Source organism: Pseudarthrobacter sp. B907 (genome assembly GCF_040137805.1).
In the GTDB taxonomy this organism is placed as follows: domain Bacteria; phylum Actinomycetota; class Actinomycetes; order Actinomycetales; family Micrococcaceae; genus Arthrobacter.
The window spans coordinates 1-57,075 of the sequence record NZ_JBEEQE010000005.1 but is presented as its reverse complement, the minus strand read 5'-3'; the positions used below and the strand labels follow the sequence as shown (position 1 = coordinate 57,075).

Below are 57,075 nucleotides of genomic sequence, written 5' to 3'. Positions count from 1 at the left end.
GGGCCTGATCGCCGGCGGACTGGCGCCGGGCGAGACCGTCGCCGTGATGTCCGCCACCCGCCACGAGTGGACCGTGGTGGACTTTGCCATCTGGTTCGCCGGCGGCGTCACGGTCCCGGTCTACGAAACCTCCTCCGCCAGCCAGGTCGAGTGGATCCTGCACGACTCCGGCGCCAGGCGCGTCTTCGTCGAAAACCAGGAGAAGGCCACGCTGGTCCAGGGCGTCCTGGACGGCTCCGGCTTGCTCGGCGACCGGCTGCTCGGCGTCGTCCGGATGGACTACGACGGCGCCGCCCCGAACCTCGCCAGCCTCGCCGCCGCCGGCTCCGGGGTCAGCGACGCCGAGCTGGAGCGGCACCGCTCCGCGGCGGGCCTCGCCGACGTCGCGTCCCTGGTCTACACCTCCGGCACCACCGGCCGGCCCAAGGGCTGCGAAATCACCCACGGCAACTTCGCCCTCGTGGCCAAGAACATCGTCCTGTTCCTGCCCGAGATCCTCCTCCAGCCCAACACCCGGACGCTGATGTTCCTGCCGCTGGCCCACGTCCTGGCCCGCGCCGTACAGGTGATCTGCCTGACCGCCGGCACCACCCTGGGCCACACCTCCAACGCCAAGGAGCTGCTGGAGGACCTCGGTACGTTCAAGCCGACCTTCCTGCTCGTGGTGCCCCGGATCTTCGAGAAGGTCTACGCCGGTGCCGCGCACAAGGCCGCACTGGCCGGCAAGGACCGGCTCTTCGAAGCCGCCGCCGCCGTCGCCGTCGAGTATTCCAAAGCCCTCGACGCCGCCGCCCGCGGCGCCGGCACCGGCCCCGGCTGGGTGCTGCGCGCCAAGCACGGCATCTTCGACCGGCTGCTGTACCCGAAGCTGCGGCAGGCGTTCGGCGGCCGGGTGGGCTACACGGTCTCCGGGGCGAGCCCGCTGAGCGGCCACGACGCGCACTTCTTCCGCGGCGCCGGCATCCCCGTGCTCGAAGGCTACGGGCTGACCGAAACGACGGCGCCGTGCACCGCCAACACCCCCACCCGCACTCGGGTGGGCACCGTGGGGATCCCGGTGCCGGGCACCACCATCAGGATCGCCGACGACGGCGAGATCCTGGTCAAGGGCATCGGTGTCTTCAAGGGCTACCACGCCGACGAGACCGCCAACGCCGAGGCGTTCGTGGACGGCTTCTTCCGCACCGGGGATCTCGGTTCCCTGGACGAGGACGGCTTCCTGACCATCACAGGCCGCAAAAAGGACCTGCTGGTCACCGCCGGCGGCAAGAATGTCGCCCCCGGCCCGCTGGAGGAGAAGATCCGCGAACACCAGCTCGTGGCGCAGGCCGTGGTGGTCGGCGACGGGCGGCCGTTTGTCTCGGCACTGGTCAACCTGGACCCGGAGGGCCTGGAGAACTGGTGTGCGTCCCAGCGGGTTCCCGCGATGGGCACCACCGAGGCGGCCGCCAGCGAGCAGGTCCGGGCCGCCATCCAGGCCGCCATCGACGAGGCCAACACCCTGGTCTCCAAGGCGGAGTCGATCCGCACCTTCGTGGTCCTGGACGCCGACTTCACGGTCGAGTCCGGGCACCTCACGCCGTCCCTGAAGCTCAAGCGCGCCGCCGTGGTGCGGGACTTCGAGGCGCAGATCAACCGCATCTACGGCTAGCGCCCGCGGGGTTTCCCGCGGACGCAAAAGCGGCCGGCACCCTGGGGTGCCGGCCGCTTTCTGCGTTGCTGGTGCTAGGCGCTGCTGGTGCTAGGCGGAACCGTCGCGGCTGGCGGGAGCGCCGGCGCGGTCTGCCGCGGGCGCGTCGACCGGGTCGCGGCCCGTACCGGCGTCGTGGCCGGCGTCCGTGTCCGGGCCGGCCGGGTTTTCCGCCTTGGCGTTCCGGCGCTTGAAGCGGCGGCCCCTGAGCGCAGCGGGGTCCACGGCTCCGGCTTCGGCTTCGCCAGCCTCGGCGCCTGCGGTGGCGGCGGTACGGGGAGGCAGCCCGCGGCGCTTGCGGGTCGGCCAGGTGAGGATCAGGGTGAGGAGCGCCGCGAGCAGGACCAGCGCGCCGATCACAATGCCGGCATCAACCCAGAACTGGCCCGGGAACAGCCGGATGAGGGTGTCCTGCAGCGAGAACGTCCAGGTTCCGTTGGCGAAGAAGACGCGGTGGAACTCGGTGAAGAACTGCTCCCAGCCCAGCACCGCGAGCACGCCCAGGCCGATGATGACCACCAGGGTGGCGATCGATCCGGCAAACAGGCCGCGGCGGACACCGCCGGTGCTGCGGCGGCGCAGGTAGAGGATGGCGACCAGGCTGAACAGCACCAGCAGGGCGCCCGCCCCGAACGCGGAGAGGATAACGAGCTTGACGTCCGCCATGTGGCTGACTTCGCCGTCCTTGAACAGCTTGTCGCCGGCGCGGTTGACGAGCTCGCCCAGGTAGCGCGGGCCGGACCAGTTGCTCAGGTAATCCACCGCGTAGGAGCCGTAGGTCATCCGGTCATCGGTGCTGAAGCCGTAGCCGTCGCCGGGGAAGCCCGGTCGGTTGTACTCCACCCAGAGGAACAGCGGGCTGGTCACGGCGCGCACCGCAAGGACCAGCAGGATGACCGGGAAGAAGACCGCGAGCAGGACCTGCATCACCCGGGGGGCCACCGGCTTGGCGTTGGCGGCCTGTTCGCGTTCGGCGTTGCGGCGCTCCACCTCTTCCCGCGGCGGACGAACCTGCAGCGCCGAGGTGGGCAGCGACTCGTTGAAGCTCTCGCCAGCGGCCGGGCGGCCGGCGGGTTCCGTGCCGGCGGCGGTCCCTGTCGCGGTGGCGGTGCTCTCGGCAGCGGCCCTCCGCTCGGCGCGGCGGCCCTGGCGTTCGCCGGCAACGGGAGCCGCGGACGGGTCCCCGTCCGCCGGCGTCGTGCCGGCGCTCCCGGCGACCGGCGTCGTACCGGCGGCGCGCTGGCCCCCGGCCGGCTTCATCCATTCGAAGGCGGGCTCGTCGGCGTCCTCGGCCGGATCCCGGGGAGGATCCTGCCGGTTCGGAGGGGTGGGACTTTGTTCGGTCACTGCTGCTTCGCTTCCGTAGGCTCTCACGCCGCTGGCCCAAGGGTCCGGCGGCGCCACATCTCTGACTCCGAGCCTACCGTCAGGGCCTGAGCAGCGGCGAGGTGCCACCCCGGGGCCGGGCCGATTCAGGCGGCAATTTCGGTGTATCCGGCGTCCGCGCTGCCGAGGTCCCCACTGGCACCGGCCCGGTGCGCCCGTCCGCCGTACCCGAGCACGTAGGCCCAGTACGCCGCGAGCACTGCGGCGCCGATCGCGATTTTGGCCCACACCGGAAGGTCGCTGGGCGTCACAAAGCCCTCGACCACACCCGAGACCAGCAGCACCAGCACCAGGCCAAGTGCCACGGTGATGAGCGAGCGGCCCTCGAGCGCGAGTGCCTGCGAGCGGCGGCGCGGTCCGGGCGCCACGACGGACCAGAAGATCCGCAGCCCGGCCGCGCAGGCCACGAACACAGCCGTCAGCTCCATCAGGCCGTGCGGAAGGATGTAGCTGAAGAACACGTCGGTTTTGCCGGTCGCGGCGAAGACGCCGGCCGCGACGCCGACGCCCTGGGCATTGCCAATAAGGATCATCGGGACCCAGAACCCCGTGATTCCCAGGGCCACGGCCTGCGCGGCGATCCACGCATTGTTGGTCCAGACCAGTCCGGCGAAGGATGCCGCGGGATTCTCGGAGTAGTAGTTAACAAAGTCGTGGTCCACGTAACGGCGGACCGCAGCGTCCGAGCCCAGGGCGCGGAGAGCCTCCGGCGAGTTGCCGATCCAGAGCGCGTACGCCGCGGCGATCAGGCAGAAGACGAAGCCGCAGCAGAGCGTCAGCCAGCGGATCCGGTACAAGGCGGCGGGCAGCGCGATGACAAAGAACCCGGCGAGGCCGGCCATGAAGTTCGAGCGGGCTCCGGTGAACCGCGTGCGGGCCTGGGCGAGGGTCGCCGACAGCGCCGCCGACAGGGCGCTCTCGGGCGCCACGGAGCGAAGCAGCGAGAGGTCGGCGGAGGCGCCCTGGTAGAGCCGCAGCAGCTCGTCGGCCTCGGCGCCGCTGAGCCTGCGCTGGTGCGCCAGCGCATGCAGCCGTGCCCACTTGTCCCCGTTCACCAGGGAGAACGCCTCGATGTCCACGGCACCACCCTAAGCCCCGGGACGCCGATTAGGCCCGCCCGTTGACCCGGATGATTAGACTGTGCCTGATTGGGCAGACGAGCGGGGGCGGGTTTGAGTTCCATCATCACAGGCGAGGCCGTAGTGCTCGAGCTGCGCCCGGCGTCGTTCGCCGCCCGGGCGCTGGGGCTGCTGCTCGATGTCCTGGTGCACGCCGCCGCGCTCTGGGGCCTCCTCGCGCTGGTGGGCGCCGCCGCACCGGATCTGGACCGCGCCGCCCTGGGCGCCGTGATCACCGTGGCCGTGGTGTTCTGCTTTGTGGTGCTGCCGGTCGCGGTGGAGACCCTCAGCCGCGGGCTGTCGCTCGGCAAGCTCGCCGCCGGGCTGCGGATCGTGCGCGACGACGGCGGTTCCATCCGCTTCCGGCACGCCCTGATCCGGGGGCTGATCGGGTTCCTCGAAATCTACGCAACCGTCGGGGGCCTGGCGGTCGCCGTCGCCCTGTTCAACGGCAAGTCCAAGCGGCTCGGCGACCTGGTGGCCGGCACCTACGCACTGCGGCGCAGGGTCCGGGCCGAGGCGCCCGTCCTGCACCACGTGCCGTTCCAGCTGCAGCCCTGGGCGTCGCTCGCGGACATCGGCCGGATCCCCGACGCCGCGGCGCGCCGCGCCTCGCTGTTCCTGCGCCAGTGCGGGCGGATGGCCCCCGGCTCCAGGGTGGCGATGGCGCAATCACTGGCCTCGGAGCTGGCGGCGCATGTCGCTCCCCCGCCGCCGCCCGGAACGTCTCCGGAGGACTACCTCGCCGCGGTGCTGGGCGAACGGAGCCGGCGGGAGCTCGACCGGCTGCGGCTGACCCGGGAGCGCAGCGCGCGCCTGGGCGCACGGCTGGGCCGGTTGCCCCACGAACGCGGCCGCTGACCGGACGCGGCCGGCGACCTCAGCGTTTGGCGTACTGGGCCCAGGGGATGTTCAAGTCGCCGAAGCCTTCCAGCGGTTCGACGGCGGGCGCGCCGGTATTGAGGGTCTGCACCACGTCACCGGTCTTCATGTTGTTGAAGAACCATTCGGCGTCCGCCGGCAGCAGCCCCACGCAGCCGTGCGAGACATTGACCTTGCCCACCGCGCCCCATGCCGATTCAAGGGCCTGGTGGACGTACACGCCGGAACTGGTGAGGCGGTTGGCGTACTCCACGGTCAGCGGCGGGTAGTAGCCCTTGTCCCCCGGCTTGAGGCCGATGCTGCCGGCGTTGAACTTGGAACTGCGTTCCTGCTCCATAATCACCGCGTACCCGGTGGGTGAGAGCCAGTCGGCGTCCCCCAGCGTGACCGGCGCGGTCTTCACCAGCTGGCCGTCGAAGTAGACGTTCATGGTCTTGGTGCGGTCATCGACCACGGCGAGGCGCTGCTGGCCGACCTTGAAGACGACCTTGGTGTCGGAATTGCCGATCATCTTGTTGCCAAAGTCGACGCCGAAGAGCTTCAGGTCCACGGTGACCTGCGTGTTGGCTGCCCAGAATGCCTCGGGCCGGATCCGGACGCGGCGGTCCGAATACCAGCGCCACGCCACGGCCTGGCCGGACGAGGCCGTGACGGTCACGGCTTTCTCCATCGCGGCCTTGTCCAGCACCGGCTCGCTGAAGACAATCTCGATGGGCTGGCCGGCGCCGACTGTGCTGCCGGCCAGCGGATAGACCGCGGCGTCCGCCTCATTGGCTTTCGCGACGGTGGCGAAGGACTGGTCCTTCTTTGTTTCGCGCCCGGCCTGATCCACGATGGTGAAGCTGTACCGGTACCTGGTGTCGAAATCCAGGGGCTGCTCCGCGGTCCAGGTCGATCCGTCCGGGCTCGTGGTTCCGGGCACCGGCCCGCCGCCGGAATCGGGTTCCAGCACCACGTCCTTGACCACCCCGTTGACGGCCTTGACCGAGGGGAGGGCGGCGGGGTTGACGCCCCGGGCGCCGTCGGTGGGCGACACCCCGAGTTCGACCGGCTTCACCACCGGCGCCGCCAGGCCGGCGACGCTGCGCATCGGCGCGGCCGCCTCCGAGGGCAGGGCGCTGTCGGCCCAGACCGGGGACGTGGCGGCGCCGATCCCGCCCGCGCCGACGGCCAGGCAGAGCCCGACGACGGCCAGCATCTTGCCGGGGCTTCGACCGGCGCTCTGTCCGGCCCTCCGTCCGGCGGCCCTGCCGCCGCGGGTGGTCCGGTCCCCTATTCCGTGCTCCATCGTGTCTTCCCCCAAATTGCCGGCAGGCCAACGGCCCGGACGGCTCAGTTCGCGTACTGGGCCCAGGGGATGTTCCAGTCCCCGTAGCCGTCGTCGTTCGCCGCGTAGTCGCCGTCGGTGTTGACCACCTGGACGACGTCGCCGGCAGTCATGTTGTCGAAAACCCACTGGGCGCCGTCCGGGCCGAGTCCGATGCATCCGTGCGAGAGGTTGGCCTTGCCGATGAACGGCAGGGCGGAGTCCGTGGCCTGGTGGATGAACTCCCCGCTGGGAGTCAGGCGGGTGGCGAAGTTGACGTCCAGTTCGCCGTAGTAGGCGGGGTCGCCGGGCTTGAGTCCAATCGAGGCGGCACTCATGTGCTCCACCCGGTATTTTTCCATCAGCACCAGGTAGCCGCGCGCGGACGGGAACCGGGTGTCGCCCATGGTGGCGGGCCACTCGCCCACCTGCTTGTCATTGATGAAGGCTTTGAACGTGTGGGCGGTGGCGTCGGCGACGGCGACTTTCTTGTCCCCGATGTGCACGGTCACCTTTTTGTTGAAGTTGCCGATCTGCCCCTTGCCGAGATCGACGCCGAACAGCTTCATATCCATCGTGATGGTGCTGTTGGCTGCCCAGAAGCTCTCCGGGCGGTACCGGACCATGGTGTTGCTGAACCAGTGGAAGTCGCCCGTCTGGCCCGCGCTGGAGCTGATCTTGATTGCCTTTTCAACGGCATCACGGTTCAGCACGGGCTCGCTGAAGGTGATCTGCAGCGGCTGCGCGACGCCGACCTTCATGCCGTCCAGCGGGTAGATCGCGGCGTCGGCCTCGTTGGCGGTCGAGACCGTGGTGAAGCTGCGGGTGGTGCTTGTGCTGCGCCCGGCGCCGTCCACGATCGAGTACGTCCAGGTGTAGCGGGTGTTGAATTTGAGCGGCCCGGCGGCGGACCAGGCGGAGCCGTCGGCGCTGAGCGTTCCGTCCACGGCGTCGCCGGCCGCGCTCGTGAGTGCCGCCCGTTCGATCCGGCCGTTGCCCACCTTCAGGGTCGCGGGGGCGGCGGGGTTGACCTGCGTGGCCGCGTCCGCGGGCGCGGCGGTCAGCTGGACCGGGGGCACCACCGGGAAGGCCAGTCCCTGCGTGGACCGCTCCGGGGAGGCTGCCTCGGAGGCGAAGGACGGGTGGGCCAGCGGACCGGCCGCGGCGAAGACTCCGCCGGCGGCTGCCAGGGCACACACCGCGGCCAGCACGGCGGCTTTCCGGCCGGCGCTCCAGCTTTTGGGGGCGATCACGATACTCGGGTCCTTCCAGACGTTACCTTGAAAGCATAAGTGACTTTCCGCCGCGGACCGCCGTCGCGCACGGCACGATCCGGTCACAAAAAGAGGCCCCGGACCGTGACGTCCGGGGCCTCTGGCCGCACACTGGCGGGTGCGGCTAGTAGCGGTAGTGCTCCGGCTTGTAGGGGCCGGCGGCGTCGAGGTCCAGGTACTCGGCCTGTTCCTTGGTCAGCTCGGTGAGCTCCGCGCCGAGGGCGTCCAGGTGCAGCCGGGCCACCTTCTCGTCGAGGATCTTCGGCAGCACGTAGACCTGCTTCTCGTACTCGCGCTCACCCTCGGGCTGGCCCGCCTTGGTGAAGAGTTCGATCTGGGCGATGGTCTGGTTGGCGAAGGAGTTGCTCATCACGAAGGAGGGGTGGCCGGTGGCATTGCCGAGGTTCAGCAGCCGGCCCTCGGAGAGCACAATGATGGACTTCTCCGCGTCCGCGCCCTGGTCGAAGACCCACTCGTGCACCTGGGGCTTGATCTCGACCTTCTTGATGCCGGGGATCCGGGCCAGCCCGGCCATGTCGATCTCATTGTCGAAGTGGCCGATGTTGCCCACGATCGCCTTGTCACGCATCCCGGCCATGTGCTCGGCCATGATGACGTCCTTGTTGCCCGTGGTGGTGATGAAGATGTGGCCCTCGGCCAGGACATTCTCCAGTTTGGCCACCTGGTAGCCGTCCATGGCGGCCTGCAGCGCGCAGATCGGGTCGATTTCGGTGACGATCACCCGCGAGCCCTGGCCGCGGAAGGCCTCCGCGGCGCCCTTGCCGACGTCGCCGTAGCCGCAGACGACGGCGACCTTGCCGCCCATCAGCACGTCGGTGGCGCGGTTGATGCCGTCCGGCAGCGAGTGGCGGATGCCGTACTTGTTGTCGAACTTGCTCTTGGTGACGGAGTCATTGACGTTGATCGCCGGGAACAGCAGCTTGCCCTGCTCGGCGAGCTGGTAGAGGCGGTGCACGCCGGTGGTGGTCTCCTCGGTCACACCGAGCAGGCGCGAGCCGATCCGGGTCCACTTCTGCGGGTCCTGCTGCAGCGAGGCGCGGAGCACGTCGAGGAAGACGCGGCCTTCCTCGGATTCGTCGTCGGCCGCGGCGGGGACGGCGCCCAGGGCTTCGAACTCGGCGCCCTTGTGCACCAGCATGGTGGCGTCTCCGCCGTCGTCGAGGATCATGTTCGGGCCGAGGTCCGGGTTGCTGTCCGCGCCGGGCCAGGTCAGGATCTGCTCGGCGGTCCACCAGTATTCCTCGAGCGTCTCGCCCTTCCAGGCGAACACCGGGACACCCTGGGGGTCCTCGACGGTCCCCTGGCCGACCACGACGGCGGCGGCGGCTTCGTCCTGGGTGGAGAAGATGTTGCAGGAGGCCCAGCGGACCTCGGCGCCGAGGGCGGTGAGGGTCTCGATCAGCACGGCCGTCTGGACGGTCATGTGCAGGGACCCGGCGATCCGGGCGCCCTTGAGCGGCTGGCTGGCGCCGAATTCATCGCGCAGGGACATCAGGCCCGGCATCTCATGCTCGGCGAGGCGGATCTGGTGCCGGCCGGCTTCGGCCAGGGAGATGTCGGCAATTTTGTAATCGAAGGTCATGGGGATCCTTTGTGGTAGCCGGAGTGGAGCTGAAGGGACTGCAGGTGGTTCGGCGCCGGGGCGCCCGCCGATGGGCGCTGGCGCGAATTTCCGCGGCCGCTTCGGTCGCAGCGGCGCCGCTGTTGCGCGGCGGGGCTGTTGCGCGGGCGGGCTATTTCGCGGCGTGGCGCCCGCCGTTGTGCTGGCCGCCGTCGTGCTGGTCGGAGCGGGCCGAGGTGGCGGCGGCGAGCAGTTCCGGCGGCAGCAGCAGCGGGATTCCGTCCTCGATCGTGTACCGGAGCGTCTGCCCGTCCACGTTCGGGCTCGTGGCGACGAGCTCCTCGCCTTCCTGCACCAGGGCCGAGCCCGTAACGGGACAGCGCAGGACAGACAGCAGCTCGGGACTGATCAGTGGCGTGGTAAAACCTGGCATGGTGAAGGCTCCCTGGGTGCGACGCAGCAGGCGCCGGTGGCGTACGGAAATTTCAGTTCCCAGCCTACCGCCAGTTCGCGGCTCAGGAGGGTTCACGCAGGACGCGCAGGTGCCCGCGGCGGGTACCCTCGGCGGCGGCCGGGGCTTCGAGTGCCGGATGCGGACTCCGCTGCCCGGGGGCGGGCTCCGCCGCTGTGGGCCGGGCCGCGGCGGCCTCGCGGACGGCGTGCGCCAGGGCCAGCAGGTCATCGGGCCCGGGGCCGGCCGGGGTGGCGGGCATCGCGAGCCGCAGGACTTCCCAGCCGCGCGGCACGGTCAGCGACGAGGCGTGCTGCTCGCAGAGGTCATAGCAGTGCGGTTCGGCGTAGGTGGCCAGCGGGCCGAGGACGGCCGTGGAATCGGCGTAAACGTACGTCAAAGTCGCCACCGCCGAATTACGGCAGGCGGACCTTGAACACTGACGAATTGCACCCACGACATCACAGACTACTCCCCCTGGCCCCGGCACCGCGCATTGAAACGCCCCTTCCGGCCCGGGCGCCGCCCGGGGTGCGGTGGCGGGCGCCGCCCGGGAGGGCCGCGGACGGCCGCGGTGGGCGGCCGCGGTGGGGCGCCCCGGCCCGCCGTCTCGCAGAAATCAGGCGCCGGGTTTAGAGTCAAGATATGCAGTCATCGCACCATGTTCCCGGCTTTACGGTCCGGTTGGCTGACCCCGCCGCCGGCGGCACCGCCACGGCCAGGGGCTTCCGGCAACGCCGCCGGAACCGGCATGGCCGCGGCCTCCGCGGCGAGCTGATGCTCCCCACATTGCCCGGGTACCGGACCCGTTCGGACCGTTTTGATGACTTTGTCCTGGATTCAGCCCAGCGCCTGCATGACATCTGGGGCAAACCGCTGGACGGCGTCCGCTTCGCTGTGGAGGAAATTCCGCCGGGACTCGAGCAGCTCGTGGCCGACGGCACGCCCGCGCCAATGGGCAGCTACTCCCCGGCGACGGCGGAGGACGGCCCGGTGATCACGCTCTACCGGAGGGTCGTGGAGCAGGCCTGCGGCAGCCGCGAGGAGCTCCAGGACCTTGTGCACGATGTCGTGGTGGAGCGTACCGCGGAGATGCTGGGCGTCCCGCCGGAGTCCCTGGACCCGGTCTACCGCCGCCGTTACTAGCGCCGCCCGCCGGGGGCCGGGACCCGGCCGGCCTCTGGCCGGACGGGCTAATAGCCCAGGATAACGGGAACCTGTTCCTGCCCGGCCGCACCGGGCGCCACCGGGATGCTCGAAACGTCGGCCTTGTTGTCCTCTTCGAGCAGGACGGCCCCGTAGGCCGCGCCGCCCGCCGCCGACACAAGGTAGCCCACCAGCGGGGAGCCCTCCACGTCGGCAGGGACCTTGACAGTGGTGGTGGTTCCGCCTGCAATGTCGGCGGTGGCCGCGGCGCGGACCTTGCCGTCCGCGGTGACCGGGGCGTAGGAGATCGTGGCGCGACCCTCCGGCGCGCCGAACACCAGGGACCGGGCGCCGGTGGCGGGCACCGGGACCACGTGCTGGCTTCCGAGCCGGGCCGACGAGGGCGCCCACGCGAAGTCCGCGGCATCCTCGGCCTTGAGCCCGCGGGTGACGCGGACGGCGGCGGCAAAGGACACATCGGAACTGGCCGCGAGCGTGTAGTGGCCGGCCGGAACCCCCGCGAGCGAGACTTCCGTGACGGCGCCCGCCTTGGCGGTGACGACGCCGCCGCCGGGAAGGGGCTTCTGGCCGTCGCGGCCGAACAGTTTCACTTCCACCACGGCGTCAGCGGCGCCCGGGACGGTGATCTGCAGGGCCGGCTTGGCGTCGGCGAAGCCCGGTTTGGCGGCCAGCGCGGCCAGCGCGGCCGGGTCCTGCAGGTCAAGGCCCGCGACGGCCTGCCTGGTGGCGGGGGCCGTTCCGGGCGAAATGAAGTCCACGCCCCCGGCGGTCAGTCCGCGGAGCACACTTTGCGCGATGACGGCGGCGACCGGTCCGCCGGTGCTGCGCACCCGCACGCTGAGCTGCTCCTGCCCAGGAGCCAGGCCGGCGAGGATCACGGAGCGCGTGCTGCCCGGTGCCACCAGCAGACCGCGGCTGCCCGGCGCCTGGATCGGCCCCTTGGCGCCGTACAGATCGAGGCTGACGGTGGCAGGGGTACCGGAGGCGTTGCTGAGGTTGAGCACCGCGGTCCGGCCGACGGCGGTGTTCGCCCCGACCAGCCAGAGGTCGTTGGCCGGACGCTGGCAGGCGGCGGCGGCGGTGCCGCGCAGGTCGCCGTCGGCGGCGGTGTAGCTCATCACGGCCCCGGCGGACGGCTGCTGGTTTCCCTGCGCATCGGCGCTGAGCACGGTGACGGCGTCGACGGCGCGCTGCGGCACCACCCCGGCACGCAGCGCGGGGGCGGCCGGCGTGGGGCTGGGCGCCGCGGACGCGGCAGCGGGCTTGGCCAGTTCCACCAGCGGGCTGCCGGTGAGCGCTGCCAGGCGGCTTCCGGGAAGGACGCCGGCGCCGGAGCTGAGCACAACGGCGTTGACTGCGCTCTTGGCGGTGGCCGATTCCGGGCTGAACTGCGGATCGGTGCCCACGGGCGCGCCCTCAAGCAGCCGGGCGGGTCCCGGGCAGATGCCCACGCTGTTCCCGGCGGGCACTGCGGCCAGGGGCGCCTCGAGCGCCCTGCTTCCGGGGCTCTGCGGGGACAGAGCCGACGCCGCGACGAGGCCGCCGCCGGCCGCGGCCAGCAGCGCGGCGGCGAGGACCCCGCCGACGGCCCCCGAGAGGCCCTTCAGCCGGGCCAGGGCCGGAACGGGGGTGGCGGCCCGGCGCATGTCGCCGCCGCGTCCGTGCCTGTCCCGTTTGCCCTGCTCCGCCGCGGCCGGCTCGGCCGGGGCGGGTGCCTCCGCGGGCGTTGCGCGCTGGTTCCCGTTCGCGCTCGCGTTCGGGTTCGCGTTCGGGTTCTCGTTCGCGTTCTCGTTCGCGTTCTCGTCATGCATGCTGGTGTTCCTTACGCAGCGAGCCTTCGTCCCTGGAGAGCCCGGTGTTCGGGCGGCGGGCGGGCATCGGGATGGCGAGCAGGACGGTCAGTCCGATCACGACGGCCTGGCCGATTCCGGTCCACAGCGCCCACGGGTTTTCGTAGCGGATGCTGAGCTTGCCGCCCTGGGCCGGCAGGGTGAACGCCTGGGCCCAGTCCGAGGAGGTGGCGGTCAGGCGCCGGCCGTCCACCCAGGCGCTCCAGCCCGGGTCGGAACGTTCGGCGAGGACCACCAGGCGGCCTTCCGGCCCGGCGGGCACGGCGGCCTCGGCCGAGACGGCCTCCGACGGCAGCAGCCCGACGGTCGCTCCCGCGCCGTCGACAATCCGGACGCGGTGCGCGACGTCGGCGGCGTTGATCACCGGCTGGTTCAGCGGGCTGATCCGCCACAGCCAGCCGGCATCGGTCTGACCCACGGCCACGAGGCCCGGGACCGCGTCCATCCGGCTGGCGGTCAGCTGCGCCGCACTGTCGGCGGCCTCCAGCACCACGAACCCGACGCCGAGCTGCTCCAGCTGCCCGCGGGGGTCGACCCCCTGGCCGGCGACGATGGTGGCAACCACCCGGCGCAACATCGCGGCCACGGCGTCGTCGTCGCGCACTGATTCCTCGCCGGGCGCTCCGATGACGGTGCGGGCGGAGGCAACGGCGGAGAGGCTGTCCAGCCGCGTGCCGGCGCCGCGCATCAGCGAAGCCGCGAAGGCGCCGTTTTCCCGGGCGGTGATGACCAGCGTCCGGGCCTGTTCCGGGCCCTCGGCCCGGTCGATGGCCGTCGCCGGCAGCGTGCGGGCCTTGCCGGCCTGGACCAGCCGGCGGGTGCCCAGCTCCCCGGCGGCGGCCGTGCCGGCCGTGCCGGTTCCCGTGCCGGGGTCCGGGACGCTGGCGCCTGCCGCGGCCGTGGGCGCGGGTGCGGCGGACGGGACGGTCTGGAGCACGTTGTGCGCGGCCCAGGCGGTGAGCCCGGCCAGCGGGCCGGCGAGCAGCAACACCATGGCGGTGACGGCGGTGCCGCGGACCAGGATCTTGCGGTACAGCACGTTGCGGCCCGGCGCGGCCGCCGACATGGCGTCGGCTGCGTCGAGCAGGGCCTCGGCGCCGAGCAGGGCGGCTCCAAGCAAGGTGAACGCCGCGGCGGAGACGGCCGGGCCGGTGAACGGGGTGACCAAGACCTCGGCGCTGGCGCCGGTCGCGACGTGACCGGCCAGCCAGCCCCCGGCCAGCATCAGCGTGCCGGCGGCCCAGAGGCAGCGGGCCAGCCGGGGCCGCCGGCCGGCCGCGTTCCGGCCGGGGAGGAAGAGGGCCACCAGGGCCAGCAGCAGCACGGGCAGGCCGAGCAGCAGGGCCAGCAACAGGGCCCACGGCACGGCCCCCGGTCCGAAGGCGGCCAGCCCGGCGAGGCCGGCGCCGGCGTCGAAGCGCAGCGGCTGGCCGAGCGCCTGCTGCCAGAGCGGAGCGGCGTCGAAACCCAGCGGCAGGCCGGGATCGGCCAGCAGGGCGCGGGGCCGGTCCAGGACGGAGAGGGCGAAGGGAACGAACAGGGCCAGGCTGGGCAGCAGCGACCACCAGACGGTGCGGCCGCGGCGGCCCAGCAGCACGCCGCAGAGTGCAACGACGGCGACGGCGGGCAGCAGCAGCGACGGCGCCCCCGCGGTAACGACGGCCAGCGCCAGTCCGGCGGCGGCCGCAGCGGTCCAGGACGGGGTTCCGTTGATGCCGGGTTTGGCCGGAGGTTTCTCGGTGAAGCGCCGCTCCCCCGGGCCCGGGACGGCAAAACGTCCGCGGCCGGGCACCGAGCCGGTGGCGCGCAGCAGGGCCAGGACCAGCAGCGGCATCATCACATGTGCAACAAGCGGGCCGAGGCGGCCCTGGTTGAGGGCCACCTGCAGGGCCGGCGCGCCCGCCCAAAGCAGCGCGGCCGCAAGCCGGAGCCGGCGCCGCTGGGTCAGTGCCCCGGCGGCGAACCAGGCACCCAGCGCGGACAGCGGCATCGCCAGGACCAGCAGCCACACCACGGCGCCGTTGACGTTCCCTGCCCCCAGGACGCCGAGCAGCCACAGCACGTAGCCGAAGGGGTCGCCGTGGCCCGGGAGCCCGGCACCGAGCGCGATCCACCAGCCCGAGGCATGGTCCCAGATCTCGCCCAGGCGGGCCGAGACCGGCATCAGCGCGCCGCCGGTGACGGCGTCGGCCCGGAACAGGTTCAGCAGGCCGACGAGGGAGGCCGCGGCGGTGACCAGCAGCGCCAGCAGCGCCCCGTTGCCCACCCAGGCGCGCCCGGTGGTGCTGAGCGCGGCGAAATCGTCGGTGGCGTCCCCACTGGGCTGGTCAGCCAGCGGATCGTGCCCGGAAGGCTCGGAATCGTCGGACCCGATGGCCTCCATCAGGGAGCGGCGGTGGGCCCAGACCTCGCGGCGGGGCGTCTGCAGGCCCTTGATCACGGAGCGCCGGATGCGCCGGGTGCGGGCCGCGTTGCGGCGGCCGCGGAGCACGGCGGCGGGCCGGCCCAGCGCCGCGAGCGTGGCCAGCAGCTGGGAGAACCCGTGGCCGGGGTCCTTGACGGCGATGCTGAGGACAAGTTTGAAGAGGCTGCCCAGGAGGGCGCCCACGGCGTGCAGCGGCACCTTCCACGCCGGGGCGTGCTTGAGCCGCAGGTGGACCTGGGCCTTGCGCGCCGCCGTCGCGGTCCCCAGGGCGTGCGGCCGGTGCGAAACGTGGAACATCCGGGCGCTCGGGACCACCACCACGCGGTGGCCGGCGAGCCGGTTGCGCCAGCAGAAGTCGACGTCGTCCCCGCTGCCGGGCAGGGCCGGGTCGAAGCCCCGGAGCTCCTCCCAGACGTCGCGGCGGACCAGCATGCCGGCGGAGTTGACGGCGAAGGTGTCGCTGCGGCCGTCGTACTGGCCCTGGTCGAGTTCGTCCGCCTCGATCAGGGTCAGGCGCTCGGCCCACCGGCTGGTGGAAAGCCCGACGTCGATCAGCCGGCGCCCGGCGTGCCAGTCGAGCTGCTTGCAGCCCGCCACGGTCACCGAGGGCGCGCGCTCAACGGCATGCAGTAGTTCGGCGAGGGCCTCGGGGGCCGGAGCGGCGTCGTCGTGCAGCAGCCAGATCCATTCGGCGGCCGGGTCACCGGAACCGCCCCGGGGCGCGAGCTCCTTGAGGGCGGCCTGGACGGCTCCGCCCATGCCGGTCCTGGCCTGCTCGAAAACGGTGACGCTGGACGTGCCGAGCGCCTGGCCCAGCAGCGCCGCCGAATGGTCGCGGGATCCGGTGTCGACCCCGATGACCGCGTCCGCCGGCCGCGTTTGCGCCGCCAAAGCCGCCAGGGTCCTGGGGAGATAGTCACCGCCGTTGTGGGCGACCACAACGGCGGTGACTTGTACTTCCTGAAGAATTAGACTGCCCGCTTCCTAAGCCGGCGGCGTTCCCGCTCGGAGAGGCCGCCCCAGATGCCGAAGCGCTCGTCATTGGACAAGGCATACTCCAGGCACTGCGAGCGGACGTTGCAGGCGCCGCAGACCTTCTTGGCGTCGCGGGTGGAGCCGCCCTTTTCCGGGAAAAAGGCCTCCGGGTCGGTCTGCGCGCAGAGCGCGTCCGTCTGCCATCCCAGTTCGCCTTCATCGTCGAAGTCCTGCCGGGGCGGCAACCCGATCCACACCGGCTGGGCGGCGCTTCCGGAGTGCAGGGTCTGCAACTCCATCGGAGGGTCAAGCGGATCGTCCTGCTCCGGGCTGCCCGCCAGAAGCGCTTCGTGGGCTGCGAGGAAGGCCGTGGCCTGGTCCTGCAGGGAATCCTGGGTGTGTTCGTTGTACCGCTCCGCGGCGTCCGGATCGGCCGGGTCGACGTACCAGTCGCTCGGCACTCCGCGTGAACGGTATTTCGCCGTCGCCTGGCCGGCGACGACTTCATCTTCATGGATACGCTCTGCAAGCCCCATTGGCGTTCCCTCTCTGATTTTGCAGCCCCTGCCTGACCCTCGGACACTCGGTTGTGTGCCGGCTGTTGCGCAGTGGCTTTCGATACCTAATTACACGCGTGTAAGTATCCGGGAGTCAAGCCGCAGCGGAGATAATAATCAACTTTCGTCGGATTGCAGGGGCACGCCACGCCCGGGATTTTTCGGGCCCCTTGTCGGCCAGGGGCCGGAATTGACAGCATACTGAGCACTTTCTTGCGCTTTTCCTGCGATCGCACTGGGATTCTCTTGCGTTTTCGGCGATTTTGCGCTCCCGCCCTCCACCGCGGCGCGTCGGTCCCCCGCCTCTCGGCCGGCCGGCCGTGACAGAGATCACGCCAGGACCGCCGTGGCAAGATGAACGCATGAGCATCCCGGCAATCGACCTGATGACAGCCCTGCGTTCGGGCCAGTCCACCTCCCCCCGGCTGACCTGGTACGGCCCCGACGCCGAGCGGGTGGAACTCTCCGGCCGGGTGCTGGACAACTGGGTCGCCAAGACCAGCAACCTTCTCCAGGACGAACTGGATGCCGAACCCGGGACGCGGCTCCGGCTGGACCTGCCGGCGCACTGGAAATCCGTGGTGCTCGCCCTGGCCGCCTGGCAGCTGGGCATGGAGGTGGTGCTCGACGCCGCCGCCGCCGAGCTGATCGCGACCGCGGACCCCGGTCCGGCGGCCGCCGGAGGGGGCTTCGAAACGGTGATGGCGGTGGCGCTGCCTGCCCTGGCGATGCGGTGGCCGGGCAGCCTGCCCTCCGGCGTGGTCGACTATGCCGCCGAGATCCGCTCGCATGGCGACGTCTTTATGCCCCATGTGGATCCGGAACCGGGGCGCCCGGCCGTGCGGGACGCCGCCGGCTCCGTGCACACCCATGCCGGCCTGCTGGCCGGCTTCGCCGCGGCAGACGGCACCCCGAAGGAGGGTCCGCGCCTGCTCGTCCGGGCGGCGGACGGCCTCGAACCGGTCCTGGCCCAGGCCCTCGGCGCGTGGGCGGCCGACGGCTCGGTGGTGCTGGTGCACCCGGAGGTCGCGGTCACGGAGCGGCTGCTGGGCGACGAACGCGTCAGCCGGAGCTGACCCGGACGTCCTGACCCGGACCGGCCGGATTAGCGGCGTTCGGAGTCGGTGCCGGGAACGTCGGGGTCCTGGGCCGTCCCGGGAACCTTGACCGGCGCGGGGCCGTGCGCGTGCCGTTCAATGATCTCGTGGTCGTGGGAGAAGTCCGGCTCGTCGTCGAGTTCCTTGTTGAAGACGAGGAAGCGGTAGGCGAAGAACCGCACGACGGTGGCGACGAGGATACCGACGACGCCGGCGAAGAACAGCATGTTCTTGTCCGTGATCCCCATGCCGTACTTGGCGAGGGCGGTGAGGCCGGTGGAGATGCCGATGCCGATGCCGTTGATGAGGACGAACATCGCGAACTCGCGCAGCACGTTTTCCTGCCTCCGGTGGCGGAACGTCCAGAAGCGGTTCGCGATCCAGGAGAAGATCGTGGCGACGGTCGCGCCGACGAAGCGGGCCTTGGCCTCGCTGTCGGACATGGCGCCGTGCATCAGGTAGTACGTCAGGCCGTTGTCGATGACGAAGGCGACACCGCCGACGGCGCCGAACTTCGCCACTTCGCGCCAGAAGAGCGATGCGAGCCCGCGCGCACGATCTGCAAGTGTGTTAATCATGACCCTCCGTGGCCCTCGTGAATCTGTCAGCCATCCGGCCAACGGCCCATTTTAGCGCCGTTTCCCGGGTATGCGCCCCGGCCGGCGCCAATAAGGGCAGCGCACCCCCCGCAAACCGCGCCGAAAAAGGCGCCGTTTCGTCGGCCCGGGCGCGCGGGGGCCGGTTCTGCGCAGGTTTTCGGTAGGCTGGGAGATGTGACTTTTCCTGTAATCGGTGTGGTTGGCGGCGGCCAGCTAGCCCGCATGATGGCCCCAGCCGCCACCGCACTCGGCTTCGAACTCCGTGTCCTGGCCGAGGGCGAGGACGTCTCCGCTGTCGCGGCCGTGGCCAAGGCCCCGGTCGGCGACTACACCGACCTGGACCACCTGCTGGAGTTCTCCCGCGGGCTGGACGTGCTGACCTTCGACCACGAGCATGTCCCCACCGGGCACCTGCGCGCGCTGATCGAGGCCGGCGTCAACGTCCACCCTGGCCCGGACGCGCTGGTCAACGCGCAGGACAAACTGGTGATGCGTGCCGCGATCGACCGGCTGGAGCTGCCCAACCCGCGCTGGGCCGCCGTCGACGACGTCGAGGCCCTGGTTGCCTTCGGCGACGAGGCAGGCTGGCCCGTGGTGCTCAAGACGCCCCGCGGCGGCTACGACGGCAAGGGGGTGCGGATCGTCGCCTCCGCCGCGGACGCCGCGGCGTCCGCGGACTGGTTCGCGGCCATGTCCCCGCTCCTGGCCGAGGCCAAGGTGGAGTTCAGCCGTGAACTCTCGGCCATGGTGGCCCGCACGCCCGGCGGAGAATCCCGGGCCTGGCCCGTGGTGCACACGATCCAGGTCGACGGCGTCTGCGACGAGGTGATCGCCCCGGCCCTGGACATTCCGCTGGAGGTCGCCGCCGCCGCCGAGGACGCTGCGCTGCGGATCGCCAACGAACTTGGGGTCACCGGCGTGATGGCCGTGGAAATGTTCGAGACCCCCGGCGTCGGTGCCGGCTTCCTGATCAACGAACTCGCCATGCGCCCGCACAACACCGGCCACTGGACCCAGGACGGCTCGGTCACAAGCCAGTTCGAACAGCACCTGCGCGCCATCCTGAACCTGCCCCTGGGCGCCACCGACCTGCTCGGGCCCGTGGTGGTCATGAAGAACTTCCTCGGCGGAGCGAACCAGAACCTGTTCTCCGCGTACCCCGCGGCCCTCGCCAGCGAACCGGCCGCCAAGGTCCACTGCTACGGCAAGGCCGTACGCCCGGGCCGCAAGATCGGCCACGTCAACCTCGTCGGCGGCTCGGCGGCCGACGTCGATTCCGTCCGGCACCGGGCCGGCACCGTTGCCAACATCATCCGGGACGGGCGGGCCCAGGCCGGCGCTGCCCCGGGAACCACCGAGGAGACCGCGTGAGCGCCAGCACCGAAGCCCAGGACTCCGGCGCCCGCGCCGCCGCCAACGGGTCCGCCCCGATCGTGGGGCTCGTGATGGGCTCGGACTCCGACTGGCCCGTGATGGAGGCGGCCGCGGAGGCGCTGGCCGAGTTCGGCATCCCGTTCGAGGCCGACGTCGTCTCGGCACACCGGATGCCCACCGAAATGATCCGCTACGGGCAGACCGCCCACGAACGCGGGCTGCGCGTGATCATCGCCGGCGCGGGCGGCGCCGCGCACCTGCCGGGCATGCTCGCCTCCGTGACGCCGCTGCCGGTGATCGGTGTGCCCGTGCCGCTGAAAACCCTCGACGGGATGGACTCGCTCCTGTCCATAGTGCAAATGCCCGCCGGCGTGCCGGTCGCTACGGTCTCCATCGCGGGGGCCCGCAACGCCGGGCTGCTCGCGGTACGGATGCTGGCCTCGGGCACGGACGCCCTCGCCGAGCAGCTGCGCTCCGAGCTCCTCGACTTCGCCCGGGAACTCAACGACGCCGCCACCTTGAAGGGCGCGAACCTGCGCAGCAAGGTGGCCGAGGTGTTCTCCGACGAAAACTGCGTTCCGCGGGGCGGCCGGTAGGGATCGAGGACATGAGCAAGAGTTTCGCCGCTGCGCAGCAGACGAAGCAGCCGACAAAGGGCGCCCTCACCGACCCGGTCCGCTACCCGTCAGGGTCCGGCCAGCGCGTCCTCATCAAGCGCGCCTTCCTGCTGATCCTGCTGACCCTGCTGGTGCCCGGCAGCGCGCAGACCGTCGCGGGCAACCGCAGGCTGGGGCGGAGGGCGCTCCGCGTGACGCTGACAGTCTGGGCGCTGGTCATCGTCGCGCTGATCCTGCTGCTGGTATCCCGCCCCACCCTGATCAACCTCGTCGCGGACCCCGTGACCTCGCTCGTGCTGGTCATCGTGCTCACCGCCCTGTCCCTAGGCTGGGCGGTCCTGTTCGTCAACACGCTGCGCCTGATCCGCCCCGCGCTGCTCGAAACCAGGGCGCGCGCCGCCGTCGTCGTCACCCTGGTCCTGGCCATGCTGCTCAGCAGCGGCAGCCTGGGCTACGCGGCGTACCTGCTGAACGTCGGCCGGGACGCGATCGGCACGATCTTCGCCAGCGGACCGGCGATGGAGCCCTCCGAGGGCCGCTACAACTTCCTGATGATGGGCGGCGACGCCGGGGCGGACCGCACCGGACGCCGGCCGGACAGCCTCTCCGTGATCAGCGTGGACGCCAAGACCGGCAAGTCCGCCATCATCTCGATCCCGCGCAACCTGCAGAACGCCCAGTTCAGCGAGGACTCGCCGATGCGGAAGATCTATCCGGACGGCTACGACTGCGGCGACGAGTGCCTGATCAACGCCATCAACACCGAGGTCACCAACAAGTACAAAAACCTCTACCCCGGGGTGGAGGACCCGGGCGCGCAGGCCACCCTCGAGGCGGTCTCCGGCACGCTCGGCATCAAGGTCCAGGCCTACGTCCTGGTGGACATGGACGGCTTCGCCAAGCTCATCGACGCCATGGGCGGCATCCGGATCAAGGCCGGTGGCTGGGTCCCCATCAGCGGCGAAACCATCGACGAGGCCAACGGCATCCACGGCATGCCGCTGGGCTGGATCCCGGCAGGGGACAACACCCTGGACGGCTACCACGCCCTCTGGTACGGCCGGTCCCGGGAATTCGTCGACGACTACGCCCGCATCGCGCGCCAGCAATGCGTCCAGCAGGCGATGCTCAAGCAGCTCGATCCGGCCACCCTGCTGACGAAGTTCGAGGACATCGTCAAGGCCGGCACCAAGGTGGTCGATTCCAACATCTCCTCCAGCCAGCTCGGCAGCTTCGTGGACCTCGCGATGAAGTCCAAGGGCCAGCCGGTGAGCCGGCTGACCATCGGCCCGCCCGACTTCGATGCCTCCTTCTCCACGGTTCCGGACTTCGAGAAGATCCACCAGGCCGTGGACAAGCTGCTGGCCCCGGCACCCGCCGCCGGGGCTGCCGACGATTCGCTCCGGCAGCCGGCCGTGGCGCCCGGTCCGCTCTCCGCCGCCGGCGGGGCACAGCCGGGCACCCAGCCCGCGCCGTCGCCGACCTCGTCGGACTTCACCCCCGTGACCACCACGCCCGAGGGCGAGCCGATCACGGAGGAAATGCTCAACGAGTTCAAGCGCAACGGCGATGAGCAGTCCATCCGCAACCTGGTAGCCACCAACGGCCAGTGCGCCCCGCTCTAGGCCCGGGCGCCCGGCCGCCCGTTACTCCAGCAGGCTCCAGCAGCCAGTCGCTCTCCGTGAGCAGATAGGGACCACGTGTACGAACTTGAGAACGTCCTCCGGCCCTACGCCTGGGGATCCAGGACCGCGATCGCCGGCCTGCTCGGCCGTCCGGCCTCCGGCGGCCCGGAAGCCGAGCTGTGGATCGGCGCCCACCCGGACTCGCCCTCCGTGGCGGCCGACGGCGGCGGCCGGCTGGCGCTGGACGCGCTGATCGCCGGCGACCCGGAGCACCACCTCGGTGGCGAGAGCGTGGCCGAGTTCGGTCCGCGGCTGCCGTTCCTGCTCAAGGTCCTCGCCGCCGAGCGGCCGCTGTCCCTGCAGGTGCATCCGACGCAGGAGCAGGCGCGGGCGGGGTTCGCCCGAGAGGAAGCCGCCGGCGTCGACCACGCCGCTGCGACCCGCAACTACAAGGACGCCTCCCACAAGCCGGAGATGATCTTCGCCCTGACGGACTTCGAGGCGCTGTGCGGTTTCCGGCCGGCGGCGGAGTCGCACGCCGTCTTCCTGCACCTGGCGTCCTGTTTTGACCTGGCCGGTCTGGCTTTGCCGCCGCTGATCCCGCAGCTGCTGGCCGACCTCGCGCAGCCGGATGAACCGGCCGCACTGCGGTCCGCCTTCGAGCGGCTGATCGCCGGCGGGGACGACGTCGCCGAGGCGACCGCCGCCGTCGTCGCTGCCCTCGTCTCCGGCGCCCCGCTGGGAACCCACGCGGCGGAGCTGGGCACGGCCGTGAACCTCAACGGGGAGTACCCGGGGGATCCCGGTGTGTTGATTTCGCTGCTGTTGAACCGGATCTCGCTGGCGCCCGGGGAAGCCGTGTACCTGCCGGCCGGCAACGTGCACGCTTACCTGCACGGGCTCGGCATCGAGGTGATGGCCTCCTCGGACAACGTGCTCCGCGGCGGGCTGACGCCCAAATTCGTGGACGTGCCCGAGCTGCTGAAGACGGTCGCCTTCGAGGCCGTCGCCGTGCCGAGACTCTCCGCTGAGACCACGATGCTGGGCCAGGAACTCTACCGCCCCCCGTTCCGGGAATTCGCGCTGCAGCGGGTGGAGCTGCTCCCGGGCGCGGAGCCGGTCCCGCTGGCGCAGTCCGGGGCAGCGGTGATCATCGTCGTCGCCGGCGCGGTCCTGCTGGACTCCCCCAAGGGCGACCTGCAGTTGGAGCACGGCGCGTCCGCGTTCCTGCCGGCCGCCGAGGCGCCGGTCAACGTGCACCCCGTCGCCGGAGCCACCGGGCCCGCTGTGGCCTTTGCCGTCACTACCGGAATGAAGGCCTGAGCCGTGGACTACTTCCTGCAGGGCCCGCAGTGGGCCGACGTACAGCGCGCCCTGGGCCGCACCGTCCACGAAGAGGCCGGCACGGGCTGGCGGTTCCTCGCCGTCGAGGAAAGCAACCCGGCCGGCAAGCTGCTCTACGTCCCCTATGGCCCGCTGGCTGATTCCGTCGACGCCTTCGACGCCGCGCTTGCGTCCCTGACGGCACTGGCGCGCCGGTGCGGCGCGGTGTTCGTCCGGGTTGAGCCGGTCGACGCGGGCTTCAGCGCCGCCGACGCCGGCACCGTGCTGCGCAGCCGCGGCCTGCGCCGCGCGCCGGCGAACCTGCAGCCGGAGCTGAGCTGGATCGTGGACCTGGACCGCGACTTCAAAGACGTGCTGGCGGACATGAAGCCGGTGAACCGCAACCTGTACCGCAACATCCACAAGAAGGGTGTGACGTTCCGGTCCAGCCAGGACCCCGCGGAGATTTCCGTGCTGCTGAGGTTCCTGCACCTGACCGCGGCGCGCAACGGCTTCAAGCCGCAAAGCGACGAGTACCTGAGCCAGGTGGCCCGGTCGCTGATGCCGGCCGGCGCGGCCACCCTGTTCATCGCGGAACTGGAGGGCGAGCCGATCGCTGCGGCCCTCGCCTACGATTCGGCGGACACCCGCACGTACGCCCACGCCGCGCTGGACGACACCCACCGCAAGCTCAGCGCCGGAATCCCGCTGCTGGTGACGCTGATGGCCGACGCCAAGGACAAGGGCCTGGCGCACGTGGACCTTTGGGGTGTGGCGCCGGCCGACCAGCCCGGCCACAAGTGGGCCGGCTTCACGGCGTTCAAGAAATCCTTTGGCGGCCGTGAAGTCGCCTACCCGGGTACTTGGGACCTGCCGGTCAAGAAGCTCCGCTACGGCGCCTACCAGCTCGCCCGCCAGGGGGCCCAGTTCGCACGGCGCGGCGTCAAGACGGCCCGGCATCTGCCCGCGGCGCTGCGTGGGGCCCTGCCGGGCGCCCGGCGCAGCGCACGCCGCAGCTAGCAGGGCATGTCCCCCGGATGGATGTCATCCCGGGCACACGTGCAGGCCACGAGCACTGGACATGCCCCGCGCTCACCACGGCGCATGGACATATGCCCACTATGCCCAACCTGGGGCACCAGCACCGGGCATGTCCCACGGAGGGATGTCACCCCGGGCACAAACACTAGAGCACAAGCAATGGGCATGTCCTACGCTCACCACGGCCGATGGACATATGCCCACTATGCCTAACCTTGGGCACCAGCACCGGGCATGTCCCATGGAGGGATGTCACCCCGGGCACAAACACCAGAGCACAAGCAATGGGCATGTCCCACGCTCACCACGGCCGATGGACATATGCCCACTATGTCTAACCTTGGGCACCAGCACTGGGCATGTCCTCCGGAGGGATGTCACCCGGGCACAAAGACCAGGGCACCAGCACTGGACATGCCCCACGCTCACCACTGCGCATGGACATATGCCCACTATGCCCAACCTTGGGCACCAGCACCGGGCATGTCCCACGGAGGGATGTCACCCCGGGCACAAACACCAGAGCACAAGCAATGGACATGTCCCACGCTCACCACGGCGCATGGACATATGCCCACTATGCCCAACCTTGGGCACCAGCACCGGGCATGTCCCTCGGTCGCAGCCCGGCCTAGTTTACGGCCGAAGCCGCGCGTTTCTGGGCTTCGTAGGCGCTGGCCACCATCTCTTCCACGGTGTGGCGCATCTTCCAGTCCAGATCGCGCGCGGCCAGGGTGCCGTCAGCGACGATCCGGTCAGGGTCTCCGGCCCGCCGGGGACCGATCTCGGGGTCGAAGTCGATGCCCGTCACTTGGGCCATTGCCGTCATGATCTGCCGCACGGACAGCCCGTCGCCGGAGCCAAGGTTGTAGATGCGTTCCAGCGTCTTGCCGGCAGCAAGGGCCTGCGCTGCCGCGACATGGGAGGTCGCGAGGTCGGCAACGTGAACGTAGTCGCGAACGCAGGTGCCGTCCTCGGTGTTGTAGTCGGTGCCGTTGATCCGGGGGGTTTTGCCCGAGGTCAGTGCGCGCAGCACGATCGGGAAAAGGTTGTGGGGGCTGGAGTCGTAGAGCTCGGGCGCGCCGGACCCCACCACGTTGAAGTAACGCAGCGAAGTGTGCCGCAGGCCGCGTGCCACGCCCTGGTCACGGATGAGCCACTCCCCGATGAGTTTGCTCTCGCCGTAGGGGGATTCGGGCTGGGTCGGGGTCTCCTCGGTGACGATGTCCGCCCTGGGGGTGCCGTAGGTGGCGGCCGAGGAGGAGAAGACCATGTTGTCGACTCCGGCGAGCTCCATCGCTTTCAGCAGCTGCGCGGTACCCGTCACATTCTGCTCGTACGTGAGCAACGGCTCCTGCACGGAAACGCCGGCGTACTTGAAGCCCGCGAGGTGGATCACGCCGGTCACGGAATGATCGAGCATGGTGCGGGCCACCAGGTCCGCATCGAGGATGTTCCCATGCACAAACGGCACGTCCTCCGGCACGAACTCCCGGTGCCCGCTCGAGAGGGAATCCACCACCACCGGTGTCATCGACGCCCCGCGCAACGCGGCAACGACGTGGGAACCGATATATCCTGCACCGCCAGTAACAAGCCAAGTCATGGCTCCACCCTATCCAACGCCGGCCAAAGCACCGGAACGCGGCCGGCCGTCCCGCCGGCCCGGACCGGAAAACAAAGGATCCCGGGGCGCAGGGCGCGTCCCGGGATCCTGCGCATGCGCGGGGATTAGTGCTTGCGGGCGTAGCCCTCCCACTTGCTGGCCTGGTGCTCGCCGTCGACGAACCGGATGGTCCCGGACTTAGAGCGCATCACGATCGACTGGGTGAGGACCTTGTCCTTGGAGTAGCGCACACCCTTGAGCAGGTCCCCGTCGGTGATGCCGGTGGCCGCGAAGTAGCAGTTGTCGCTGGAGACCAGGTCGTTGGTGGAGAGCACCCGGTCCAGGTCGTGCCCGGCGTCGATCGCCTTCTGCTTCTCCTCGTCGCTGGTGGGCCAGAGCCGGCCCTGGATGACGCCGCCGAGGGACTTGATCGCGCAGGCCGCGACGATGCCTTCCGGGGTTCCGCCGATGCCCATCAGGGCGTCGACGCCGGTGCCGGCACGGGCGGCGGCGATGGCGCCGGCGACGTCGCCGTCCATGATGAACTTCGTCCGGGCACCGGCCTCGCGGATCTCCTCGACCAGCGGGCGGTGCCGGTCGCGGTCCAGGATCATCACGTTGAGCTGGTTGACCTTGACGCCCTTGGCCTTGGCGATCAGGTGCAGGTTCTGCTTGACCGGCAGGCGCAGGTCGACCATGTCGGCGGCCTCCGGGCCGGTGACGAGCTTCTCCATGTAGAACACGGCGGAGGGGTCGAACATGGAGCCGCGCTCGGCGACGGCCAGCACGGCCAGGGCATTGTTGATGCCCAGGGCGGTCAGCCGGGTCCCGTCGATCGGGTCGACGGCGACGTCGCACTCGGGGCCGGTGCCGTCGCCGACACGCTCGCCGTTGAACAGCATGGGGGCTTCGTCTTTTTCGCCTTCGCCGATGACCACGACGCCGTTGAAGTGGACGGTCTGCAGGAAGGACCGCATGGCGTCGACGGCGGCGCCGTCGGCCTTGTTCTTGTCGCCGAAACCGACCCAGTGGCCGCCGGCGATGGCCGCGGCTTCGGTGACGCGGACCAGTTCTAGGGCAAGGTTGCGGTCAGGCTCATCGATTCCGACGGCGAGCGACGGGGAAAGCGTGGAGTACTTCTGGGTCATGGACGCTGGTGACACGTGAACCTCTTCTTCGAGTGGCGATCGTTGAACCGGCGGCATCCGGTGTCCGGCTGCCGCTGGGATCCGTCTGTTACTGATCATAGTCGCGGCGGCCGCGATCGGTGCTGGAATTACGCCACCATGAACGGCCCCGCGCCAACCGGCGCGCGGCGGCCGAATGTGAGATCGCCCCTGAATGGGCGACTATAGAGGGGTGAATGAATTGCAGGACACCCCGCCCGATGCCGCCGGATCACCGGCCGGCGGAGCATCCCCCGCAGCCGCGGGCGCAGTACCCGAAGCCGCCGGCGCGCAGCCCGTGAAGCCTGTCATCCGGGCGGCCGCCGCCAAGCGGGCCAACGCCTCGGTGATCGGCATGATCATCGCCCTGGTCCTGAGCATCGGCGCTTTCCTGCCCGTGGTGCTGATGAACCCGTCTCCCAAGTCCGACGGCTACCGCCCGGACATCAACGTCGGCGCCATCGCGAAAAACGCGGCAGGTGTGGCGGGATTCACACCGGTGGCCCCGGACACCGGCGACACATTCCGTTCGAATTACGCCCGCTGGGAGTCCGGCTCGGGCAGCGGCGTGGCCACCTGGGAGGTCGGCTACCTGACGCCCAAGGACTCCTTCATCGGGCTGGTGCAGACCCGCCAGTCCAATCCGACCTGGCTGCTGCAGCAGACCAAAAGCGCCCCGGTCACCGGGACGCGCACCGCCGGCGGACGCGACTGGCAGCTGCGCGACACCGGCAAGGGCGAGAAGTCCATGGTGCTCGACTACCGCGGGACCACGGTGGTCCTGACGGGGCCCGCGCAGCTGGAGGAATTTTCCGTGCTCGCCGCGGCGGTGGTGAAGGCGCTGGAGGTCAACTCGGCCGCAACAGTTTCACCTTCGGCCACCCCCTCGCCGTAAAGTAAGCAGGGTGGCTACCTACCTGACTCCCGCCCTCGCCTGGCGCCGGCTGCGCGAAGGCAACGAACGTTTTGTCGCCGGCGAATCCTCGCACCCGAACCAGGACGCCTCCCGGCGGTCCTCGCTCGTGGAGAACCAGCACCCCTTCGCCGTCATCTTCGGCTGCGCCGACTCCCGGCTGGCCGCCGAGATCATCTTCGACCTCGGCCTCGGCGACGCGTTCGTCGTCCGGACGGCCGGCCAGGTCATTGACGACGCCGTCCTGGGCTCGATCGAATACAGCATCGGCGTCCTGGGCGTGCCGCTGATTGTGGTCCTCGGCCACGACAGCTGCGGCGCCGTCATCGCCACCAAAACAGCAGTGGAAACCGGCGAGATGCCGGTAGGGTTCATCCGCAGCCTGGTCGAGCGCATCACACCGTCCGTGCTGACTTCGCTGCGCAACGACCAGCACGACGTCAACGACATGGTGGTGGAGAACGTCAAGCAGACCTCGCAGCGCCTGGTGGACAGCTCCCGGGTGATTTCCGACGCCGTCGGCAGCGGCCGCGCCGCCGTGATCGGACTGGCCTACCGCCTGGCCGAGGGCCGTGCCGACCTTGTCTCCGGCATCGGCGAGCTCTAGGAGCTTCGTTTCTGCGCCGGTTCATGGTTTTCGGTGGAACGCTTGGGCCGAATAAGCTAGCCCCATGACTTCCACAGCAGATTTGAACACCGAAGAGTTCCGTATTGAACACGACACGATGGGCGAAGTCCGCGTCCCCGTGAACGCGCTGTACCGTGCCCAGACGCAGCGTGCGGTCGAGAACTTCCCGATCTCCGGCAAGACCCTGGAGCGCGCCCACATCGAAGCCCTCGCCCGGGTCAAGAAGGCTGCCGCCCAGGCCAACGCGGAGCTGGGGGTGCTCGACGGCGAGCTGGCCCAGGCAATCGCCGACGCCGCCGACGAGGTCGCCGCCGGCAAGTACGACGGCGACTTCCCGATCGACGTGTTCCAGACCGGATCCGGAACCTCCTCGAACATGAACACCAACGAGGTCCTGGCCGAGCTCGCCTCCCGCGCACTCAAGGCCGCCGGCAGCGAGAAGGTGGTCCACCCGAACGACCACGTCAACGCCTCTCAGTCCTCCAACGACGTGTTCCCGACGTCGGTCCACGTGGCCGCCACGTCCGCCCTGATCAACGACCTGATCCCGGCCCTGGGCTACCTCGCGGAGTCGCTCGAGCGCAAGGCCGCCGAGTTCAAGGACGTCGTGAAGTCCGGCCGCACGCACCTGATGGACGCCACCCCGGTCACCCTGGGCCAGGAGTTCGGCGGCTACGCCGCGCAGGTCCGCTACGGCATCGAGCGCATCAACGCCTCCCTCCCCCGCGTCGCCGAGGTCCCGCTCGGCGGCACCGCCGTCGGCACCGGCATCAACACCCCGGCCGGCTTCCCGGAGCGCGTGATCGAGCTCCTCGCCGCGGACTCCGGCCTGCCCCTGACCGAGGCCCGCGACCACTTCGAGGCCCAGGCCAACCGCGACGGGCTGATCGAGGCTTCCAGCCAGCTGCGCAACATCGCGATCTCCTTCATGAAGATCAACAACGACCTGCGCTGGATGGGCTCCGGCCCCAACACCGGCCTCGGCGAAATCGCGATCCCGGACCTGCAGCCGGGCTCCTCGATCATGCCCGGCAAGGTCAACCCGGTCATCTGCGAAGCCTCCATCATGGTCTGCGCCCAGGTCATCGGCAACGACACCGCCATCGCCTGGTCCGGCACCAACGGCGCGTTCGAGCTCAACGTCGGCATCCCCGTCATGGCCGCCAACCTGCTCGAATCCGTCCGCCTGCTGGCGAACACGAGCCGCGTGATGGCCGACAAGATGATCGACGGCATCACCGCCAACGTCGAGCGCGCCCGCTTCCTCGCCGAGGCCTCGCCGTCCATCGTGACGCCGCTGAACAAGTTCATCGGCTACGAGAACGCCGCCAAGATCGCCAAGAAGGCCGTGGCCGAGGGCCTGACCATCCGCGAGACCGTCGTTGCGATGGGCTTCCTCGAGCGCGGCGAGCTGACCGAAGAGCAGCTGGACACCGCCCTGGACGTCATGTCCATGACGCGGCCGCCGCACAAGGCCTAGCCCTTCACGCCCGCCGCTGCGGGCACCGCGTCCGACGGCGGCCGGCACCTTTCCCGGGAAAGGCGCCGGCCGCCGTCGTACTTTAAAGCCGGCACGGCCCCGGCTTACTCGCGCGGCACCTCTCCCCCGGCGGCACGGCGCTCTTCAGCGGTGTAGGCAGAGTGGGCCGCGGCCTCGGCCAGACTGGCGCCGGCGATGCGAGCCTCGCGCAGCCGCCTGGTCTTGGCGGACTGGCCCGAGAAGGCAGCGTCCACGTTGCCGGCCGCATACGTCAGGGCGTCTTCGGCCCGGATGCCGAGTCCGTGCGCCGTCAGGACAGCGTCCTGGTTGGCTCCGAGGTAGGTGAACTGCCAGCCGTACTGGTGCTGCTGGCGTTCAACCAAGGCCTTGACGATGGCGCCGCTGGCTTCGCGCGAGGCGTTTTCATGCCCGTCGGTCAGCACGGCCACGAGCACGGTGCCCGGACGCTCCGGTTCGGGCAGCGCCGCCAGTTCCGCGCCGGCCTCCCCGATCAGCCGGACCATGGCGTCGTGCAGGGCGGTGCTGCCGCGGGGCTGGAGGACAAGCGGCGGGACGTCCTCGATGTCCACCGCGGCGTAAACCCGTTCGTAGACGTCATCGAACTGGGCCAGTGAGAGCTTGCACCGGCCCGCCACCACCTGCTGTTCGCGGACGAACGCCGCGAAGCCGCCCGCGGTGTCGTCGGCGATGGAACTCATGGAACCGGAACGGTCCAGGAGGACGTACACGTGCGTCAGTGCCGAATCTGTCATGCTTCCCCATTTCCGGCCCGGAGGGGTACCCACGGGCCCACTGTCTCCAGCGGAGGGCTGGATAGCAGAAGGCTACGGCGGGGCTGCGACAATATTGCCGGAACGCTCAGCTGCGGAAGTGCGCGGGACCCTCCGGATCCCGCGCCCGCTCGATCGCCTCCAGGTGACCGGGCATCAGTTCGGGAAACTCCTCGGGCCGGTACCAGCCCACGGCGAGGGATTCGTCGTCGTTGACGCGCGCCTTCCCCGAAACGTACCGGCAGCGGAAGACCAGGGTCAGGAAGTGGCAGACGTCGCCGTTGGGGCAGGTGGTGGGTCCGACGGCGTCCACCGAAACGAGCCGCTCCGCCACGGCCACCACTCCCGTTTCCTCCAGGACTTCGCGGAGCAGGCCCGGCGCCGGGTCCTCGCCCGGTTCCAGGATGCCGGTGATCAGCCCCCACCGGCCGTTGTCCGCCCGCTGGCCGAGCAGGACCCGGCCGGCGTCGTCGAAGACCACGGCCCGCGCGCCCGGAATCCACAGCGTCTCGTGGCCGATCTTTTCGCGCAATTTCAGGATGAAGTCCGGAGTGGCCATGCCGCCAGCCTAGCCTGCCGGCAGCAGCAGCATCGCGGCCGCGGCCCCCGCCAGCATAAAGGGACCGAAGGGGATGTCTGACTTCAGGGTGCCGCGCCGAGTCAGGAGCAGGGCCACGCTCCAGAGCCCGCCCAACAGGAAGGCCGCGAACGTTCCGGCGAAGACGTGGCCCCAGCCGAGGAAGCCGAGGTACAGGCCCAGCACTCCCGCAAGCTTGACGTCGCCGAAGCCCATTCCCGGCGGGTAGGCGGCGCGCAGCAGGAAGTAGAACAGCCAGAGCACCGCGGCGCCGGCCAGCACGCGGAGCCCGGGCACACCGAACAGCCCGGCGCCGCCGCCCGCCGCGGCCCCGGCGAGCAGCAGCACACCCGCGACCGCGTAGGAGGGAAAGATGATCCGGTTGGGCAGCAGGTGGTGCCGGATGTCGATGACGGTCAGCCGCGCCGCCATCACGGCGAAATACGCGCACGCCAGCAGCACCAGCCAGAAGGCCAGCGGGGCCGCTCCCCCCAGGTCACCGAGACGATGGATCACCCTCGGATGCTACCGGTTTTTGCTAGGCTTCGCGGATGACTGACCTCGCCCGCTTCTGGCCGCCCTTCGGCCTCACCCTGGCCACGCCCCGCCTCACGCTCCGGCCGATCCGCGACGAGGACATCCCGGCGGCGGTGCAGGCGGCGCTGGGCGGCATCCACGAACCCGGACGCAGCCCGTTCAGCCGGCCCTGGGCGGAATCCCCGGCCGACGAACTCGGGCCGAACATGGCGCAGTGGTACTGGCGCTGCCGCGGCACCATGTCGCCGCAGGATTGGACCCTGCTGCTGGGCATCTGGCACGACGGCGACTTCATCGGCTGCCAGGACGTCGGGGCCAAGGACTTCGCCACCCTGAAGACGGTCAGCACCGGCTCCTGGCTCACCCGGGACGTGCAGGGCCGCGGGCTGGGCAAGGAGATGCGCGCCGCCGTCGCCCTCTACGCCTTCGACTGGCTCGGAGCCGAGGTCGCCGAATCCGAGGCCGCTGCCTGGAACCAGCAATCCCTGGGCGTCTCCCGCTCCCTCGGCTACGAACTCAACGGCACAACCCGCGCCAACTGGGGCGGTCAGCTCCGGGACGTCCAAAAAGTCCGGCTCACCCCCGCCACCTTCAAGCGCCCCGACTGGACCCTCGAAGTCCAGGGCCACGAACCCACCGCCAAGCACCTGGGCATCGACCTGTAGGGCCCCGCAAGCGGGCCCACGGCGCCCCGCCGTCGCTTAGACACCTCCCGTCGCTGCGGCGCGGTCGCTGGGCGACCTTCGCTCCGCTCTGGTCGGGGATGCGCTCCTACGCGGGCCACCGCGTCCCCGCCAAGGTGGGCAGCTCAGCAAACCGGTCAGCGGGTCCCGCCTCTAAAAGGTGACGAACGCACACGCCGGTCCGCGCTCCTCCTCAAGCGGTGACGAACGCACACGCCGGTCCGCGCTCCTCCTCAAGCGGTGACGAACGCAAACGCCGCACCGCGGGCTCCGCTCGAGAAGGTGACGTACGCACACGCCGCGCCGCGGGCTCCGCTCGAGAAGGTGACGAATGCACACGCCGCGCCGCGGGCCTTTCGCGTAGTCGCGCATCGCGACGTTTGCTGCCCCGAAGGTCGCCCAGCGACCGCAGCGGGCGGCAACCGTCGTGTCTAAGCGACGGCGAAAGGGCCGTGGCGGGGCGAACCCAACCACGGCAAACCCAACTACGGCCCCCACGGGAAGGCGAGAAAGCAGGCGAGCCTTAGATCTCAGCCCCCTCGAGCATGTCCGTCACCAGGGCCGCAATCGGCGAGCGCTCGGAGCGGGTCAGGGTGATGTGGCCAAATAGCGGATGGCCCTTGAGGGTCTCGACGACGGCCGCGACGCCGTCGTGCCGTCCGACCCGGAGGTTGTCGCGCTGGGCGACGTCGTGGGTCAGGACGATCTTGGAGTTCTGGCCGATCCGGCTCATGACCGTCAGCAGCACGTTCTTCTCGAGGGACTGCGCCTCGTCCACGATCACGAACGCGTCGTGCAGGGAGCGGCCGCGGATGTGCGTCAGGGGCATGACCTCGAGCATGCCGCGGTCCATGACTTCCTCCACCACTTCCTGGCTGACCAGCGCACCGAGGGTGTCGAAGACGGCCTGCGCCCACGGGTTCATTTTCTCGGACTCGGAGCCGGGCAGGTAGCCGAGTTCCTGGCCGCCGACGGCGTAGAGCGGCCGGAACACGATGACCTTGCGGTGCTCCCGGCGCTCCAGCACGGCCTCGAGGCCCGCGCAGAGAGCCAGGGCGGACTTGCCGGTGCCGGCCCGGCCGCCGAGGGAGACGATCCCCACGGACGGGTCCATCAGCAGGTCGATGGCCAGCCGCTGCTCGGCGGAGCGTCCGTGCAGGCCGAACACGTCCCGGTCCCCCTTCACCAGGCGGACCTGCTTGTCGGCCCCGACCCGGCCCAGAGCGGAACCGCGGCTGGACAGCAGGACCAGCCCGGTGTTCACCGGCAGCTCGGCCGCGGCCGGGATGAAAACCGGCTCGTGGCCGTAGAGCGTGGCCACTTCGTCCTCGGCGGCGTCGATTTCGGCGATGCCGGTCCAGCCCGAGTCCTTGACGAGCTCGTTGCGGTATTCGTCGGCGAGCAGGCCCATGGCGGAGGCCTTGACCCGCATCGGCAGGTCCTTGGACACCACTGTCACGTCGCGGCCCTCGTTGGCGAGGTTCTTGGCGACGGCGAGGATCCGGCTGTCGTTGTCGCCGCCGCGGAAGCCGGCCGGCAGCACCTCGGCGGAGATGTGGTTCATCTCCACCATGAGGGTGCCGCCGTCGTGGCCCAGCGGGATGGGGCGGTCCAGGCCCCCGTGCTCCACGCGGAGGTCATCGAGCAGCCGCAGCGCTTTGCGGGCGAAGTAGCCCAGCTCCGGGTCGTGCCGTTTGCTTTCAAGCTCGGTGATGACCACGATCGGCAGGATGACTTCGTGCTCGGCGAACCGCAGCAGCGCGCGCGGGTCCGAGAGCAGCACGGAGGTGTCGATCACGTAGCTTCGGGCGGTTTCTTGCGCTGCTGTTCCTTCCCCGGAAACAGCAGGACCGGCCGCAGCATCGGGATTCGCTGCGCCGGTCATGGACGTGGCTCGCTTGGCGCGAGAGGTAGCCTTCTTGCCCTGGTCGGAAATGACGCCGGGCAATTTTTCAGAAATAGCCACATCGACTCCAGCCCCGGGCCGCCGGCCCGGAATTGTTATTGGTGAGGCGGCTCGGCCGTGAGGCCGGACGCGGCCTCCCATACATCCGGTGCGAACTTCCGCTCCATGTACTGGCCTCCCCGATCAGCCGGCGGTTTGCCTGCTGATGGGATTAACGTACGTCCACAGCGCGTCGATTGCCGGACTATTTTTCGGCGATTCTTGCGGACATCAGGTGACGGGCGGGTGAACCGTTCAGGCGCCGAAGCGGCGCTGCCTGCCGGCGTAGTCACGCAGGGCGCGGAGGAAGTCCACCTTGCGGAACGCCGGCCAGAGGGCCTCGCAGAAATAGAACTCACTGTAGGCGCTCTGCCACATCAGGAACCCGGAGAGCCGCTGCTCCCCGGAGGTGCGGATCACCAGGTCCGGGTCGGGCTGGCCGCGGGTGTAGAGGAACCGGGAGATGTCGTCGACGCTGAGTTCGTCCGCCAGCTTGCCGATGTCGGCGCCGCGGGCGACGGCGTCGTGCAGCAGTTCGCGGACGGCGTCGACGATTTCCCGGCGCCCGCCGTAGCCGACGGCCACGTTGACGTGGATCTTCTCGTGCGCCGGGGTGCGGGCCGTGAGCTTGTTCAGCCGTTCGGCGAGGTAGTCGGGCAGGAGCTCCGGCGCGCCCATGGCGTGCACCGAGATATCGACGTCCTCGTCGAGGCGGTCCAGGGTGTTGGCGATGATCCCCATCAGCAGGTCCAGCTCCTCGCCGGAGCGGTTCATGTTGTCGGTGGAGAGCATGTAGAGCGTGACCACCTTGACCCCGAGCTCCTGGCACCAGCCGAGGAATTCGTGGATCTTGTCCGCGCCGGCCTGGTGGCCCTGGCTTGTGGGGGCGTTGAACTGCCTGGCCCAGCGCCGGTTGCCGTCAACCATCACCCCGATATGCCGCGGAATCCGCTCCGGGTCGAGGGAACGCTGGAGTTTGCGCTCGTAGAAGCCATACATGAACCCGGGCAGTTCCATCCGGAGATTCACCTGGCTTCCTTGGGGTCTGACGGTAGTGCATTCCTAGGCTACCCGCCGGACGGCCTGTGCCGCGCACGCCGCCGCCGTCATTTTCCACCACAACCCTTGTTACTGATGGGTAACTTACTGGACCGTAGGTTATTATTACGGCATGGAGAGCACCAGTCCGGAGCCCGGATCCGAGCGGTCCGCGCACAGCGCACCAGGCCCCACGGCCCGCGGCAACAGCCCAGTGGACGACGCCGCCGTGAGGATCGCCGAACTGCTGATGATCAAGCCCAAGTGGCGGGGCTGGATCCACACCGTCACCGCGCCGCTGGCGTTTGCCGCCGGCCTGGTGCTGGTGCTGCTTGCCCCCACCGCGGATCTGAAGATCGCCTCGGCGGTCTATGCGTTCACGGGGGTGCTGCTCTTCGGTGTCAGCGCCGTCTACCACCGCGGGAACTGGTCCCCGCGGGTGAAGATCGTGCTGAAACGGCTGGACCACACCAACATCATGCTGGTGATCGCCGGCAGCTACACCCCGCTGGCCTGGGCGCTCCTGGAGCGGCCCAAGGCTGTGCTGCTGCTGTGGGTGATTTGGTCCGGCGCCGTGCTGGGGGTGCTCTTCCGGCTGCTTTGGACCGATGCCCCGCGCTGGCTCTATGTGCCGATCTACATCGCCCTGGGCTGCGGCGCCTTGTTCTACCTGCCGGACTTCTTCGCCGCCAGCATCCCCGCCGCGGTGCTGATCTGCGTCGGCGGAGCGCTCTATATTGCCGGCGCCGTCTTCTACGCCCTGAAGAAGCCGAACTTCAGCTACGAGCATTTCGGCTTCCACGAGCTGTTCCACGCCTTCACGGTCTTTGCCTTCGCTGCGCACTACATCGGCATCGCGATCGCCGTCCTGGGCTGAGGCCGCCTGCCGCACCGGCACGGATACTCCCCACTTATGAGGACCCGACGCCGGAACCCACCGGAGATTCGGCCCGACACGCCGGGCGCCCACCCCAAACGTGGGGAAACTCCGGCAACGGCGGCCTGCTCAGCCCGGCTCAGCCCGGCCGGCCCGCCAGTCCGCCGGGGTCACGCCGCCGGAGGCGGCTCATTCAGCCATGCTAGCCAGTTGTTCCCGGAGCTCCCCGGTGGAACGCGCCGGCAGCCGGCAGACCATGCCCCGGCACAGGAAGGCCTGCGGCGCCCCGCCCGGAGCGGCCTCCCGGCCCCGCAGCAGGGGCACCCGGGCGGCGCCGGACTCCCCCGCCGGGTCCTGCAGCGCGATCGCGAGTCCGGGGCTGGGCGAGGACAGCAGTGTCCGGTGCAGCGCGGCCCGCTGCGGTGTGTCGGGCCCGACGACGGCGGCCTCCAGCGGGCCTGCCAGCGCGGCCTGCGCGGTGGCGAGCAGCCAGCCGGCCACCCGGGGCGCCCGCACGGCCAGCGGCGGCAGCAGCGACAGGATGTTCCCGGCCAGGGCGCGGTGTTCGGCGGATCCGGAGAGCGCGGACGAGGTCAGCAGGGCCCCGGCATACGCGGCCGCACCGCTGGGGGTGGCGTTGTCGAACGGGTCCATCCCGGCCCTGCCGCCCTGGGCGTTGAGCACCTGCGGTGATTCGCCCGCCGCGTCGCGCAGCGTGCCGCCGGCAGCGAACCGGGTGCCGGCGGCCGCCACGATGCCTTCGGCCAGGGTGTACCAGCGGGTCCGGCCGGTGGCGGCGTAGAGCGCGAACAGGCCCTCGGCGCAGAAGGCGTAGTCCTCCAGCAGGCCGCCGATGCCGCCGGCCGTCCCGCCGTGGGAGACGCGGACCAGCCTGCCGGGTTCCGCCCGGCGGCCGGGGGTCCAGTGCACCCGCTCAAGGTAGCCGGCGATCCGTCCGGCGGCGTCCAGCAGCTCCGGCCGCTCCAGCACGGCGCCGGCCTCGGCCAGGGCGGCCACGGCCAGGCCGTTCCAGCCGGCCACCACCTTCTCGTCCCGGGCAGGCTGCGGCCGCGCCGCACGGGCGCCGCGCAGCACCGGCCGCACCCGCTGCCACAGCTGATCCTCCGCCCCGGACAGCGCCCGGCCGGGATGCAGCGGCGACCCGTCCGCTGAGACCGTCCCCGCCGCGCGGACATGCATCAGCCGGGCGACGGCGGCGCCGTCCGCCGGGCCCAGCAGCGCGGCCAGCTCCCCGGCCGTCCAGAGGTAGCTGGCTCCCTCGGCGTGCACACCGTCCACCACGGTGTCCGCGTCAAGGGACGAGGCCAGCGCCGCGGGACCTTCCCCGTCCGGTCCCCCGGCCAGGCCCAGGGCTGCGAGCATCCAGTCCGCGGTGCTGCCGGCGACGGCGGCAGCCTCCCCGGCCGGGTACGCCGCGGTGCCGCCGAGCCGGATCCAGTGGACGTAGACCCGCAGCAACTGTGCGTTGTCGTAGAGCATTTTTTCAAAGTGCGGCACGGACCAGTCGCGGGTCACGGAGTAGCGCGCGAACCCGCCGTCGAGCTGGTCGAACAGGGCCGAGCGCGCCATCGCGGCGAGCGTGCGCCCGGCCAGGGCCCGGGCCGCCTCAGCCGTCCCGGACGCCACCGCGGCGTGCCGGATCAGGAACTCCAGGACCGCCGACGGCGGGAATTTCGGGGCGGCGCCGAAGCCGCCGGCGTCGTCCTCGGCGCGCGCGAGGGTGCGGACCGATTCGGAGAGCAGCTCCGGGTCCAGGTCCGGCGCGGGCGCGTCGAGCCGGACGGCGGCGCTTGCCTGTGCGGCGGCGATGCCGCGTGCCAGCGTGTCGGCGTTCTGTTCGACGGCGCTGCGGCGTTCCAGCCAGGCCTCCCGGACGGCCTCGAGCACCTGGCGGAAGGAGGGCCGGCCGGGCATGGGCCGGGGCGGATAGTAGGTGCCGGCGTGGAAGGCCCGGCCGTCGGGCAGCAGGAAGACGGACATCGGCCAGCCGCCCTCGCCGCTGATGGCCTGCGTGGCGGCCATGTAGACGGCGTCGACGTCGGGGCGTTCCTCGCGGTCCACCTTTACGGGGACGAAGTTGGCGTTCAGGAAGTCGGCGGTGTCCCGGTCTTCGAAGGACTCGCGGGCCATCACGTGGCACCAGTGGCAGGCAGCGTAGCCGATCGAGAGGAACACGGGCACGTCGCGGGCCGCGGCGAAGGCGAAGGCTTCATCGCCGAAGGGGCGCCAGTGCACGGGGTTGCCGGCGTGCTGGCGGAGGTAGGCAGAGGGTTCCCCGCCCAGGGTGTTGGCCGCCCCGGGCCAGTCGGCGGAGGAGCCGCGTTCAGCGGTTCCCGGGTCCGGCGTCACCGTTGGCCTCCGGGCGGGTGTCCGCGCCGTCGCTGCCCGTAGCGGGCTGGATGCCCTCGGGCCGGGCGGCGCCAGGCTGTGCGGCTTCCTCCGCCGCGGCTCGTTCTTCCTCCACCTGGGCGCGGTACCGGACCCGGCGGATCCGGCGCACCATGTCCACAATCAGCAGTGCCGTGAGCACCACAATGAAGGCGGTCAGCAGGAAGCCCAGCAGTCCCGGGGTGACCTGGTCCTGGTCGAGCCCGGGGCGCAACGACGGCGACGGTGCGGGCGACGGGGATGTCGCCAGGGCGGTGAGCAAGGAATGCACGGTGGAAACCTTCTGTGGGGAACGTCTTTCGCGGAACTTCCCCGCCGCATTTCTACGCGGCATAGAAGTCCCTGCTGGATCTATCTTAGCCCGGCGAAGAAGTCTGTTTCGGGCACGTCGGCGGGGACCCGGGACTGGATCAGGGAGTAGTCCTCCCACGGCCAGGTCTGCCGCTGCATCGCGGGCGAGACGGCGAAGAAGAAGCCCTCCGGGTCGATCTGGGTCCGGTGCGCACGGAGGGCGTCATCGCGGGCCTCGAAGTAGTCCCCGCACTCGATCTGGGTGGTGGTGGGGTGGGTGGGCGCCGGCGGGGTGTGACCCTCCGCGTCGGCCTCCAGCCAGGCCGCGAGCCGTTCGGCGTACGGCGACTGCAGCCCGGCTTCCTCCAGGGCGTAGTGCAGGGCCCGGAAGCGTTCCGGGCTGAAGGCGCGGTCGTAGTAGAGCTTGGCCGGGGCCCAGGCTTCGCCCGTTCCGGGGTACCGCGCCGGGTCGCCGGCGGCTTCGAAGGCCTCGAGCGCGACGCGGTGCGCCATGATGTGGTCCGGGTGGGGGTAGCCGCCGTTCTCGTCGTAGCTGAGGATGACCTGCGGCTTGAACTCACGGACCAGCCGGACCAGCGGTGCGGCCGCCCGCTCCAGCGGCAGGGTGGCGAAGGAACCGGCCGGCAGCGGCGGCAGCGGGTCGCCCTCCGGCAGGCCCGAGTCGACGAAGCCCAGCCAGCGCTGGCGGATCCCCAGGACCCGGGCCGCGTTGTCCATCTCCAGCCGGCGCGCACCGGCCATGTCCCGTTTGGGGTGCGGAGCGCTCTCCATGGCCGGGTTCTGGATGTCGCCGCGCGAACCGTCGGTGCAGGTGGCCACCATGACGTCGACGCCGGAGGCCGCGTACATGGCCATCGTCGCGGCGCCCTTGCTGGACTCGTCGTCGGGGTGCGCGTGGACGGCTAGCAGCCGGAGCGGGGCCGGCTGGCTGGGGGACGCTGTCATCGTCGGACGGCTCCTCTTTCTTCTGCGGGTTCGGTGCCGGGCCTGAAGCGGCTGCGGACTTTCCCCGGCCCGATCCACACTAAACTGGACTGGTGACTTCCGAGGAGCAGCCTGCCGCGCCCGCGCCGGCACCTACCAGCCTAGCCAATCGTTACGGCGGCCAAAAGCGTGCCCTGGGCGGCAAGGCCAGGCGGAACCTCCTGATCGTCGCCCTGGCCGCCGGGATCGGGGTGATGGCCTGGATCTCGACGTCAGCGGCCACCGAGTCGGTCGGCTTCAAGGACATCGGCTACAGCACCCCCGACGCCACCCTGGCCGAGATCGATTTCCAGGTCACGAAGAATCCGGGGACGGCGGCGAAGTGCGCCGTCAAGGCCCTGGACTCGAAGTTCGCCGTGGTGGGCTGGAAGGTCGTCGACGTCGGTCCCAACGCCGCGGACGCGGGCGCCGACGGCGGCCGCACCACGGTGCACCGGGTAAGCGTGCGCACCGAATCGCAGGCCGTCTCCGCCGTCGTCGACAACTGCTGGATCCCGGACGCCGCCAAGTAGTCCGCCCGCCGGCCGGGGGCGGCGGCGCGTAACACGGTGTGAGCTGCACCGCAGTGGTTCTTGGGTTTATCCACAGCATTGACTACAATGGATCAATACCTCTGCCCCGCTGAGCTGGTTACTGAGATCCATAAGTGGCCACCGTGGCGGGGTCTTTGCTTGTTTGACCAGCTTGTTTGACCATCAAAAGGAGAAGTCCGTGTCGACCACCAACAGCGCAACTGCAGCTTGGCTCACCCAGGAAGCTTTTGACCGCCTGAAGGCTGAGCTGGACCACCTCTCCGGCCCCGGCCGTGCAGACATCGTTCAGAAGATCGAAGCTGCCCGCCAGGAAGGCGACCTCAAGGAGAACGGCGGCTACCACGCGGCCAAGGAGGAGCAGGGCAAGATCGAAGCCCGCATCCGCCAGCTCACCGTGCTGCTCCGCGACGCGCACGTGGGCGAAGCCGCGGCCGACGACGGCATCGTCGAGCCGGGCATGATCGTGGTCGCGAAGATCGCCGGGGACGAAGAGACGTTCCTGCTCGGCTCCCGCGAAATCGCCGGCGACTCCGACTTGGACGTCTTCAGCGAGAAGTCGCCGCTGGGTTCGGCCATCGTCGGCCACAAGGAGGGCGACAAGCTCAGCTACACCGCCCCGAACGGCAAGGACATCACGGTGGAGATCATCTCCGCCAAGCCGTACGTCGGCTAGGCACACCAGCCCACGACGCCGGTCCTCCCCGCAGCGGGAGGGCCGGCGTCGGCGCTTAAGCGGGGGTCACGCCGGCCGGCGCCGGCTCAGCAGCAGGGCCGCCACCACGCCGCCGGCGGCCCCGCCCAGGTGCGCCTGCCAGGAGACGTACCCCGCCACGGTGGGCAGCACCCCGAACAGGATGCCGCCGTAGACCAGGAAGAGGACGACGGAGAGCAGGATTTGCCCCCAGTGCCTGTTGAAAAAGCCGCGCACCAGCAGGAACGCGAAGAGCCCGAAGACCAGCCCGGACGCCCCCACCGTGATGTTGAAGCCGCCGATCAGCCACACCGCCACGCCTGAGCCAAGCCAGCTGGAGGCCAGTGCCGTGGCAAAGACCCGCGCGCCGGACAGGAACACCAGGAACCCGAAGATGATCAGCGGCAGGGTGTTGGAGAGCAGGTGCGCGAGGTTGGCGTGCAGCAGCGGAAACGTCAGGATGTCCAGCAGCCCGTCGGGGGTGCGCGGACGCAGCCCGAAGGTGCGGTTGAGGGAGTGCAGCATCAGGGTGTTGAGGAGCTCGATCGCGTAGAGCAGCAGCACAAACGAGCCCACCACCTGCAGGCCCCGCCGGGCCCGGACCGCGGGCGTGTCATCGCGCCGCTCCCCCTTGGACGCCTCGAGCACCACAGCCGCCTAGTGCACCACGATGGGCTGGAAACCTTCGGCCCGGAGCGCCCCGAGGACCTGTTCGCAGTGCTCGTGGCCCTTGGTTTCCAGGTTGACCGTGATGGAGACGTCGCCCATGCTGATCGAGCCGCCCACCCGGGTGTGGTCCAGGCCGGTGACGTTGGCGTCGTTCTCGGCGATGATCCGGGCAATGGTGGCGAGTGAGCCCGGCCGGTCATCGAGCATCATCCGTACCGTCATGTAGCGTCCGGCGGCGGAGAGGCCGCGCTGGATGACTTTGAGCATCAGCATCGGGTCGATGTTGCCGCCGGAGAGCACCACGGCGGTGGTGCCGGGGTTCTCGATCTTGCCTTCCATCAGGGCGGCCACGCCCACGGCACCGGCCGGTTCGACCACCATCTTGGCCCGTTCAAGCAGGAAAATCAGCGCCCGGGCCAGCGCGTCCTCGCTGACCGTAACGACGTCGTCGACGAGCTCGCGGATGATGCTGAACGGCAGCTGCCCGGGCCGGCCCACGGCGATGCCGTCGGCCATGGTGGAGACGCGCTTGAGCGGCACCAGCGCGTCCGCGGCGAGGGAGGGCGGGTAGGCGGCGGCGTTTTCGGCCTGGACGCCGATGATCCGGATGTTCCGGCCGAGTTCCTTGGCCCGCGCCTTGACCGCGACGGCGACGCCGGCCAGCAGCCCGCCGCCGCCGACGCCCATCAGGATGGTGTCCACGTGCGGGATCTGTTCGAGGATTTCCAGGCCCACGGTGCCCTGGCCGGCGACGACGTCGACGTCATCGAAGGGGTGGACGAACACGGCGCCCGTTTCGTCGGCGTAGCGTTTGGCCTCGGCAAGCGCCTCGTCGACGTTGTGGCCGTGCAGCACCACCTCGGCGCCGTGACTGCGGGTCGCCGCCAGCTTGGGCAGGGCGACGCCCAGCGGCATGTAGATCCGGGCCTTGATGCCGAGGGCTTTCGCCGCGACGGCGACGCCCTGGGCGTGGTTGCCGGCGGAGGCCGCCACGACGCCGCGCTTCTTTTCCTCGGCGGAGAGCTTGGCCATCCGGACGTAGGCGCCGCGGACCTTGAAGGAGCCGGCCCGCTGGAGGTTCTCGCATTTGAAGTAGACCTCGCCGCCGGCGAGGCCGCCGAGGGCGCGGGAGGATTCCACCGGGGTCCGCGTAATAATCCCGTCGAGCAGCTTCTGCGCCTCCAGGACATCGTCCAGCGTGACGGGCAGGCTCTCGAGGGTATTCACGAACTAGTCTCCTTTGGGGGTTCCGGCGTCGGCGCCAGGGAGGCGGACCTCCCTGAAGCTCGGGTCCTCGCCGGCGCCGGCAAGTGCAGGGGATCCCTGCGGGCTCGCGGCGGCCAGCTCTTCATCATGTTCCCACGTTCTGCCCGCAATGTACCGAACGGCCGAGTTTGCTACGGCGAGGATCGGCACGGAGAACAGGGCGCCCGGGATCCCGGCCAGGTAGGAGCCTGCGGCCACGGACAGGATGACGGCCACCGGATGCAGCGAGACGGCCTTTCCCATCACGAGGGGCTGCAGGATATGGCCTTCCAGCTGCTGGACCAGCAGGACAATGCCCACCATGATGAGCGCGTTGACCAGGCCGTTGGCCACGAGGGCCAGCAGCACGGCGATCGCGCCGGTGACCAGGGCGCCGACCAAGGGGATGAACGAGCCGATGAACACCAGCACACCGAGCGGCAGGGCCAGCGGAACGCCAATGATAGCGGCGCCGACGCCGATCCCGAGGGCGTCCACAAAGGCCACGAACATCTGGATCCTGGTGTAGCTGACCATTGAGGTCCAGCCGCGCCGTCCGGCGCCGTTCACGGCCGGGCGTGCCTTCCGGGGCATCAGCCGGACCAGGAAGCCCCAGATCCGTTCGCCTTCAAGCAGGAAGAAGATCGTGACGAACAAGGCGATCAGGAGCCCTGCGGCGAAGTGCCCGGCGGTGCTGCCGAAGGTCAGCGCCCCGCTGAGGATGCTGCTGCTGTTCTTCTGCAACGCGGCGGTAGCATCTTGGATGTAGGTGTCGATCTGGGCGGCCGTCAGGTGCAGTGGACCCTCGGCGAGCCAGTTCTGGACCTGCTGCACGCCGGCGAGCGCTTGCCCCCAAAGTTCGCCAAAGCCGGCGGTGAGCTGTCGGCCGACGAGGGCAAGCGCACCGGCAATAAGGCCGACGAAGCCGAGCAGGGTGATGGCGACCGCGGCGCCATTAGGAATCCGGCGCCTGCGCAGCCAGCGGGTCACGGGGCTAAGCAGTCCGGCCAGCAGGGCGGCGACCATTACCGGGATGATGAGGAAGCTGATCTTACTCAGCAGCCAGACAAGCAACCCCGCCACCACCAGGATGAGCCCGATCCGCCAGGCCCAGGACGCAGCGATCCGCACGCCGTAGGGAATGTCCTCGTCCAGCTGCCGGTCGGTCCGGGGCCGGGGGGCGGCTCCGGGCACAGCGCCGGGCACACCGCCGGCGGGCACCGGTCCGCTCCCCGCTGCGGCCGGGGCCGGGGCGGAGAGTCCGGGGGCGGCGTACCCGGGGAGCTCGGGATCGGGGAATTCGGAGTCGGTACGGCGGGCGGCGTCCTCAGCTGGCGTCATAGCCCCATAATTCCCCAGTGCGGCGCGGAAGTGAAACGGGCAGGGCGAACCCGGCTAGGCCCCAAGCGCGGCGGTGATTCCCCAGCTCATGGTGAAGGACTCCCCCGGCGGCAGCCAGTTCAGGCCGTCACCGCTGTTGAAGGCGTTGGCAGGACCGGTCATCGGCTCCAGCGCCACGGCCCGGGTGCGGCCGGGGAACGTGTCGGTGATAAAGACGTGGACGTAGCTGCAGTGCGCGTCCTGCCAGAGGCTCACGCTGCGGCCGTCGGGCGCGTGCAGGGTGCTGCGGGCCACGCCGCCGTCGAAGTCCAGATCGGTGTACGCGCAGTCCAGGGTGGCGCCGTCGACCGGGCGGCCGGCGCGGAGGTCGAAGCCGCCGTCCACCGGCTCCGTGCTGCGTGGGATCAGACGCTCGTCCGTCACCAGCCGGGTCCGGCCGCCGACGGTCACGGTGAGGTCTTCGGCCGGGACTTCGCCGAGGCGCAGGTAGGGGTGGGCGCCCAGGACAAACGGCGCCGGCGCCTGGGAGTCGTTGACCAGCGTCTGCCGGACGGTGAGCCCCAGCCCCTCGTCCAGTTCGTAGCTCACCCGGTGCCGGAGCAGGAACGGGTAGCCGTGCTGCGGGAACACGGCGGCTTCCAGGGTCACCGAAAACTCGGACTCGTCCACGAGGTCGTAGGAGGCGTTGCGCAGCAGTCCGTGGCTGGCGTTGTTGCGGGAGACCTCGGTGATGTCGAGCTGCTGTTTCTTCCCGTCGAGGTACCAGAGGCCGTCCTCCACGCGGTTCGCCCACGGCGCCAGGGTGATCCCGGCGGCGCCCGGAGAGATCTCGTCGTCCCCGTAGCTCTCCGTCAGCTGGACCCCGGCCCGGGTGTAGAGCCGCAGCCCGGCCGCCAGCTCGGTCACGACCGCCAGGGCGTCGCCGCGGCGCAGCTCATACTGCCGGCCGCTCGCGTAGCGCCGGGCGGAGGCGTCGGACGGGGAGGCGTGGGATGCGGTGCGGTCCATGGGCACCACGGTACCGAACCGGGCCGCCGGCCGTACACGGCGGGGCTTTGCCGGAAGCTCGCGAAGTCTGATCGAATGAGGGAATGCGCGCCCACAGCATGACCCAGGCCACCCTCGCCGACGGCCGGGACCTCTTCTACTTCGATGACGCCCCCGACGGCGGCGCCGGGGAGACGGACGCCCGGCGGCGGGGCCGCCCGCGGCCGGCGTTCGCGGACCTTCGGGCTCCCGGGGGCCGCAGTGCCGCCGGCGAGCTGCGCTTCGACGCCCTCACCGGCGAATGGGTGGCCATCGCCGCGCACCGCCAGTCCCGGACGCACCTTCCGCCGGCCGATGAGTGCCCGCTTTGCCCCAGCACCCCGGAGAATCCTACCGAGGTCCCGGCGCCGGACTACGACGTCGTCGTGTTTGAGAACCGCTTCCCGTCCCTGGGGCCCGACGTCGGCCAGCTCCCGGGGCAGCCGGCGTGGGGCACCAGCGTGCCGGCGTACGGCCGTTGCGAGGTGGTGTCCTTCACGCAGGACCACACCGGATCCTTCGGCCGCCTCAGCGAGGTCCGGGCCCGCACCGTGGTGGAGGCCTGGGCCGCCCGCACCGCGGCGCTCAACGCGCTGCCCGGAATCCGCCAGGTGTTCCCGTTCGAGAACCGCGGCGCGGAGATCGGCGTCACGCTGCACCACCCGCACGGCCAGATCTACGCCTACCCGTTCGTTCCGCCGCGCGCCGCCGTGCTGGCCGCGGCGGCCAGGAAGTATTACGACGACGCCGGCGGCCGGGACACCCTGACCGGCTCGCTGCTGCGCGCGGAACGGACCGACGGCAGCCGGATGGTGTTCGAGGGCAGGCACTTCAGCGCCTACGTGCCCTTCGCCGCCCGCTGGCCGCTGGAGGTGCACCTGGTCCCGCACCGGCAGGTGGCTGACCTTGCGGGCCTCGACGGCGGCGAGAAGGACGAACTCGCCCGGCTGTACCCGGACCTGCTGCGGCGCCTCGATGCCCTCTACCCCAGCCCCACGCCGTACATCGCCGCCTGGCAGCAGGCGCCGCTGGACGGGTTGCTGCGCCCGGCCGGGTACCTGCACCTGCAGCTGACCTCCCCGCGCCGGGCCGCGGACAAGCTGAAGTACCTGGCCGGCTCCGAGGCGGCCATGGGGGCCTTTATCAACGACACCACCCCGGAGGCCGTCGCTGCCCGGCTCCGCGACGCCGGCACGGAAGGCAGCACACGATGAGCGTCCCGCTGGGCACCAAGGAACTCCGTTCGAGGTTCGAGGCCGCCTTCGGGGCCGCCCCCGACGGCATCTGGCAGGCCCCGGGCCGGGTCAACCTGATCGGTGAGCACACCGATTACAACGAGGGCTATGTGCTGCCGTTCGCCATCGACCGGGCCGCGAGGGTGGCCGTCCGGCTCCGGCCCGATTCCGCCGTGCGGATGCTGTCCACCTTCGGAAACCAGGGCCTGACGACGGCGGACGCCGCCGCGCTGGACCCCGCCGCGGCCAAGGGCTGGACCAAATATCCGCTCGGTGTGCTGTGGGCCCTGCAGCAGCGCGGCGTCACCGTCCCGGGCCTTGACCTGCTGCTCGACTCGGACGTGCCGCGCGGGGCAGGCCTGTCCTCCTCGCACGCCATCGAGTGCGCCGTCATCCTGGCCCTCAACGAGCTGACCGGCGCGGGTCTCAGCGTCCAGGACATGGTGCTGGCCACCCAGCGCGCGGAGAACGACTTCGTCGGCGCCCCCACCGGGATCATGGACCAGTCGGCCTCGCTCCGGGGCGCGGCGGGCCAGGCCGTGTTCCTCGACTGCCGCGACCAGGCCGTCCGGCTGGTGCCGTTCGACGCCGACGGCGCGTCCCTGGTGCTCCTGGTGATCGACACCAGGGTCTCGCATTCCCACGCCGCCGGCGGCTACGCTGCCCGGCGGGCGTCCTGCGAGCTGGGCGCGGACGTGCTCGGCGTCCGGGCCCTGCGCGATGTGGGGGTCGGGGACCTCGAGGAGGCTGCCGGCCTGCTGGATGCGGAGACATTCCGCAGGGTCCGGCATGTGGTCACCGAGAACGACCGGGTGCTGCGGACCGTGGAGCTGCTCGAGGGCCCCGGGCCGCGGGCGATCGGGCCGCTGCTGGACGCTTCCCACGCCTCGATGCGGGACGATTTTGAGATCTCCTGCCCGGAGCTGGACCTGGCGGTGGACACGGCCCGCACCGCCGGCGCGATCGGTGCCCGGATGACCGGCGGCGGCTTCGGCGGCTGCGCGATCGCCCTTGCCCCGGCGGACGCGGAGGATGGGCTGCGGGCCGCCGTCGGAAGCGCCTTCGCCCGGGCAGGCTACGCGGCGCCGGAGATATTCCCGGTGCGCCCCGCGGCGGGCGCCCGCCGGCTGGACTGACCCGTGCCGGCCTGACCCGTGCCGGCCTGACCCGTCCCGGCCTGACCAACCGGGGCGCCCCGGCGTAGGCTGGGCGCATGCCTGAAGCTGTCATCGTTGCCACCGCCCGAAGCCCGATCGGCCGCGCCTTCAAGGGATCGCTGAAGGACGAACGCCCCGACGACCTGGCCGCCGCCATGGTGGCCGCCGCCCTCGCGAAGATCCCCGCCTTCGACCCGAACGACGAGAGCCGCGGCCTCGACGACCTCTACCTGGGCTGCGCCGAGCCCAGCGGCGAGGCCGGGTCCAACATGGCCCGGGTGGTCACCATCCTGGCCGGGCTCGACAACGTGCCCGCCGCGACCATTAACCGCTTCTGCGCCTCCAGCCTGCAGACCCTGCGGATGGCGTTCCACGCGATCAAGGCCGGCGAGGGCGAAGCCTTCGTCGCTGCCGGGGTGGAAGCGGTCTCGCGGTACCGGGACTGGGCCGGGGCCGGGGAGACCGACGCCGGCACCCACAACCCCCTGTTCGAGCCGGCCCGGCAGCGCACCGCGGCCCGGGCCGCGTCCAACACCCCCTGGACCGACCCGCGGCTGGGCGGCCGGATGCCGGACATCTACATCTCGATGGGCCAGACCGCCGAAAACGTCGCCACCAGTTACGGCATCGGCCGCGCGGAACAGGACGCCTGGGCGGTGCAGAGCCAGAACCGGGCGGAGGCGGCCCTCGCTTCCGGGTTCTTCGGCCGGGAGATCACCCCGTACACACGCCGCGACGGCACCGTCATTGACCGGGACGATTCCCCCCGGTCCGGCGTCACCCTGGACGCGGTGAGCGCCCTGCAGCCGGTCTTCCGGAGCGAGGGCACCGTGACCGCCGGCAACGCCTGCCCGCTCAACGACGGCGCGGCCACCGTCGTGGTGATGAGCGATGCCCGGGCGAAGGAGCTGGGGCTGGAACCTCTGGCCCGCATCGTCGCCACCGGCGTCAGCGCCCTGTCCCCCGAACTGATGGGCATGGGCCCGGTCGAGGCGACCCGGCGGGCGCTGACGCGTGCAGGCCTCACCATCGGCGACATCGACCTGGTGGAACTCAACGAGGCCTTCGCGGTGCAGGTGGTGGCGAGCGCGCGGGAACTGGGGATCGACCCGGAGCGGCTGAACGTCCACGGCGGCGCGATCGCCCTGGGGCACCCGTTCGGCATGACCGGCGCCCGGATGACCACCACCCTGCTCAACGGCTTGCGCGAACGCGACGGCAGCCTGGGCCTGGCCACCCTGTGCGTGGGCGGCGGCCAGGGCATGGCGGTCATCCTGGAACGCCTCAGCTAAGGCACGGCAACGACAAAGGGGGCCCCGCCTTCCCGGCGGGACGCGCTTCTTAGCGTGCGGTTGCTGCTTGCGGCTGCTAGTCGTCGCCGCGGAGGATGGCCAGCAGGCGGATGATCTCAACGTAGAGCCACACCAGGGTGACGGTGAGGCCGAACGCCGCGGTCCAGGAGAAGCGCTGCGGGGCGCCGGCGCGGACGCCGGCCTCGATGCTGGTGAAGTCCATGATCAGGGAGAACGCGGCCAGGCCGATCGCGAGCAGGCCGATGAAGACGCCCAGCGGGATGCCGAAGATGTGGAAGCTGGTGCGCAGGCCGAACGGCGAGTCGACCGCCCCGGTCCACATCATGACCATGTTGATGAGCGCGAAGACGGCGTAGCCGATCATTGCGATCATAAAGAAGCGCATGGCCTTCGGCGTGGCGCGGACCTTGCCGCTCTTGAACAGCACCAGGGTCACGGCGAAGACGGAGAGGGTGCCGATGACGGCCTGCAGTCCGACGCCGGGGAACATCCCGTCGAGGATCCGGGTCAGGCCGCCGAGGAACAGGCCTTCGAGCGCGGCGTAGGCCAGGATCAGCGCCGGGGAGGGCTGCTTCTTGAAGGTGTTGACGAGGGCCAGGACGAAGCCGCCCAGCGCGCCGACGATCATCAGCATGGAGGCCAGGCCCTGGGCCACCACGAGGGTGACGGCCGCGCCGGCAATCACGGCGCCGAGGCAGGCCGCGGTCTTCATGATGACGTCGTCGAAGGTCATGCGGCCACTGTCGGCCGGTCCCGCGGCGGGGCGGTTGTACATGTCCTGCAGCTGGTCGTTGCTCATCGCCTGCTGCGCAGGGTTCCAGCCGGCCTGGGCCTGGCCGTAGCCGTTCTGGCCGTACGGAGCCTGGCCGTAGCCCTGGCCGTAGGCGTTCTGGCCGTAGCCCTGTCCGTAGGGGGCCTGCGGGGCAGGCGGTGCCTGGGTGGCTCCACGGAAGTTCTTTCCGTTGAAGATCGGGTTTCCGCCAAGTGCCATTGCTGGTGTCCTCCAGGTTAAGGGGGTAGGTGATGAGAGCTCGTGAAGATCGGTACGCTTCACGCTACCAATTCGCACGCCCGGTGGGCAGGGATAGTTCCCGCCGGGGTCCGGCCGCAACACAACCGTGATCTGCCGGGCCGGCTCAGGCGTGATCTGCCGGACCGGCCCGGCCTGCGCGGCCCTGGGCCAGGAACTCGGAATCCGTGCCGCTGTCCACCTCGCCGGGCCGTTTCAGGATGCCGGGCTTCGGCACGGGCAGGACCCCGGGGATCGGCCCCGGGACGCCCGTGCCGCCGTTGACCACCAGGTCGTCGACGTAGATGTCACCCTTTTGCTGGTCATGTTCGGACCCCAGCTGCACCGTGTCGGCCGTGGTGGCAACGATGTTGATGGTGTTGGAGTCGAAGACGGACCGGCCGTCCCACCAGATCTGAACGCCGGTCGCGGGACCGTTGGGGACCACGTGCATCACCAGACGGTGCCAGATCCCGTTTCGCACGTTCGGCGCCAGGCTGGTGTACGCGAATCCCTGCGGCGTCGTGGTCCGCAGCACGAGCTCGTGCGAGACGTTCTGCCGAAAGACATCCATGATCCGGACGCCGCCGGAGAAAATCCGCATGTACGGGACGTTGTTGCCGACGGGGCCCTCGGTGGCGATGTTGAACCAGCCGTCGGCGTAGATTTCGCGCGTCCCGGCGCCGAGGCCCACGCTCGCTTTCGCGAGGGATTCCGGGTCCGTGGTGGTGTGGAGCCGGATGGAGCAGGTACCGGAGTGGGCGGCGGCAGAGGACAGGGACGCGGCTCCGGTGCCTGCCGTGGACAGTTGCAGCCGCCCGTCCAGGGAGCCCGTCTCGAAGTTTGCTGCCACTGCCGTGGTGCCGGGGTAGGGGTCCACGGCCGGCGCTGTCCCGCTGACGCACGCCTGCGCCCCGGCGGTGGACGGACCCGACACGAGCGCCGGCACAAGCAGAAGCGCCAGCGCGGCTGCGCCGGCGGCTAGGTATCTGGACCACCGTTTCACCGGTCGTCCCTCCGACATACGCATTGGGATCACACCACAGCACCAACCTGAGGACGGGCGCCCCGCGGGACGCCGTTGCACGAACCTTACCCCGGGCCAACTTGGGTAAACCTTGGGCGCTCACCCGGTCCGGGGCGCGGCCACTGCGCGGCCGGCCCGCGACTGTTTAGGAATCCACCGGATCAACAAAAGTTTTCTTTAGCCCGACTAAACCAACCTGCGTGGCCGGCTTCACGGTTGTTACGCGATCGCGACGTTCTGCCTGCTCGCGGCGGCATTGGAAGCCCCGGCCGGGCTGTAACATTGGGCCAACAGGGTGACGAAGGTCACAGGCTTTACCGGCTCCATCGCATCGCAGTATCTGCCCCGCCGTCGTCCCCTGAACGTTCGCAGCGGTTGCAACGGCGCAACCCAGACCACCCCCATGTGGAGGTTTTCAATTTGAGAAGCACACCGAGAGGCCTGTCGCAGAGACGGCGCGGCAGGATCATGAAAGCTGTGGGGGCCGTTTTCGCCGCCGTGGCCGCCCTCCTGTTGATCGTCGCCCCGGCATCGCAGGCCACGACCCCGTCGCCGACACCATCCCCGTCGAGCACCACGTTCCAGAACAGCATCAGCGGCTTCCTGCGCGGCGACGACCGCGCCCCGCTCGCCGGTGTCACCATCACCGCCAAGAGCGGCGATTTCAAGGGAACAGCCAAATCGGGCGCCAATGGCTCCTGGAACATCGGCGTCCCCACCCAGGGAACCTATGAGGTGGAACTGGACGTCAAGACGCTTCCGGAGGGCATCAAGCTCGCCGAGGGCCAGGAAAACCCCCGCAAGGTCACCTTCAGCCAGACCTCCAACCTCTCGGTGATCTTCGCTTTCGGCAAGGGCATCGTCATCCAGCAGCAGGATTTCGGCCAGAATCTGCTTAACCGCCTGGTGGCCGGACTGAGCTTCGGTCTGCTGCTCGCCCTCGCGTCGGTGGGCCTGTCCCTGATCTTCGGCACCACCGGGCTGACCAACTTCGCCCACGGCGAGATGGTCACCCTCGGCGCCGTCCTGGTCTTCGGCTTCAATGCCATGAACCTGCCGTTCTGGCTCTCGATCATCCTGGCGCTCCTCGGCGGCGGCCTCTTCGGCTACGTCCAGGACGCGGGCCTGTGGAAACCGCTGCGGCGCCGCGGCACCGGCCTGGTCCCGATGATGATCGTCAGCATCGGCCTCGCCCTCGCGGTGCGCTACGTGATCCAGTTCTACTTCGGCGGCGCCACCCAGCAGCTGCCCTTCGCCCAGAGCGCGGAAATCCAGATCGGGCCGGTCTCCATCTCGCCCAACAACCTCTGGTCCCTGCTTATCAGCGTGGTGGTCATTGCCGTCCTCGGCGTTGTGCTGCTCAAGACCCGGCTGGGCAAGGCCACCCGCGCGGTGGCCGACAACCCTGCCCTCGCGGCCGCCTCCGGCATCGACGTCGACTCGGTCATCCGGATCGTCTGGGTCACCGGCGGCATGCTCGCCTCCCTCGGCGGCATCCTCTGGGCCTACTACCGTCCCGGCGTCACCTTCGACATGGGTTCGCAGATCCTGCTGCTGATCTTCGCCGGCGTGACCCTCGGCGGCCTCGGCACGGTCTGGGGCGCCCTGTTCGGATCCATCATCGTCGGCATCTTTGTGGAGCTGACCACCGTGTTCGGCCTCGCCGCCGATCTCAAATATGTGGGAGCACTGTTCATTATGATCGTTGTCCTCTTGTTCCGGCCTCAGGGCATCCTGGGCCGCCGCGAGCGCGTGGGTTAGGAGACAGACATGGACTTCGGATTTATTCTTTCCAGCGCTGCCGGTGAACTGTTCAGCCCGACGACGGCGGCGTACGCGCTTGCTGCCCTCGGCCTGGCGGTCCACTTCGGCTACTCCGGCCTGCTGAACTTCGGCCAGGCCGGCTTTATGGCGGTGGGGGCCTACGGCTTCGCCATCTCCACCCTGACCTTCCACGTGCCGTTCTTCGTGGGCCTGCTGATCGCCGTCGTCTGCTCGGCCATCTTTGCCCTGCTGCTCGGCATCCCCACCCTCCGGCTGCGGGCCGACTATCTGGCCATCGTGACGATCGCGGCCGCGGAAATTGTCCGCTACATCGTCACCACGAACCAGCTCACCTCGGTGACCGGTTCGGCCAACGGCCTGGCCGCCTTCGAGGGCGACTTCTACGCGATGAACCCGTTCCCCGCGGGGTCCTACTTCGGCATGAACAACCGTGACTTCTTCATCCGGATCGTCGGCTGGGGCCTGGTGATCGTCTGCTGCGTGCTGGTCTGGCTGCTGATGCGCAGCCCGTGGGGCCGCGTCCTCAAGGGCATCCGCGAGGACGAGAACGCGGTCCGCTCGCTCGGCAAGAACGTGTACTCGTACAAGATGCAGGCCCTCGTGATCGGCGGCGTGCTTGGTGCCCTCGCGGGCATGGTGTTCACGCTCCCCCGCGGTGCGGTGCAGCCGGCCAACTACGGTACGGAGCTGACGTTCTTCCTGTACACCTGCCTGCTGCTCGGCGGACTCGGCACCGTGCTCGGGCCCGTCGTCGGCGCGATGATCTTCTGGGTGGTGCTGTCTCTGACGCAGGGCGTGCTGTACGGCCTGATCGAATCGGGCGCCGTCACGTGGCTGAACACGGTCCAGGCCGGCCAGCTGCGCTACATCCTGGTCGGCATCGCGCTGATGCTGCTGATGATCTTCAGGCCCCAGGGCGTCTTCGGCAACAAGAAGGAGCTGGCGTTCGCATGAGCATGCACAGCGAAGAATCCAAGGCGGCCGCCGGGACCACCGGCGACGCCGAGACCATCGACTACATGACGGACAACCGTCCCATCGCCGCCGGCGAGATCGCTCCCGGCTGCAAAAAGCGCGACCCGATCGTGGTGGCGGAAAACGTGACCCGCAGCTTCGGCGGCATCAACGCCGTCGACGTCGAGTACCTCGAGATCCCGCGGCACAAAATCACGGCCCTGATCGGCCCCAACGGCGCCGGCAAAACCACCCTGTTCAACCTGCTGACCGGCTTCGACACCCCGAATTCGGGCAAGTGGCAGTTCGAGGGCAACAGCCTGGCCGGCGTGTCCTCCTACAAGGTGGCGCGCATGGGCATGGTCCGCACCTTCCAGCTGACCAAGGTCATGGGCAAGCTCACCGTGATGGAGAACATGCGCCTCGGTGCGTCCGACCAGTCCGGCGAGAAGCTCTCCAAGGCCCTGTTCAAGGGAATCTGGGGCGGCCAGGAGAAGAAGATCACCGCAGAAGCCAACGTGCTGCTTGAGAAGTTCAAGCTCGACGCCAAGAAGGACGACTATGCCGCGTCCCTCTCCGGCGGCCAGCGGAAACTCCTGGAGATGGCCCGCTCGCTGATGGTGCGTCCGAAGCTCGTGATGCTGGACGAACCGATGGCCGGCGTCAACCCGGCGCTGACCCAGTCCCTGCTGGACCACATCAAGAACCTCAAGGCCGAGGGCATGACCGTGCTGTTCGTCGAGCACGACATGCACATGGTCCGCCACATCGCCGACTGGGTGGTGGTGATGGCCGAGGGCAAGATCGTCGCCGAGGGCCCGCCCGCCGAGGTCATGAAGAACCCGGCCGTGATCGACGCCTACCTGGGCGCCCACCACGACGTCGACCTGGGCGATTCGGAAGGCATCAAGGAGTTGGCAGCCGAACTTGAGGCCGACGAGGAATCGATTGTCGGCACCGAGAACGCCGGCCTGATCTCCACCGATGTCCTCGTGACGGAGGCGGCAGAGCCCGACACCGCCAACGGGGCACCGCACGGCAGGCGCAGCGCCGAGGAGCCCACCCGCGGCGAGCCGACCCGGACAGAGAAGGACACAGAATGAGCGCCACCAGCGCGGCAGCAGCCGCCAAGAACACCTACGACGGCGACTCGGTTGTTAAGGTCACCGACCTGGTAGCCGGCTACATCCCCGGCGTGAACATCCTCAACGGCTGCAGCATAGAGGCCCGCAAGGGTGAACTGATCGGCATCATCGGCCCCAACGGCGCCGGCAAGTCGACCCTGCTGAAGGCGATGTTTGGCCTCGTCAAGGTCCACTCCGGCTCCGTGGTGGTCCGCGGCCAGGACATCACCGGGCTGAAAGCCAACAAACTGGTCAGCCGGGGTGTGGGCTTCGTTCCGCAGACCAACAACGTGTTCGCGGCCCTGACCATCGAAGAGAACCTGCAGATGGGCATGTTCCAGCGGCCGAAGGACTTCGCCGAACGGTTCGACTTTGTTGCTGAGCTGTTCCCGGAACTGGCCAAGCGGCGTGCCCAGCGCGCCGGTTCGCTCTCGGGCGGCGAACGCCAGATGGTCGCCATGGGGCGGGCCCTGATGATGGATCCGGCCGTGCTGCTGCTCGATGAGCCTTCCGCCGGCCTCTCCCCCGTCAAGCAGGACGAGACCTTCCTGCGGGTGCACGAGATCAACCGGGCCGGCGTCTCCGTCATCATGGTGGAACAGAACGCACGCCGCTGCCTGCAAATCTGCGACCGCGGCTACGTCCTGGACCAGGGCAAGGACGCGTACACGGGCACCGGACGGGAACTCATGAAGGACCCCAAGGTCATCCAGCTGTACCTGGGCACCCTGGCCGACACCGTCGACTAGTTCGTCCGCCGTCCATGGCAGTCCTGAAGGGCCGTCACCGCACCGGTGGCGGCCCTTCTGCGTGCCCGGTGTGTTGGTGTCGGCCGCGGCGGGCGTGATGTCGGCCGTGGCTCCGGAGACAGCCACTTGCTCGGCGCCTGCGCTCGTTCCTCACGCAACAACGGCGCTTTCGCAAGCACCTGCCTCCGTCGCCCTCTGCGTTATTCTCACCGAACGCTCTGCGGCACCCGGGCCACGTCTCCGCACCGATTCCGGAAAGGCGCACCCCGGAGCCGCCTAGTGTCCGTTTCCGCGCCGGATTCGGCCCGGCGCACCCCGGGCCCGCGCAGCCCGCGTCCGCTTCCGTAGCGCACCTCCGGCTCCGCAGCGCATGTCCAATTCGCAGCCCACGTGGCCACCGTCTGGCTCCGACGCCGGCCCGGCCACTACAGTACCCCCTGCCACGTTCCGCGCCGGATTCGGCCCGGCGCACCCCGGAGCCGCCTGGTGTCCGTTTCCGCGCCGGATTCGGACCGGCGCACCCCGGGCCCGCGTAGCCCGCGTCCGATTCCGTAGCGCAACTCCGGCTCCGCAGCGCATTTCCAATTCGCAGCCCACGTGGCCACCGCCTGGCCCCGACGCCGGCCCGGCCACTACAGCACCCCCTGCCACGTTTCGCGCCGGATTCGGACCGGCGCACCCCGGAGCCGCCTGGTGTCCGTTGCCGCGCCGGATTCGGACCGGCGCACCCAGGGCCCGCGTAGTACGCGTCCGATTTCGTAGCGCAACTCCGGCTCCGCAGCGCATGTCCAATTCGCAGCCCACGTGGCCACCGCCTGGCCCCGACGCCGGCCCGGCCACTACAGCACCCCCTGCCACGTTCCGCGCCGGATTCGGACCGGCGCACCCCGGAGCCCCTCTCTGTCAGCCTGTTGTGAGACAGATTGTCTTTG

The 57,075-nt window shown here is 70.1% G+C and carries 50 protein-coding genes (1 of these 50 only partly in view); 23 read left to right on the top strand and 27 right to left on the bottom strand.

Going from position 1 to position 57,075, the window contains the following annotated elements:
• A protein-coding gene (locus ABLI39_RS05995) for an AMP-dependent synthetase/ligase (RefSeq protein WP_349412522.1) crosses the window boundary here: on the top strand, positions 1–1,651 show its 3' portion. The gene continues 179 nt to the left of window position 1, outside the view; the window shows 1,651 of its 1,830 coding nt (coding positions 180–1,830); the start codon falls outside the window, past its left edge; it ends in the stop codon at positions 1,649–1,651.
• Between the two features lie 90 nt (positions 1,652–1,741).
• On the opposite strand, the gene ABLI39_RS05990 is transcribed toward ABLI39_RS05995, so the two are convergent.
• Positions 1,742–3,037, bottom strand: a complete 1,296-nt coding sequence (locus tag ABLI39_RS05990; protein WP_349412521.1) for a TIGR01906 family membrane protein — start codon at positions 3,035–3,037, stop codon at positions 1,742–1,744.
• A 125-nt stretch (positions 3,038–3,162) separates the two neighbouring features.
• Positions 3,163–4,155 (bottom strand): stage II sporulation protein M, encoded by a 993-nt coding sequence (locus ABLI39_RS05985; protein ID WP_349412520.1) that lies wholly within the window; start codon positions 4,153–4,155, stop codon positions 3,163–3,165.
• 93 nt (positions 4,156–4,248) lie between these two features.
• Between ABLI39_RS05985 and ABLI39_RS05980 the strand changes: the two genes are divergently transcribed.
• Positions 4,249–5,055, top strand: coding sequence for an RDD family protein (locus tag ABLI39_RS05980; protein WP_349412519.1), 807 nt, complete (start codon positions 4,249–4,251; stop codon positions 5,053–5,055).
• 19 nt (positions 5,056–5,074) lie between these two features.
• Here ABLI39_RS05980 and ABLI39_RS05975 read toward each other — a convergent pair whose 3' ends face one another.
• The 5 genes from ABLI39_RS05975 to ABLI39_RS05955 all read right to left on the bottom strand — a co-directional run bounded on the left by ABLI39_RS05975 (position 5,075) and on the right by ABLI39_RS05955 (position 10,146).
• Complete coding sequence (locus tag ABLI39_RS05975; RefSeq protein ID WP_349412518.1) at positions 5,075–6,364, bottom strand: L,D-transpeptidase; 1,290 nt, start codon at positions 6,362–6,364, stop codon at positions 5,075–5,077.
• Between the two features lie 44 nt (positions 6,365–6,408).
• A complete protein-coding gene (locus ABLI39_RS05970) occupies positions 6,409–7,632 on the bottom strand; it encodes a L,D-transpeptidase (protein ID WP_349412653.1) in 1,224 nt (407 codons plus the stop codon).
• A gap of 148 nt (positions 7,633–7,780) precedes the next feature.
• Positions 7,781–9,259, bottom strand: a complete 1,479-nt coding sequence (ahcY, locus tag ABLI39_RS05965) for an adenosylhomocysteinase (protein ID WP_349412517.1) — start codon at positions 9,257–9,259, stop codon at positions 7,781–7,783.
• 151 nt (positions 9,260–9,410) lie between these two features.
• Positions 9,411–9,671, bottom strand: coding sequence for a Trm112 family protein (locus ABLI39_RS05960; protein ID WP_349412515.1), 261 nt, complete (start codon positions 9,669–9,671; stop codon positions 9,411–9,413).
• Between the two features lie 82 nt (positions 9,672–9,753).
• The gene (locus ABLI39_RS05955; RefSeq protein ID WP_349412514.1) at positions 9,754–10,146 is read right to left on the bottom strand and encodes a DUF3499 domain-containing protein; all 393 of its coding nucleotides are present in this window, start codon (positions 10,144–10,146) and stop codon (positions 9,754–9,756) included.
• 188 nt (positions 10,147–10,334) lie between these two features.
• Here ABLI39_RS05955 and ABLI39_RS05950 point away from each other — a divergent pair, with 188 nt between their 5' ends.
• A complete protein-coding gene (locus tag ABLI39_RS05950; protein ID WP_349412512.1) occupies positions 10,335–10,835 on the top strand; it encodes a metallopeptidase family protein in 501 nt (166 codons plus the stop codon).
• 47 nt (positions 10,836–10,882) lie between these two features.
• Here the strand turns inward: ABLI39_RS05950 and ABLI39_RS05945 are convergent, their stop codons facing one another.
• From ABLI39_RS05945 to ABLI39_RS05935, 3 genes are read right to left on the bottom strand one after another with little or no spacing between them, the layout of a single operon-like run.
• On the bottom strand, positions 10,883–12,667 hold the full coding sequence (locus tag ABLI39_RS05945; RefSeq protein ID WP_502935192.1) for a DUF5719 family protein: 1,785 nt from the start codon (positions 12,665–12,667) through the stop codon (positions 10,883–10,885).
• Positions 12,660–16,070 (bottom strand): glycosyltransferase family 2 protein, encoded by a 3,411-nt coding sequence (locus tag ABLI39_RS05940; protein ID WP_349412511.1) that lies wholly within the window; start codon positions 16,068–16,070, stop codon positions 12,660–12,662. Before ABLI39_RS05940 ends, ABLI39_RS05945 begins: the two co-directional genes overlap by 8 nt.
• 29 nt (positions 16,071–16,099) lie before the next feature.
• The gene (locus ABLI39_RS05935) at positions 16,100–16,642 is read right to left on the bottom strand and encodes a WhiB family transcriptional regulator (protein WP_349412510.1); all 543 of its coding nucleotides are present in this window, start codon (positions 16,640–16,642) and stop codon (positions 16,100–16,102) included.
• Between the two features lie 383 nt (positions 16,643–17,025).
• On the opposite strand from ABLI39_RS05935, the gene ABLI39_RS05930 reads away from it, so the two are divergent.
• Entirely contained in the window at positions 17,026–17,739 is a 714-nt protein-coding gene (locus ABLI39_RS05930) for a TIGR03089 family protein (RefSeq protein WP_349412509.1), read from the top strand.
• Between the two features lie 29 nt (positions 17,740–17,768).
• On the opposite strand, the gene ABLI39_RS05925 is transcribed toward ABLI39_RS05930, so the two are convergent.
• The gene (locus ABLI39_RS05925; protein ID WP_349412508.1) at positions 17,769–18,338 is read right to left on the bottom strand and encodes a GtrA family protein; all 570 of its coding nucleotides are present in this window, start codon (positions 18,336–18,338) and stop codon (positions 17,769–17,771) included.
• Between the two features lie 195 nt (positions 18,339–18,533).
• On the opposite strand from ABLI39_RS05925, the gene ABLI39_RS05920 reads away from it, so the two are divergent.
• From ABLI39_RS05920 to ABLI39_RS05900, 5 genes are all read left to right on the top strand, one after another.
• Complete coding sequence (locus tag ABLI39_RS05920; protein WP_349412507.1) at positions 18,534–19,730, top strand: 5-(carboxyamino)imidazole ribonucleotide synthase; 1,197 nt, start codon at positions 18,534–18,536, stop codon at positions 19,728–19,730.
• A 74-nt stretch (positions 19,731–19,804) separates the two neighbouring features.
• Positions 19,805–20,329, top strand: a complete 525-nt coding sequence (gene purE, locus ABLI39_RS05915) for a 5-(carboxyamino)imidazole ribonucleotide mutase (RefSeq protein WP_349412651.1) — start codon at positions 19,805–19,807, stop codon at positions 20,327–20,329.
• Between the two features lie 11 nt (positions 20,330–20,340).
• Positions 20,341–21,975, top strand: coding sequence for an LCP family protein (locus tag ABLI39_RS05910; RefSeq protein WP_349412505.1), 1,635 nt, complete (start codon positions 20,341–20,343; stop codon positions 21,973–21,975).
• A 75-nt stretch (positions 21,976–22,050) separates the two neighbouring features.
• A complete protein-coding gene (gene manA, locus ABLI39_RS05905; protein ID WP_349412504.1) occupies positions 22,051–23,298 on the top strand; it encodes a mannose-6-phosphate isomerase, class I in 1,248 nt (415 codons plus the stop codon).
• A 3-nt stretch (positions 23,299–23,301) separates the two neighbouring features.
• Positions 23,302–24,318: a lipid II:glycine glycyltransferase FemX gene (locus ABLI39_RS05900; protein WP_349412503.1), complete on the top strand. Its 1,017-nt coding sequence runs from the start codon at positions 23,302–23,304 to the stop codon at positions 24,316–24,318.
• Positions 24,319–24,970: 652 nt separating this feature from the next.
• Here the strand turns inward: ABLI39_RS05900 and galE are convergent.
• Together galE and glpX are read right to left on the bottom strand one after the other, a co-directional pair.
• A complete protein-coding gene (galE, locus tag ABLI39_RS05895; protein WP_349412502.1) occupies positions 24,971–25,945 on the bottom strand; it encodes a UDP-glucose 4-epimerase GalE in 975 nt (324 codons plus the stop codon).
• Between the two features lie 125 nt (positions 25,946–26,070).
• A complete protein-coding gene (gene glpX / locus ABLI39_RS05890; protein ID WP_186372267.1) occupies positions 26,071–27,093 on the bottom strand; it encodes a class II fructose-bisphosphatase in 1,023 nt (340 codons plus the stop codon).
• A 193-nt stretch (positions 27,094–27,286) separates the two neighbouring features.
• Here glpX and ABLI39_RS05885 point away from each other — a divergent pair, with 193 nt between their 5' ends.
• From ABLI39_RS05885 to ABLI39_RS05875, 3 genes are all read left to right on the top strand, one after another.
• Positions 27,287–28,006: a DUF4245 domain-containing protein gene (locus tag ABLI39_RS05885; RefSeq protein WP_349412500.1), complete on the top strand. Its 720-nt coding sequence runs from the start codon at positions 27,287–27,289 to the stop codon at positions 28,004–28,006.
• A 10-nt stretch (positions 28,007–28,016) separates the two neighbouring features.
• Positions 28,017–28,631 (top strand): carbonic anhydrase, encoded by a 615-nt coding sequence (locus ABLI39_RS05880; protein ID WP_349412499.1) that lies wholly within the window; start codon positions 28,017–28,019, stop codon positions 28,629–28,631.
• A 64-nt stretch (positions 28,632–28,695) separates the two neighbouring features.
• The gene (locus ABLI39_RS05875; protein WP_349412498.1) at positions 28,696–30,132 is read left to right on the top strand and encodes a class II fumarate hydratase; all 1,437 of its coding nucleotides are present in this window, start codon (positions 28,696–28,698) and stop codon (positions 30,130–30,132) included.
• 104 nt (positions 30,133–30,236) lie between these two features.
• On the opposite strand, the gene ABLI39_RS05870 is transcribed toward ABLI39_RS05875, so the two are convergent.
• The 3 genes from ABLI39_RS05870 to ABLI39_RS05860 form a co-directional block, all read right to left on the bottom strand.
• Positions 30,237–30,905: a vWA domain-containing protein gene (locus ABLI39_RS05870; protein ID WP_349412497.1), complete on the bottom strand. Its 669-nt coding sequence runs from the start codon at positions 30,903–30,905 to the stop codon at positions 30,237–30,239.
• 106 nt (positions 30,906–31,011) lie between these two features.
• Positions 31,012–31,482 (bottom strand): NUDIX hydrolase, encoded by a 471-nt coding sequence (locus ABLI39_RS05865; RefSeq protein ID WP_349412496.1) that lies wholly within the window; start codon positions 31,480–31,482, stop codon positions 31,012–31,014.
• A gap of 9 nt (positions 31,483–31,491) precedes the next feature.
• Positions 31,492–32,016: a prepilin peptidase gene (locus ABLI39_RS05860; RefSeq protein ID WP_349412495.1), complete on the bottom strand. Its 525-nt coding sequence runs from the start codon at positions 32,014–32,016 to the stop codon at positions 31,492–31,494.
• A 35-nt stretch (positions 32,017–32,051) separates the two neighbouring features.
• Here ABLI39_RS05860 and ABLI39_RS05855 point away from each other — a divergent pair, with 35 nt between their 5' ends.
• Positions 32,052–32,702 carry a GNAT family N-acetyltransferase gene (locus ABLI39_RS05855; protein WP_349412494.1) on the top strand — a complete coding sequence of 217 codons (651 nt, stop codon included), beginning with the start codon at positions 32,052–32,054 and terminating at the stop codon, positions 32,700–32,702.
• A 541-nt stretch (positions 32,703–33,243) separates the two neighbouring features.
• On the opposite strand, the gene phoH2 is transcribed toward ABLI39_RS05855, so the two are convergent.
• Together phoH2 and ABLI39_RS05845 are read right to left on the bottom strand one after the other, a co-directional pair.
• On the bottom strand, positions 33,244–34,686 hold the full coding sequence (phoH2, locus tag ABLI39_RS05850; RefSeq protein ID WP_349412493.1) for an RNA 5'-3' helicase PhoH2: 1,443 nt from the start codon (positions 34,684–34,686) through the stop codon (positions 33,244–33,246).
• 234 nt (positions 34,687–34,920) lie between these two features.
• Complete coding sequence (locus ABLI39_RS05845; protein ID WP_349412650.1) at positions 34,921–35,682, bottom strand: isoprenyl transferase; 762 nt, start codon at positions 35,680–35,682, stop codon at positions 34,921–34,923.
• A 154-nt stretch (positions 35,683–35,836) separates the two neighbouring features.
• Between ABLI39_RS05845 and trhA the strand changes: the two genes are divergently transcribed.
• A complete protein-coding gene (trhA, locus tag ABLI39_RS05840) occupies positions 35,837–36,580 on the top strand; it encodes a PAQR family membrane homeostasis protein TrhA (RefSeq protein WP_497898423.1) in 744 nt (247 codons plus the stop codon).
• Between the two features lie 189 nt (positions 36,581–36,769).
• Here the strand turns inward: trhA and ABLI39_RS05835 are convergent, their stop codons facing one another.
• From ABLI39_RS05835 to mca, 3 genes are all read right to left on the bottom strand, one after another.
• A complete protein-coding gene (locus tag ABLI39_RS05835; RefSeq protein ID WP_349412492.1) occupies positions 36,770–38,950 on the bottom strand; it encodes a thioredoxin domain-containing protein in 2,181 nt (726 codons plus the stop codon).
• Positions 38,925–39,260 (bottom strand): hypothetical protein, encoded by a 336-nt coding sequence (locus ABLI39_RS05830; protein WP_349412491.1) that lies wholly within the window; start codon positions 39,258–39,260, stop codon positions 38,925–38,927. The genes ABLI39_RS05835 and ABLI39_RS05830 overlap by 26 nt, the downstream gene beginning before the upstream one ends.
• Positions 39,261–39,340: 80 nt before the next feature.
• Positions 39,341–40,246, bottom strand: coding sequence for a mycothiol conjugate amidase Mca (gene mca, locus ABLI39_RS05825; RefSeq protein WP_349412490.1), 906 nt, complete (start codon positions 40,244–40,246; stop codon positions 39,341–39,343).
• A 92-nt stretch (positions 40,247–40,338) separates the two neighbouring features.
• On the opposite strand from mca, the gene ABLI39_RS05820 reads away from it, so the two are divergent.
• Together ABLI39_RS05820 and greA are read left to right on the top strand one after the other, a co-directional pair.
• Positions 40,339–40,797 (top strand): DUF4307 domain-containing protein, encoded by a 459-nt coding sequence (locus tag ABLI39_RS05820; RefSeq protein ID WP_349412489.1) that lies wholly within the window; start codon positions 40,339–40,341, stop codon positions 40,795–40,797.
• 199 nt (positions 40,798–40,996) lie between these two features.
• Positions 40,997–41,491, top strand: coding sequence for a transcription elongation factor GreA (greA, locus tag ABLI39_RS05815; RefSeq protein ID WP_349412488.1), 495 nt, complete (start codon positions 40,997–40,999; stop codon positions 41,489–41,491).
• 66 nt (positions 41,492–41,557) lie between these two features.
• On the opposite strand, the gene ABLI39_RS05810 is transcribed toward greA, so the two are convergent.
• From ABLI39_RS05810 to ABLI39_RS05795, 4 genes are read right to left on the bottom strand one after another with little or no spacing between them, the layout of a single operon-like run.
• A complete protein-coding gene (locus ABLI39_RS05810; protein WP_502935191.1) occupies positions 41,558–42,157 on the bottom strand; it encodes a rhomboid family intramembrane serine protease in 600 nt (199 codons plus the stop codon).
• A 9-nt stretch (positions 42,158–42,166) separates the two neighbouring features.
• Entirely contained in the window at positions 42,167–43,405 is a 1,239-nt protein-coding gene (ilvA, locus tag ABLI39_RS05805) for a threonine ammonia-lyase (RefSeq protein ID WP_349412486.1), read from the bottom strand.
• A gap of 3 nt (positions 43,406–43,408) precedes the next feature.
• Positions 43,409–44,764 carry an AI-2E family transporter gene (locus tag ABLI39_RS05800; RefSeq protein ID WP_349412485.1) on the bottom strand — a complete coding sequence of 452 codons (1,356 nt, stop codon included), beginning with the start codon at positions 44,762–44,764 and terminating at the stop codon, positions 43,409–43,411.
• Between the two features lie 54 nt (positions 44,765–44,818).
• On the bottom strand, positions 44,819–45,772 hold the full coding sequence (locus ABLI39_RS05795) for an aldose 1-epimerase family protein (protein ID WP_349412484.1): 954 nt from the start codon (positions 45,770–45,772) through the stop codon (positions 44,819–44,821).
• An 83-nt stretch (positions 45,773–45,855) separates the two neighbouring features.
• Between ABLI39_RS05795 and galT the strand changes: the two genes are divergently transcribed.
• The 3 genes from galT to ABLI39_RS05780 all read left to right on the top strand — a co-directional run bounded on the left by galT (position 45,856) and on the right by ABLI39_RS05780 (position 49,474).
• On the top strand, positions 45,856–47,004 hold the full coding sequence (gene galT / locus ABLI39_RS05790; protein WP_349412482.1) for a galactose-1-phosphate uridylyltransferase: 1,149 nt from the start codon (positions 45,856–45,858) through the stop codon (positions 47,002–47,004).
• Positions 47,001–48,161 (top strand): galactokinase, encoded by a 1,161-nt coding sequence (gene galK, locus ABLI39_RS05785; protein ID WP_349412481.1) that lies wholly within the window; start codon positions 47,001–47,003, stop codon positions 48,159–48,161. Before galT ends, galK begins: the two co-directional genes overlap by 4 nt.
• Before the next feature lie 77 nt (positions 48,162–48,238).
• Positions 48,239–49,474: an acetyl-CoA C-acetyltransferase gene (locus ABLI39_RS05780; RefSeq protein WP_349412480.1), complete on the top strand. Its 1,236-nt coding sequence runs from the start codon at positions 48,239–48,241 to the stop codon at positions 49,472–49,474.
• Positions 49,475–49,550: 76 nt separating this feature from the next.
• Here the strand turns inward: ABLI39_RS05780 and ABLI39_RS05775 are convergent, their stop codons facing one another.
• The gene (locus ABLI39_RS05775) at positions 49,551–50,486 is read right to left on the bottom strand and encodes a Bax inhibitor-1/YccA family membrane protein (protein ID WP_349412479.1); all 936 of its coding nucleotides are present in this window, start codon (positions 50,484–50,486) and stop codon (positions 49,551–49,553) included.
• A gap of 145 nt (positions 50,487–50,631) precedes the next feature.
• A complete protein-coding gene (locus ABLI39_RS05770; protein ID WP_349412478.1) occupies positions 50,632–51,510 on the bottom strand; it encodes a polysaccharide lyase family protein in 879 nt (292 codons plus the stop codon).
• A 489-nt stretch (positions 51,511–51,999) separates the two neighbouring features.
• Here ABLI39_RS05770 and ABLI39_RS05765 point away from each other — a divergent pair, with 489 nt between their 5' ends.
• From ABLI39_RS05765 to ABLI39_RS05750, 4 genes are read left to right on the top strand one after another with little or no spacing between them, the layout of a single operon-like run.
• The gene (locus tag ABLI39_RS05765) at positions 52,000–53,292 is read left to right on the top strand and encodes a branched-chain amino acid ABC transporter permease (protein WP_349412477.1); all 1,293 of its coding nucleotides are present in this window, start codon (positions 52,000–52,002) and stop codon (positions 53,290–53,292) included.
• Between the two features lie 9 nt (positions 53,293–53,301).
• Positions 53,302–54,270 (top strand): branched-chain amino acid ABC transporter permease, encoded by a 969-nt coding sequence (locus ABLI39_RS05760; RefSeq protein WP_146335428.1) that lies wholly within the window; start codon positions 53,302–53,304, stop codon positions 54,268–54,270.
• Positions 54,267–55,373: an ABC transporter ATP-binding protein gene (locus ABLI39_RS05755; protein ID WP_349412476.1), complete on the top strand. Its 1,107-nt coding sequence runs from the start codon at positions 54,267–54,269 to the stop codon at positions 55,371–55,373. The genes ABLI39_RS05760 and ABLI39_RS05755 overlap by 4 nt, the downstream gene beginning before the upstream one ends.
• Complete coding sequence (locus ABLI39_RS05750) at positions 55,370–56,143, top strand: ABC transporter ATP-binding protein (RefSeq protein ID WP_349412474.1); 774 nt, start codon at positions 55,370–55,372, stop codon at positions 56,141–56,143. Before ABLI39_RS05755 ends, ABLI39_RS05750 begins: the two co-directional genes overlap by 4 nt.
• The last annotated feature ends 932 nt before the right edge of the window (positions 56,144–57,075 follow it).

What these genes read in the sequence shown, in the direction of transcription:
- ABLI39_RS05865 (WP_349412496.1), bottom strand. Translation starts at nt 31,482, where the DNA reads ATGGCCACTCCGGACTTCATCCTGAAATTGCGCGAAAAGATCGGCCAC.
- ahcY (WP_349412517.1), bottom strand. Translation starts at nt 9,259, where the DNA reads ATGACCTTCGATTACAAAATTGCCGACATCTCCCTGGCCGAAGCCGGC.
- trhA (WP_497898423.1), top strand. Translation starts at nt 35,837, where the DNA reads ATGGAGAGCACCAGTCCGGAGCCCGGATCCGAGCGGTCCGCGCACAGC.
- galE (WP_349412502.1), bottom strand. Translation starts at nt 25,945, where the DNA reads ATGACTTGGCTTGTTACTGGCGGTGCAGGATATATCGGTTCCCACGTC.
- ABLI39_RS05935 (WP_349412510.1), bottom strand. Translation starts at nt 16,642, where the DNA reads ATGGGGCTTGCAGAGCGTATCCATGAAGATGAAGTCGTCGCCGGCCAG.
- ABLI39_RS05795 (WP_349412484.1), bottom strand. Translation starts at nt 45,772, where the DNA reads ATGGACCGCACCGCATCCCACGCCTCCCCGTCCGACGCCTCCGCCCGG.
- ABLI39_RS05750 (WP_349412474.1), top strand. Translation starts at nt 55,370, where the DNA reads ATGAGCGCCACCAGCGCGGCAGCAGCCGCCAAGAACACCTACGACGGC.
- galT (WP_349412482.1), top strand. Translation starts at nt 45,856, where the DNA reads ATGCGCGCCCACAGCATGACCCAGGCCACCCTCGCCGACGGCCGGGAC.
- galK (WP_349412481.1), top strand. Translation starts at nt 47,001, where the DNA reads ATGAGCGTCCCGCTGGGCACCAAGGAACTCCGTTCGAGGTTCGAGGCC.
- ABLI39_RS05765 (WP_349412477.1), top strand. Translation starts at nt 52,000, where the DNA reads ATGAAAGCTGTGGGGGCCGTTTTCGCCGCCGTGGCCGCCCTCCTGTTG.
- mca (WP_349412490.1), bottom strand. Translation starts at nt 40,246, where the DNA reads ATGACAGCGTCCCCCAGCCAGCCGGCCCCGCTCCGGCTGCTAGCCGTC.
- ABLI39_RS05800 (WP_349412485.1), bottom strand. Translation starts at nt 44,764, where the DNA reads ATGACGCCAGCTGAGGACGCCGCCCGCCGTACCGACTCCGAATTCCCC.
- ABLI39_RS05885 (WP_349412500.1), top strand. Translation starts at nt 27,287, where the DNA reads ATGGGCGACTATAGAGGGGTGAATGAATTGCAGGACACCCCGCCCGAT.
- ABLI39_RS05930 (WP_349412509.1), top strand. Translation starts at nt 17,026, where the DNA reads ATGAGCATCCCGGCAATCGACCTGATGACAGCCCTGCGTTCGGGCCAG.
- ABLI39_RS05910 (WP_349412505.1), top strand. Translation starts at nt 20,341, where the DNA reads ATGAGCAAGAGTTTCGCCGCTGCGCAGCAGACGAAGCAGCCGACAAAG.
- ABLI39_RS05855 (WP_349412494.1), top strand. Translation starts at nt 32,052, where the DNA reads ATGACTGACCTCGCCCGCTTCTGGCCGCCCTTCGGCCTCACCCTGGCC.
- ABLI39_RS05960 (WP_349412515.1), bottom strand. Translation starts at nt 9,671, where the DNA reads ATGCCAGGTTTTACCACGCCACTGATCAGTCCCGAGCTGCTGTCTGTC.
- glpX (WP_186372267.1), bottom strand. Translation starts at nt 27,093, where the DNA reads ATGACCCAGAAGTACTCCACGCTTTCCCCGTCGCTCGCCGTCGGAATC.
- ABLI39_RS05845 (WP_349412650.1), bottom strand. Translation starts at nt 35,682, where the DNA reads ATGGAACTGCCCGGGTTCATGTATGGCTTCTACGAGCGCAAACTCCAG.
- purE (WP_349412651.1), top strand. Translation starts at nt 19,805, where the DNA reads ATGGGCTCGGACTCCGACTGGCCCGTGATGGAGGCGGCCGCGGAGGCG.
- ABLI39_RS05780 (WP_349412480.1), top strand. Translation starts at nt 48,239, where the DNA reads ATGCCTGAAGCTGTCATCGTTGCCACCGCCCGAAGCCCGATCGGCCGC.
- ABLI39_RS05760 (WP_146335428.1), top strand. Translation starts at nt 53,302, where the DNA reads ATGGACTTCGGATTTATTCTTTCCAGCGCTGCCGGTGAACTGTTCAGC.
- ABLI39_RS05925 (WP_349412508.1), bottom strand. Translation starts at nt 18,338, where the DNA reads ATGATTAACACACTTGCAGATCGTGCGCGCGGGCTCGCATCGCTCTTC.
- ABLI39_RS05755 (WP_349412476.1), top strand. Translation starts at nt 54,267, where the DNA reads ATGAGCATGCACAGCGAAGAATCCAAGGCGGCCGCCGGGACCACCGGC.
- ABLI39_RS05875 (WP_349412498.1), top strand. Translation starts at nt 28,696, where the DNA reads ATGACTTCCACAGCAGATTTGAACACCGAAGAGTTCCGTATTGAACAC.
- ABLI39_RS05775 (WP_349412479.1), bottom strand. Translation starts at nt 50,486, where the DNA reads ATGGCACTTGGCGGAAACCCGATCTTCAACGGAAAGAACTTCCGTGGA.
- ABLI39_RS05870 (WP_349412497.1), bottom strand. Translation starts at nt 30,905, where the DNA reads ATGACAGATTCGGCACTGACGCACGTGTACGTCCTCCTGGACCGTTCC.
- ABLI39_RS05950 (WP_349412512.1), top strand. Translation starts at nt 10,335, where the DNA reads ATGCAGTCATCGCACCATGTTCCCGGCTTTACGGTCCGGTTGGCTGAC.
- ABLI39_RS05945 (WP_502935192.1), bottom strand. Translation starts at nt 12,667, where the DNA reads ATGCATGACGAGAACGCGAACGAGAACGCGAACGAGAACCCGAACGCG.
- ABLI39_RS05975 (WP_349412518.1), bottom strand. Translation starts at nt 6,364, where the DNA reads ATGGAGCACGGAATAGGGGACCGGACCACCCGCGGCGGCAGGGCCGCC.